The organism is Acinetobacter sp. 778_lipA, assembly GCF_058242985.1.
Genome location: NZ_JBZAYT010000001.1, coordinates 1095585 through 1153255 on the forward strand (window position 1 = coordinate 1095585; position 57671 = coordinate 1153255).

The following is a 57671-nucleotide window of genomic DNA, read 5'->3' on the forward strand; positions in this document are numbered from 1 at the left end:
CGATGAAAATGGTTTTTATATTTTTCGTACCATTAAACCGGGTCCATATCCGTGGCGTAACCGAATCAATGAATGGCGTCCCGCACATATCCATTTTTCATTAATAGCAGATGGTTGGGCACAACGTTTAATTTCACAGTTCTATTTTGAGGGCGATACCCTGATAGATACTTGTCCGATTTTAAAAACCATTCCATCTGAAGATCAGCGTCGTGCCTTGATCGCATTAGAAGATAAAAACAATTTCATTGAATCAGATAGTCGTTGTTACCGCTTTGATATTCATCTGCGTGGTCGTCGTGCGACTTATTTTGAAAATGATTTGACTTGAGGAACTCACACAATGAATGCATGGAATTTTCAGGAAATTAAGGAAACCCCATCACAAACAGGTGGTCCTTATGTGCATATTGGTTTATTGCCACAACAAGCCAATATTGAAGTGTTTGAACATAGCTTCGATAACCAGTTGGTGAAGGAACATACCCAAGGCCAACGTATCCGTATTGAAGGTCAAGTGTTTGATGGGCTGGGTTTACCATTACGAGATGTCTTATTGGAAATCTGGCAAGCCGATGCCAATGGGGTTTATCCAAGTCGGGCAGATACCCAAGGCAAAACAGCGGATGCGCATTTTCAGGGCTGGGGACGTACAGGCGCAAATTTTGAAACAGGTTTTTGGAGTTTTGACACCATTAAACCGGGTGCTGTGGCAGGGCGTAAAGGTACGACTCAAGCACCGCATATTGCAGTCGTGTTATTTGCCCGTGGGATAAACATTGGTTTGAATACCCGTATTTATTTTGACGATGAAGTTGAAGCCAATGCCAATGATGCGGTACTGAACAGCATTGAGTGGGCAGTCCGCCGCCAAACGCTGATTGCAAAACGCAGTGAAGAAGATGGTGAAATCGTGTATCGCTTTGATATTCGCATTCAAGGTGAAGACGAAACCGTATTTTTTGATATTTAACGCGCCTAAAAAATTTAGGATCAAATTAGATACTTGGAAACATTATCCGTAACCTTCGTTGGATCAACAAGATATTGTTATCTGCGATAAACAGGATAGTTAAAAGGATTGAACAGGTTTTGTGGTGAGGGGTAAGGCTCCGCAAGATGGTTTTCTTGCGAAGCTTCACTTCTCCTTTTTCCGAAAGAAAAGGAGGTCGAACCGAAGGTTTATCCTGTCATTAAATGGAAACTTGGTAAGACTCCAAAAAACCAAAACAAATCTATTAAGGAAGATGAAAAAATGAAACTACAAAAACTTGCAGCATTGACGCTTGCACTTAGCTCCATATTTACCTTTCAAATGACACAGGCGCAACCTGTTTCACAAAGCCCAGTTGAACTTGCAGAACTGGCAAAACTCCCAGTAAAAACCATTGTCCCGATTACAGCAAAAACCAAAGAGCAGGCCTTAGCACAAGCAAAAATCATTGCCAATAATCCAGATGCCGATTTGGCTGAGTTCCGCATAGATCTCCTCAACTTTGCCAATGACACCAAACAAGTGATTGCATTGGGTCATGACCTTAAACAGATTCTGGGTTCTAAGCCCATGATTGCGACCATTCGTACTCATAATGAAGGGGGGCAGTTGACCATAAGTGATGCGGATTATGGCAAAACCTATCAAGCCTACTTACGCCAGCCCTTTATGGACATGCTGGATGTTGAAATGTTTCGAGATCAGCAAGTGGTAAAAAGCACTGTTCAATTGGCCCATCAACAAAAAGTATTGATTGTGATGTCCAATCATGATTTTAAACAAACACCTCCAGAAGCTGAGATTGTGCAACGTTTGCTTAAACAAGATCAGCTTGGTGCAGATATTCTTAAAATCGCAGTAATGCCACAAAGCAAACAAGATGTATTTACCTTAATGAATGCAACCTTAAAAGTCAGTCAACAATCTAAAAAACCATTGCTGACGATGTCGATGGGTAAACTCGGAACGGTTTCTCGCATTGCTACCGCCAATATGGGGGGCAGCTTTAGTTTTGGCATGATCGGTGAAGCTTCTGCGCCTGGCCAAATTGATGTGACCCAACTTAAACAGTTATTAAAAGTAGTTCAACCTACACCATAATTTAAAAGGATTTTTTAGACATGAAAATGATTTCGTTACGTTTAACCACATTGGCACTTGGCTTAGCGGTTTCTAGTTTAACAATGGCAGAAAGCTATGTAGTAGATCGCTATCAAGATGATACAGAAAAAGGCTCATTACGTTGGGCGATTGAACAAGCCAACAGCAAACCGAGTGAAGCTAGTGAGATTTTGATTCAAGCAGTTGGGCAAGCACCGTATGTGATTAAGGTCAACAGTCCACTGCCAGAAATTAAAGCACCTGTAAAAATCATGGGTACACAATGGGCAAAAACAGGTGAGTTTATTGCGATTGATGGCTCAAATTATATTAAAGGTACAGGCGTAGAAGCTTGTCCGGGTGCTGTCGAAGGGCAGTTCGGAACCAATGTTCGTACCACAACTTTACCGGGTATTGTGTTACGTGACATCAACGGGGTGAGCATTCAAGGACTAGAGATTCGTCGTTTTTGTATTGGGATATTGATGAACCGTGCCAGCAATAACCTGATCCAAAATAACCGTATTATGCACAACTATGGCGGTGCAGGGGTGATGTTGACAGGGGATGATGGTAAAGGTAATCCGACTGCGACCACCACCAATAACAACAAAGTGTTAAATAACTATTTCCAAGACAATGGTGATGGACTTGAATTAACTCGTGGTGCGGCATTTAACTTGGTTGCCAATAACCACTTTATTTCAACCACTGCAAACCCAGAGCCATCACAAGGCATTGAAATTCTATGGGGCAATGACAATGCAGTGATTGGCAACAAGTTTGAAAACTATTCAGATGGCTTACAGATCAACTGGGGCAAACGCAATTATATTGCCTATAACGAACTGACCAATAATTCCAACGGCTTTAACCTCACGGGTGATGGCAATATTTTTGACAGCAATAAAGTCCATGGCAATCGTGTTGGGGTTGCCATTCGTTCAGAAAAAGATGCCAATGCGCGTATCACATTAACCAAAAACCAAATTTGGAATAATGGCAAAGACATCAAACGCTGTGAAGCGGGTGGGAGCTGTGTGCCCAATCAACGTTTAGGTGCAATCATTTTTGATATTCCGGGATTAGAACATGCGCACTTTGTCGGTTCACGGGGGCATGGCGTGAAAATTGACCCAGCAAACTTACAAAAGACCTGCCAGCAACCCAATGAACAAGGCTGTAATGCCCAACCGAATCAAAATATTCAAGCACCTAAATTGACCTTAGCAAAAGGTCAAATTGCGGTAGAGGTAAAAGGACAACCGAACCAACGTTACCAAGTTGAATTTTTTGGAAACTCACAAGCAAGCGCACATGAAGCCGAGTTTTATTTAGGCTCAAGCACTGTTGCAACCAATGCTCAAGGCACAGCAACCGTTACTTGGAAACCGACAGTGAAAGTTGCATCGATCACCGCCAGTATCACAGATCGTTTAGGTGCAACATCTGAACTTAGCTCAGCGCTAAAACTTAAATAAAAGTAAGGATGCTTAATATGAGTACAAATTCTTTATCTCTTAAACTTAGTTGCTTGGTAGTTGCAGTTTGTACGGCTCAGAGCAGTTTTGCTGAGCAAGGCTGGTCACAAGATCGCCAATGGTTATTGGGCGATTGGAATGGACAACGCCAACAACTGGAAAAAGATGGTTATAAATTTACCGCTTCGATCATGAGTCAAGCTGCGACCAATTTAGATGGTGGCTATAACGATGACAACAGCTTTGAAAACGCAGCACAACTGGCTTTAGGCGTAAACTTTGATTTAAATAAAATTGCAGGCTGGAAAGACACCACCGCCAATATTTTAATTACCAAACGTGACGGTAACGCTTTAACTTTGGAGCGTATCAAAGACCCTCGTTCTAGCGCTTTAGGCAATTCACAAGAAATTTATGGACGCGGCAAAATTTGGCGTTTAACCCAAGCATGGGTAAAAAAAGGTTTTGCTGACAATACCGTTCAATTCAAGGTTGGACGTATGGGCATGTCAGATGACTTTAATGGTTCACAATGTGAGTTCCAAAACTTATTACTTTGTGGTGGGCAACTTGGCAAATCCATTGGCTCAATTTGGTACAACTCACCCGTAGGCTTATGGGGAACCAATGTCAAATACCAATTCGCACCTGAGTGGACATTGGGTGTTGGTGTTTATGAGGTGAATCCTGACAATATTAAAACTGGCAAAAATGATGGTTTTAACTTGGATATGAATAATGTCAAAGGTGCCATTATTCCAGTAGAACTGGCATGGAGACCAAAACTAGCAGCATTTGATGGTTTAGCAGGCGAGTATAAAGTTGGTGCACTTTACTCGACCGCTGAAGCCAATGATATCGCGATCGCTGGAAAGGTACATGATAGCAAACATAGTTTTTGGATTAATGCACAACAACAACTCAGCCAAAAAGGGCAGGATCCAAAACGTGGTTTGTTCCTAAGCTTTAACGCCGTTGTTAATGATAAAGCCACCACAGCAGTACAAAGTACGCAACAACTTGCACTTTGGTATAAAGGGCCTTTTGACAGTCGTCCAAATGATTCAATTGGATTTGGTGTAGCAAACTATATAGTCAATGATCGTTATAAAAATCGCCAAATTGAAACCAATAGTAGCCGTGGCTATGACCAATACGACATGTTTGCGGCAGATTATGTGCCCGTTCAACGTGATGAACTCAATGTTGAATTGAACTACACCTACCAATGGTCACCTGCGGTCATGTTACGACCGAACCTACAATATATCCATCAGCCTGCGGGTGTAAAAGAAGTGGATGATGCATGGGTTGCAGGTTTGAGCATGCGTGTGAATTTCTAATCTAGGAGTATGACCTATGACTAAGTCTACAAGCTCTCATACCGTATTAAAAATATGGTGTTTTATATTAGGTTTGGCTTTGCTACTGACAGGGCTATTCTTTACCGTTGGCGGTGCAAAATTAGTGACACTCGGAGGATCATGGTATTTCGTGATTTCTGGTGTGTTGACGCTTGCATCAGCCATTTTTATTTTTAAGAAAAAAACACTGGGAGTCTGGCTATTTAGCTTAGTTTTTGTGGGAACCATCATTTGGTCATTGCTAGATGCGGGTTGGGAGTTTTGGCCTTTATTTTCGAGACTAATGTTTCCAGCAGGTCTCTTTGCTGCATTGATGTTTAGCCTACCCGCAATTCGTCGCTACCAGTTTCAACCGAGTGCAAGCTTACCTGCGTATGGCTTAGGGGTAGTTACGGTTCTTGGTATGTTGATTGGACTTTATCAAATGTTCCAACCGCATCCAACGGTGGCGGCATCAGGTCAAGAATTGCCATTAGTTCCTGTTAAAACCGATATGAAACAAAGCAATTGGCAACACTATGGTCAGGATGCTGGGGGCAGTCGTTTTGCCGCACTCGACCAAATCACCCGCGACAATGTTCATCAATTAAAAGAAGCGTGGCGTTTTCGTACTGGTGATTTTACCACAGGCTCAGGTAATGGGGCAGAAGATCAAATGACCCCGTTACAGGTGGGTAATAAGATTTTCTTATGTACGCCACATAACAATATTTTTGCTTTAGATGCAGATTCGGGTAAACAACTGTGGAAAGCAGAGGTCAACTCGAAATCAGATGCATGGGAACGATGTCGTGGGGTTGCCTACTTCGATTCAACTCAACCTTTAAGTCAACCGACTTTGGCGGGTGCAACACCTGTCCAAGCTGTGGCAAACAATACCGCTTGCTTACGCCGTGTTTATACCAACACACCTGATGGACGCTTAATTGCGGTCAATGCAGACACAGGTGAACGTTGTAAAGATTTTGGTGTTGATGGGACGGTTGATTTACTTAAAGGTTTGGGTGAAGGAACCACCGCGCCACGTTTTGAAGTGACCTCCGCTCCGACTATTGCGGGCACAGTGATTGTGGTTGGTAGTCGTATTGCAGATAACCTTGCCGCAGATATGCCAGGTGGGGTGATTCGTGCTTATGATGTGATCACAGGTCAATTGCGCTGGGCATTTGATCCACGTAATCCTGATCCAAACTATGTGTTAAAAGAAGGTGAAACCTATAAACGCAGTTCAGCAAACTCTTGGGCTGCAATGTCATATGACCCTAAGATGAATACGGTATTTTTACCAATGGGGAGCTCTTCAGTGGATGTTTGGGGGGGCAATCGTCAACCTTTGGATCATAAATACAATTCATCTGTATTGGCTTTAGATGCAACCACAGGTAAAGAAAAGTGGGTTTATCAAACCGTTCATAATGACTTATGGGATTTTGATTTACCAATGCAACCAAGTTTGGTTGATTTCCCTGCGAAAAATGGGACTAATCAACCAGCCGTGGTGATTGGAACCAAATCTGGACAATTCTTTGTATTGGATCGCTTAACAGGTAAACCTTTAACCAAAGTGATCGAACAGTCAGTGAAGGCTGCCGATATTCCCGGTGAACAATATAGCCCGACGCAACCACGTTCAGTTGAAATGCCACAAATTGGTAATCAAACTTTGACTGAATCGGATATGTGGGGGGCTACACCATTTGACCAACTAATGTGCCGTATTGGATTTAAAACCATGCGTTATGAAGGCTTATATACAGCACCAGGTAAAGACAAATCTTTAAGCTTCCCAGGCTCTTTAGGTGGCATGAACTGGGGCAGTATCGCCTTTGATCCAAGTCATCAATACATGTTCGTCAACGACATGCGTTTAGGTTTATGGATTCAGTTGTTTGAGCAGACACCTGAAGATTTAGCAATTCAGGCAAGTGGTGGCGAGAAAGTCAATACAGGCATGGGCGCTGTACCCATGAAAGGTACGCCGTATAAAGTCAATAAAGATCGTTTTTGGTCTAAGTTAAATATTCCATGTCAAAAACCACCATACGGTACTATGACCGCCATCGATATGAAAACGCGCCAGATTGCTTGGCAAGTTCCAATGGGAACGGTTGAAGATACTGGACCAATGGGCATAAAAATGGGCTTAAAGGTACCAATTGGTATGCCAACGATTGGGGGCCCAATGGCAACACAAGGTGGCTTAGTGTTCTTTGCCGCAACGCAAGATTACTACTTACGCGCGCTGGATTCATCGTCAGGTCAAGAGTTGTGGAAATCACGCTTACCAGTCGGTAGCCAAGGAACACCTATTAGCTATGTTTCACCAAAAACAGGCACACAATATGTGATGATCACTGCCGGCGGTGCTCGGCAATCTCCTGATCATGGTGACTATGTGATTGCTTATAGTTTGAAATAAGCTGCAGTAAAACGTTAAAAAACAAAACTGCAATCGTTCAACGGTTGCAGTTTTTTATGGGTTTAAAATTTAAAGAGCTTAGACATACATTTGTATACTCATCGAAATAATAATAATTTTTGACTTAAGCATCGTTGGAAGCAACAGACACCGAGTTTAGCAATTTCCTCTGTCGATAAAGTAAATAGAGTTATCTACACAACATCATCAAAAAGCTCGATATCTGAGTGAATTAAACCGAGAATACAACTTCAATATTTGATTTTCACGAATTTCGAATAACGCTTATTTTTTAAATAAATTCTGATTTTCTTGTAAAAAAAATTTAATATACACTATAAAGAAAACTTTGATCACTCAATAGGCTTTGTTGCGCAATCCTATCTCTAAAGGCTGATTCCACACTATAATTTTCAAATGAATAAGCCTCGCCCTAATATTTACAGTACTCTTAATTGGTCTTCATACAACCAAGCTCTCATTAATCGTGGCAATATTGCCATTTGGTTTGATCCCAATACTCAGTGGTATGAACAACCGCAAGGCAAACAAGGTCGAAATCAAACCTATTCAGATATAGCGATCTAATGTTGTTTAATGATGAAATCCTTATTCCGTCTGTCTTTAGGTATGGTCACGGCTTTGTTCAAAGTCTCATTCTTCTTTGCTGATGAGATTGCTCAACAACATTGAAAAAATTTCTGTATTACAAAGCCAAAGAACTGCAACTTCTATACTTTATTCTTGAAAAAAATAGTTTCTAGTATTTCAAACAGCGTTTATTTCTGTATTTAAGTCTTATTTTTAATATGAATGAGATTTTTTTCATTAAAAAAGAGCATTTGATCATTAAATGCTCATAAAAAATAAGTGAATACCAAGCTTATTTTTAAAATAAGTAATCATTAGAAGCATAAATTTATAAGGAATTCGAGAAAATTATAATAATGTATAGCGATTTAATTAGTCTTTTTTATCTGTGATAATTAATTTTAATGAAGGATTTTTATTAAAATTCAGCAATATTTAACTTAAAATAAATGGAAAGTATGAGTGAATTTTATTAATAAATTTTGATTTTTAATTTAAATGTATCTTGGGTGATTTGGCTTAATCATATGTTTTGAGTGTTATTGAGGTGGGTGATATTGTTATATTTGGTTTAAGGATAAATTTTAGAATATCTGTGTTTGTCTTTTTATATAATAAAAATAGCATTTTTAATTGTGAAAAATTATTTGATTTATATTGTTTTGTTTTTATGAATTATTTAAAGTAAATAAATAAAATAATCATGATTCTTAACTTTTATTTGCGTGATAAGTAATTGAAATAAGAGATATTGTGATATTTATTTATTTTTGCTAGGATATTTTTTATTTTAAACTGTTCTTTATTTATAAGTGTAAGGTGAAGATTAAAATAAATTGAAAGTGGTTTTGTAGGGGGTATTATTTTTTGTGGATATCGATTTTAAGCGTGATATGCACGACATAATAAAACCGTCTTATCATTTTTTTAAAAAGTTGAAGAGGTTTATTGAATGAAGAAGTTAACATTGCCAGCATTAGGCACTCTAGCTTTAAGTTTAGCATGTTCAAGTGTTTTTGCAGCAGACGGAACAATTACAATTAACGGTATGATAACTGATGAAACTTGTACATTAGCGGGCTCTGGATTTGGAGTAAACGGCAGTCAAAATTTAGTTTTGACCTTAGACACTGTACTTAAGTCAACCTTTACTGCGACCAATATGACTGCAGCGAGAAAAAACTTTAGCCTACAGTTAAAAAATGCTGCAGGCACAGGTAATTGCGACGCATCAACAAATAAAGCACTAAAAGGTTTATACCTGAGTCCAATTTCTACAGCTGACTTAGACACCACTGATAAAACTTTATTAGTGAATAAAGCAACAGAAGGTGGTGCTTCTATAGCAAATCCAGTTTATATCCAAATTTTAACAGATGCAGATATTGCTGTTAATCTTTCTGAGCCTTGGGGTGTCCAAGCTAAAAGTGCAATTACAGGGCTTGCAGCGGATGGTAGTGGTACCGCCACCATGCTTTACAAAGCACAGTATGCGAGCAAGACAGGAACTGTAAGTGGACAAAACGTGACTGCAGTTGTCAACTATACGTTGCAATACAATTAATTTTTGAATCTGTTTGCTAGAGGGGGAAATAATGCGTTACCTAAAAATTGCTGGATTCATTTACTTGATGATGTCATTTGCTTATGCCGGTGTCTCAATAGATGGTACTCGCATCATTTTCCCAGCTGAATCCAAAAGTGTAAATGTCCAGCTCCGAAATGCCTTTGACACTCCATCACTTGTACAAGTGTGGATAGATACTGGGGATTCAGAAAAGATTCCCAAGGCAAGTGAAGTTCCTTTTATTCTAAATCCACCATTGACTCGAGTTGAAGCACGAAAAGGTCAGATTATTCGAGTTATTCCTTTGGATATTAAAAAATTACCGCAGGATCGTGAATCTATTTTTTGGTTCAATATGATGGATATTCCACCAGATGATCCAGCACTGAAAGATAAAAACTATTTATCTTTTACAGTAAGAACGCGGATAAAACTATTTTACCGACCTAGTGAGTTAGCCATGACAGCATTTTTGGCACAGCAAAGCGTGCAGTTTAAATATGATCAAGGTGCTCAAAACGTAAGTATGAATAATCCAACACCTTATTATCTGACTGTGGTTCAAATTGAAAGTGGTAAAAACCAGGCATTTAGCTCAGCAGACCAAGCTATTATGTTGGCACCTTTTACTCATGTAATTCTGAAAGATTTTAAACTGGATACCTCAACTAAAAAAATCGTTTACGAGGTGCTTAATGATTTAGGTACATTACAAACATACGAAACAACAATCCAATAAATTTATTATTAAGACATTTTTTAATAATTTCACTAAGAATTTGAAAAATAGCTTTGAAGTTCTGTTGCCTTTTTTATAGGGCGCTAGCAATAAAACAGTAATGATGAGCAGGTTATTACTATGCTGAATTTTAAAAAGTCTGAACTTTTTTTAATGTTGATGTCAACTGTTACTGTTCAGACTTCAGCTGAAGACGTGCAATTTTCTCATGCTGATACAAATACAGATGGTCATTTAATTACCCAAGATAATAGTCAGCTTATTGCTCAGAACTATAATGAATTAACGGCTAGTAATAATGACTTTACTACGTTTAATGCAGCCTCATTGTTTGGTGAGCAAACCAATGTAGATTTAAGTGGTTTCACCTCTCGAAACTTTGTAGCGCCTGGTCAGTATTTGGTTCATTTGTCAGTAAATGGTGAATCTTTGGACACTGTAAATGTGCATTTTGATCACTTGGATGGACAGAAATCGGCAGTATTATGTTTATCACCAGACTTGCTTGATCGTTTGGATTTAAAAGATAACTTCCGTGCAACGTTGCCGAATAAACCCTGTTTGACCATGAAAACATTGGATGCCGATGCCTACAAAGATTTTAATCTTGCAGAATTAAAACTGGCTTTATCTATTCCTCAGGCTTTACGTGAGGAACGTCCAGAGGGTTATATCAATCCTAAATTATTTAATAATGGTGTTAACTCTGGTTTTATTGGCTATGCGTTTAACTACAATCGCGATGAAGATCAAGAAAGTAAATATTTAGGCTTAAATGGCGGTTTAAATTTAGCGGGTTGGTTTTATCGTCACTCAGGTGCTTTTGAGTCAAAAAACTCAGGTTTGGGCCAATACCATTCAGATCAAAATATTCTCTACCGCGATATTACTCCAATAAACTCACGTTTGAGTGTGGGGCAATTTAATACCATGACGTATCGTCTGGATAACTTGCCGATCGTCGGTGCTCAAATCAGCTCTGAACAAGACATGTTGCCATGGGCTTATCGTCAGTATGCACCTGTGATTGAAAACTTCGCCTACACCAATGCGGTGGTGAGGATATTTCAAAATGCACAGAAAATTTATGAGCGTACAGTCCCACGTGGCGCATTTAAAATTAATGATCTCAATGCTGCAAACGGTGATTTAACTGTTGAAATCACCGAAACAGGAGGAGAAAAGAGGACATTTATTGTGTCTCTGCAAAGTAATCAAGACTTAGTTCGCCAAGGACGTTATAACTACAGCGTTGCGGGTGGTCGTTATCGTACTCGAACAGAAATCACCGATGATAAATTATTCCAAGGTAGTTTTAATTATGGTTTGACTAATAGTTTGACCCTCGGTGCTGGTTTAAATATCAGCAATGGCTATGCCAGCGGCTTGGGGATGTTGGCATTAAATATCCCTATTGGTGGTGTGACTACGATCATTGAGCATACAAACTCAGAGCTATTTGGTAAAAGTTACCAAGGGACGAAATATGCCTTAAATTATCGTTATGCATGGATTCCTCAAAGTTTCTATTTATATGCAGATTATGCCAAATATAATCGTGATTACATGAGTATTTCTTCACACCTCTATCAGCGTAATCGAACTATACTAACTGAAAGTGAATATGATAACTTTTTATATAACTATAATTTAAAAGAAAATATCGGCATCAGTATTTCTAAATCCTTAGCGGATACTCGGTGGGGAAATATAAACCTGAGTGCGCGTAGAAACACCTATTGGGATGATAACCAGGATTATTACCAATATAACCTAAGTTATGGTAATAATTGGAAAAAAGCCAGCTACAATATTGGCTTAAGCCGTACCGATTACACTAATCGTGAGCATGAACGCAGCACCACCGCTTTTTTTTCTATCTCGATTCCACTGGAATGGCGTAAACAGAAGATGTATGCAAGTTCTAGTGTACAGCGTAACGAAAATGATCAAGTCACTTCAAATGCAAGTTTGTCTGGTATAGCAGGTGCCAATAATGAGATTACATTTGGTTTAGGTGTTTCCGATGCACAGAACAATACCCGTTATAATGGCAATATTAGTTACCTCTTGCCTATGATGAATGTTGGGTCAACGATCTCGTCTGATTCACATAGCATACAGTACTCATTGTCAACACTGGGTGCAGTGGTTGGACATCGTTATGGCTTAACCCCTGTTAACAGCTTGCCAGAAACATACACCATCATCCATGCTAAAAATGGCAAGGGTGCCAATGTGGAAAATGCATGGGGCGTAAAAGTCGATCGCTTTGGTAACGCTATCTATCCATTTAACTCCGCCTATAGCAAAAATACCATTACTTTGGATCCGAAGAATTTACCAACAAACGTGACATTGGAATCCAATCAGAGCGATGTAATTCCGCGTAAATACAGTTCGCAGTTGGTTGAATTTAAAGCCAATAAATCCAGTAATTTACTATTGCGTATCCATTCAACGCAGCGGCAAGATTTGCCAATGGGCAGTCAGTTTAAAGATAGCGAGAATAATACAATTGGAATTCTTGGGGCAGGCAATCAAGTGATTGTTAACAAAGAACAGCCATTAATGAATACCAGTCGTGTGATCTGGGGTAGCAGTGAAAATGAAAGCTGTCAGATTGCACCGATTTCTAAACAGCAACTCGAACAAAAAACCACAGTGAACTTCAATATTGTTGATGTGGAGTGTAAATAAATTATGAATAAGCTTTTTTGGTTCTCTGTTCCATTATTATTTGCATTATCACAGTCTGTACTTGCGACTATTGCGAACTGTAACACATCTAGTTCAGTGACTTTTAATCGAGTGGTTGGGACAATTAGTAATTTTCCTTATGATCAGGCCATTAATAGTTTAGATTCGGAATCTATGTTACTGAGTTGCACTCCATCTGTGGCGGTACGTTCTACATTTGCTGCTATAACAGGCAGGACAGATTTGGTGGGCAACAGTCCTTTTTCAGTTGGACCCGATATTAAAATTATAGGTTCAATTACAGATCCTACAGCTTTAGCAGCAGCCAAGATTTGGTTAATGAATAATTTAAAAATTTCTTTTAATTTGCATGATGGTAATCATAGCCCTCCAATGATGCAAAATATATTATCTATGAATACTGATTATAATATTTTACCCAATACTGGTTTAGGTACACCTGTGACAATTGCAGGTGAATCTTATTTTAGAGGATCAACAAATGCTGGAACAGCGATTGCTGCTGTAAGATCCTCAATATTCAATTTTAAATTACTTTCGACTTATAAACCTTCTGCTGCAGTGATTGATGCTTTGAGTAATGCTATAGTTCAAATTCATTTGGGTACAATCAGCTATAAGTTTGATGATTATAATGGATCAACAATCAAGCCAAGTGGGGTCCCTAAAACAGGAACAACAGAAGTATATGTAAACCTAAGGATGAGCTTTACACTCCCGACTTGTACAATGTCGAATCAAATCGTAAATTTAGCGACTGTACCCACCAGCATATTAAGCAGTAATCAAACTGCCAATGAAAAGAATTTTAATGTCAGCATAAACTGTACGACTACAATGCCTAATAAAATATTATTGGCAATGATTACAGATAGCTATACACCAAATAATATAAATAATAAGGGTATTTTAAAAAACCATCCTGCTTTAGCAAACCGCAGTAATGTGGATGTGCAATTACGAGATGCGACTGACACACCAATGGCGATTGGTAGCCAAAGTTCTTTTTACATAGTACCCACAGGCTCTACTTCGACCACTTTTACCAAAGCGCTAAAAGCGAGATATTTCCGTTCAGCAAGCATAGCGACACCAGGTCTAGTACAAGCCCAAGCGACAGTATTTATAGATTACAAATAATTTAAACTTATGTAATAAAAAAGTATTGGGCTTAATATTGAAAATCATATTTCAATATTAGGTTTTGATATTCCAGAGGAAAATTAATTTAAAACTGATTTATTTAAAATATTATATATATTTAGATTGCTTGCCATTTTAAAAGCTAAATCTATTAAACAAGTTTTGTTGGGTGCATTGCATTTCTTTAATTAACCAATCTCTAAAAACGATTTTTCGATGATCTTCTTCAATCGGTGTGGAGGAGAGTAGGTAGTATGCTGAATCATCTAAATCTAGATATTTTTCGACTTGAATAAAATCATGTTCCAGTTCATGTTCAACCATAAAACCCGATACGATAGTTTGCCCCAAGCCAGATAAACAGGCTTCGATACATAAGTAGAAATGGTCCAGCTCAATCGTATTAAGCTTTGAAATTTCAGGATGTGCTTTGAATAAATAGTTTTTAAATTTTGGTCTTGAGGTACTTAAGATTAAATTAGAGGCGTTCTGTTGGTTGGAATTTACTAAAAACATAAATTCATCTGCAATTTTCTCGCTAAAAAGATGATTTGCCCATACAAAATCATTTCTTCGTATGGCAAGGTCTATATTTTGATTTTGAAAATCTAAGTGACCACCACCAGTTAAAAGTGTGATGCCAAAACCAAGGTCTAACTCATTAAATTTCATCATTCTTGGAATTAACCATTTCATTGAAATCGTTGCCTCACAAGACACTGTTAAGTGGCTTTGTTGCACAACCCTATCTGTAACGTTTTTTTCAGCGATATAATTTTCAAATGAAGAAGCCTACACACAAAATCTACCGCACAACCAATTGGCCCACATATAACCGAGCACTCATGAGTCGCGGAAATATTGCCATTTGGTTTGATCCTGCTACGCAATGGTATGCGCCATCAAAAGGCAAACAAGGGCGAAATCAAACCTACTCCGACGCAGCCATCCAATGCTGCTTAATGATTAAATCCTTATTCCGTCTGTCTTTACGTATGGTCACTGGCTTTGTGCAAAGTCTGATTAAACTTTGCGGATTAAATTGGATAGCTCCAGATTACACCACGCTTTGTAGAAGACAAAAGCATATTGATATTGTAATCAGCTACCAAAAAAGTAGAGATGGGCTGCATCTACTCATGGACTCTACAGGCATGAAGTTTCTAGGTGAGGGCGAATGGAAACGCAAGAAACATGGACCTGAATATCGTCGCCAATGGCGTAAACTTCATATTGGTATAGATGCTAAAACCCTGCAAATACGAGCAGTTCAGCTTACAACCAATAATGTCAGTGATTCACAGGTGCTTGGTGATTTACTTAATCAGATTCCACAAGATGAGCGGATTGACTCTGTTTATGCCGATGGAGCTTATGACACCAAGCAATGCCGTCAGGTCATTGCAGATCGGCAAGCGCATGCGGTGATTCCACCTAGAAAAAATGCGAAACCATGGAAAGATACAAAGAGTAGCTCGCTAGAGCGAAATGAATTACTTCGAACAATTAAACGTTTAGGCAGGACACTATGGAAAAAATGGTCAGGCTATCATCGGCGAAGTTTGGTTGAAACTAAGATGCATTGCATCAAATTATTAGGAGATAAACTCAGTGCAAGGAGTTTTGATAGCCAAGTGAATGAGATCCATGCACGTGTAGCAGTCCTTAACAGATTTACGGAATTAGGTCGACCACTTACCCAAGTTACGCCTTAAATTTGGCTCAATTAGGGGCGCTTTGCATTTCAAATCTTTGTGCAACAAAGCCCTGTTAAGTTGTTGTTTTTATATTTTTGTTGGCGAATACCGATAATACAATTGTCGAGTTGATTAAATACATTTTGACAGCAATCTAACAAAACCTTGCCTTCAGCGGTAAGAATCAAAGACTTATTTTTTCTTTCAAATAAAGTAATATTTAACAACTCTTCTAAATTTTTAATTTGTCGACTTACAGCACTTTGTGTCACATACAATCGTTCAGCAGCGATCGTGACACTTCCTTCGATAGCAACATAATAAAAAAACTTTAGTGAATTAAGTGATAACCTCTCTATCATACTAAAAACCCTGGTAAACCATATTGAATTGAAGGTTGTAAATAGATATTAATTCTTTATTACATAAACTAATTCATATTATTACTTTGTGTGATAATTATCAATATATTTGCGTGTTAAGAAAGTAAAATAAAATTAACTCAATTTTTGCTATAACATACACATTTTCCATACATGTTATATAAAAATAGTGCAGGTAAATATTTTAATTGAACTTCAGCTTGATCAATAAAATAGATATCTTGATTTTTTTTGTCTATAATAGTGAGAAAATTATTCTGTCGGTCTAAAGTAGTTCCACTTATTGTTTTTAATGTATTATCAAAATTCTTGTTGAAAAACCTAATATTGAAAAAGACTTCTGTTCCGGCTTTGATTTGCAACTTTGATATGTTTTTTAATAAACCGCAGTGTTTGCAGGTCCATTTTCTTGTTTTAAATGATATTTCTGGTTTAAACATTTGGTTCCTTTTTTAGTATATTGTGCTTGATTTGAAATGAGAAAAATAAATTTTCATTATTTTTTTTTGGAATGTTCTATAACATTATTAAAGTCATAAGAATGAATATATTTTTCCAAGTATTGTTGAGTTTTATGTAATTCCTCAATGAGCCAATTTTTAAATACAATTTTTCGATAATCTTCTTCAAATGGAGAGGAAGATAGAAGATAATAAGATGAATTATCATAAAATGGTGCAATAATAGGTTGAAGTTTATTATGCTTTAATTCATTTTCGATCATAAAGCCGGAAGCAAAAGTTACTCCTAAACCAGATAAGCATGCTTCGATACATAAATAAAAATGGTCAAGTTCTTTATATTTGAGATGATTTATTCTATCTTTAATTTGATTCATTTTTAGCAAACTTCCCCAAAACTTTGGTCTTGATGAAGAAATTAATAAATTATCTCCAATATGATTAGGATTTTGAATAAAGAACATTATTTCATTGACCAATTTAATGCTATAAATATGTTCTTTCCAATGAAAATCATCTCGACAAATTGTGATATCAGTAGTATTTAAATCGTATAATTTGTTATTGGTTATAATTTTGATTTTAAATGATTTATCTAGATTATTGAAGCTTTTTAAACGAGGGATTAGCCACTTCATACACAGCGTGGATTCACATGAAATAACCAGATCATTTAATTCTGTATCTCTATTGTTTAGTTTGATGAGGCATTTATCTATTTCATGAAAAATATTTTGGCAACAGTTAAGTAATAATAAACCTTCATTGGTGATTTCAATCTTTTTCCCTTTGCGTATAAAAAGCACCGTATTTAAATTATCTTCTAAATTCTTAATTTGACGACTGACTGCACCATGAGTAACATTCAACTTTTTTGAAGCAATTGTTAAACTTTCGTAAATTGCTGCATAATAAAAAAACTTAAAAGAATTTAAGGAAATTCTTTTTTTTAGCATAAAAGTTTCTCATATTTAAATTAAATAAGCTTGATTGTGATCACTAAGACCGATCTTAAATAATATATAGTGAAGATATACTTAGCAATAAAAATAATTTGATAATTAATCATGTGTAGTTGTGATAAAAAGTAATGGATAATTTTTTGATAAATCTAATCCAAAACATTTACTAAAATTATAATTTTTTTAAGAAATTTTAAATTATGCGAATAAATTTTTCATATTTTTTGAATTGTAAGTGAGGTTTTTAGTAAATCTTTAATTTTAACATGAATTATTTAAATGGTTGTGGAAGTGTGAAATGTAATCTAAATATTGTAGAAATTTTTTTATTTTTTAAATTGTTTTTTTGGGTTTCTTAAATTTTATAATTTATTTTTATTGATTAATGTGGTTCAAAAGTAGTTTGAAATATTGATGGTTTTTGTGATGGGGTGAAGTAATTTATTTATTTCAATGATCTTACTATTTTTTATTTTAATGTGGTTGAATTTTATTCTTGATGCTTTATGAAATTAAAATTGATTCATCGTAACTATTTATTTTTATAAATGATTAAATTAGAAAGATGTATTGAAGTTAACATAAACCATAACTTTTTATGACGGTCTTGCGATGAAAATTAGATTTTTTATTGTGATTATTAATGGCGGAATACGTTACTTTCAACATGACATTACTCAATGTAGCTTATAGGCTAAGTGTTGATAATGAGGATCAAGTTATTGATTTAAATCCGCACTGTACAACGAGTTTAGCGACTGATATTGAAAAATTAACAGCTATATCATTCAATATTTAATTGCTTGATTGTGATGCTTTACATATATCTAGCGGTATTTCTTTTGCATTCATTGGTTGAATAGTAAGTACAAACAGTAAATGCTTGGCAGTAAATGGTGATGTTGGTAATGCATCTGCTACAACAAATGCGGGTATAGAAATCTCAGATCCTGATTCTAAAATTTTAACTGTTGAGGGGAGTAATTATTCTACTGAAAAGCACTTAATGAGGGTACAAATACATGACAGCGCCTTATAACAATAGGTGTTTCTACAGTCTGTAAAGCTAATGATGATGTAACTTTGAGATCAGTGATAACTCAAGATAAATTAAAATTTTAATTTGGATTTATCATAAAAATGTGTTGATTTCATATGAGTAAATAATTATCTGTGTAGTGGGTATGTTTTGGTCTATGAATAGCTATGCAGACAATTATGTATTTGTCTGCATAGCCCATTTTAATAGCAGCTTTGTGATTCCAAGTTGTGTATTTGCTTAGCCAGTAAATTTCAAACATATAGCCTGTTTAGATGCAAATGCACGTTTGCAATTGAATATTTCAAACAGCATTTCAATAAATATTATGATTGTAAGCTTAGTTTAACATTGACCTATCGTTGCAACAGATAACCACCCTACAGCTCGAACTTTTCGAGCAAGGAGCTTTCTACGGATTAATTTTGATTAGGAGTCTAGAATGAAATTGATAACTAAGGCGTTGGTTAAAGTTGCATCTGTTGGGGATTAATGTGTTTAGTTATAGCTAGACAAAGCAGTACTACTTTAGGGATATAAAATATTAGCTTAAACCGCTGTAAATTAAGCGTAATACAAACGATGTTTTTGCTGAACATGTATATGATGCAACAGGGGAATGAGTATTATTGTTGTAGCTAAAAGAAATGTCCCAAATAGACTATAAAATAAGATACGGAATTGCTTGACCTTACAATTATGGAAACTTTTATCATGGCATTACCATTTAATGTAGGAGTCTAGCATGGAATTTTATATCGCAAATATGACCTGTGGTGCTTGCGCGCGTCGTATCACTAAAGCAATTCAGTCTTTAGATACTAAGGCGGAAGTTATCGCAGATCCACCTAGTCGTAGTCTCAAAGTGAAAACCAGTGTTACTGAAGATGATTTAAGAGACAACTTAACCGCAGTGGGTTATCCCCCACGCTAAAGGCTATATGATAAAAAAGCGACCAAATGGGTCGCTTTTTTATTTGAGTAGTCATTGTTAAAGCTAAGCATTCAATCTTTTTTTACTTTTTGTTGAGCAAGGGGTGAAAAAGATAAAGAATCATTTTGATGATAGGTTTCTTCTAATGCAATTTTTTGCTGTTGCAATCCATCGAGAATAGGACAATTCGGTCGTTCATCACCAGCACAACAATTAATCAAATCTTGTAAAGTGTTGGTCATTTTCTGTAGTTCTTGAATCCGAATTTCTAACTTCTCGATATGTGAGAGTGCCATTTGTTTGACATCTGCGCTTTGTCGATTCTTATTGTTCCATAAATCCAGCAGATCTGCGATTTCTGCAACTGAAAATCCAAGCGATCTTGAACTTCGAATGAATTTTAAGCGTTCAGCATCCTGAGTTGTATATGAGCGGTAACCTGCATTACTTCGACCCACTATAGGAATAAGACCAATTTGTTCATAATATCGAATCATTTTGGCTGATATCCCCACACTTTGAGACAGTTTTCCAATATTCATTAAGATTTCTCTCTACAAGCTTCTACTCGAAAGTAGAAGCGGGTTGAAAGCGACGTAAACGTAAGGCATTCGCCAAAACAAATACACTGGATAAGGCCATTGCGCCTGCTGCAAATATCGGAGAAAGCAGAATGCCATAAGCAGGGTACAATAATCCAGCAGCCACTGGAATCAGCAGGGTATTGTAAGCAAACGCCCAGAACAAATTTTGCTGAATATTGCCGATGGTTGCTTTTGATAAGGCAATTGCGTTAGCGACACCTTGCAAATTGCCTGACATCAGCACAACATCCGCCGACTCAATTGCAACATCCGTACCTGTACCAATGGCCAGCCCCACATCTGCTTCAGCCAAAGCAGGCGCATCATTGATACCATCACCGACAAATGCAATATTGCCATATTTTGCTTTCAATGTTTGAACTGCTTTTACTTTGCCTTGAGGGAGTACTTCGGCAATGACTTCATCAATACCTAATTGCTGAGCAATAGCTTGTGCTGTACGCGCATTATCTCCCGTAACCATTGCCACTTTTAGACCGAGTTGATGCAACGCTTTAATCGCAGATGGTGTTGTAGATTTAATAGGGTCTGCAACAGCAATAATTGCTGCGAGTTTGCCTTGAATTGCAACATATAATGGTGATTTACCTTCGTCACCCAAACGTTGAGCTGCATTGGTAAAGGGTAAGATATCAATATTGAGTTGCAACATATAGCGGTCTGCACCAATATGAATATCTTCATTTTCATTGATCTGAGCATAAACCCCCATACCAGTTACGGAATCAAATTGTTCTACTTTTGGCAAAGTGAGGTTTTCTTTGATTGCTGCATCTACGATGGCTTTCGCAATTGGGTGCTCTGAAAGAGATTCAACAGCTGCAACTCGACTCAATACGTAATCACGTTCAAATGATTCAGTAACTTCAAAATCAGTGAGTACAGGATGACCTTCTGTCAATGTTCCTGTTTTGTCTACCGCAACGATTTTGGCATTTTTGAGTAACTGTAATGCTTCACCTTTACGGAACAATACCCCTAACTCTGCACCACGACCTGTTCCGACCATAATCGAGGTTGGCGTTGCTAGACCCATGGCACAAGGACAAGCAATAATAAGGACAGCTACCGCGTTCACTAAAGCGAAGGTTAAAGCAGGAGAAGGACCGAAAATCAACCAGATCAAGAATGTCAGTACAGCAGCCACCATTACTGCTGGGACAAACCATAAGGTGATTTTATCAACCACAGCTTGAATTGGCATTTTGGAGCCTTGCGCTTGCTCAACTAAACGAATAATTTGTGCGAGCATGGTTTCGCCACCGACCGCAACTGCGGTAAAGCTTAAAGTCCCATTTTGATTTATAGTACCACCGACTACATCACTGTCGATGTTCTTCTCAACAGGTATAGGCTCACCAGTAATCATAGATTCATCAACAAAGCTTCTGCCTTCAATGACTCGTCCATCAACGGGAACACGCTCACCTGGTTTTACAATGATAAAGTCACCAGCAACAACTTCATCAATTGGTATGTCGATGATTTGGTTGTGACGAGAAACGTGAGCAACTTTGGCTTGTAGGCTGACTAAACGCTGAATGGCTTCTGACGTTCGACCTTTGGCTTTGGCTTCAAGAAAACGACCTAATAGGATCAAAGCCACAATCACAGCAGCAGCTTCATAATAAACGTTCACTGTACCAGCAGGTAAGACGTTTGGTATAAATGTTGCGACAATTGAAAATAAATAAGCAGCCAATGTTCCAACTGCAACCAAAGAGTTCATATCTGGTGCTAAACGTAATAAAGCAGGTAAACCATGTATATAAAATCTTCGTCCAGGAATTACTAGAACCAATGTGGTGAGAATAAATTGTAAATACCAACTATTTTGTACACCAATCGTCTGAGCAATTAGATGATGCATGCCCGGAATAAGATGCGAACCCATTTCTAATATAAAAACAGGTAAGGCAAAGATAGTAGCAAGTGTCAGATCACGCTTTAATTCAGCGCGTTCTTGATCTTTTTTTTCTAAGTGTTCTGCTTGATTTGGAATAGCCGTTTGAATTTCTTTCGCATCATAACCTGCCTTATCCACGGCTGAGATTAATGCTGCTACATTGGTTGTTCCGAAAATGGTGGCACGTTCAGTGGCAAGATTGACATTGGCCTCTTTTACGCCGGGTACATTTTTAAGAGCTTTCTCAACCCGGCTGACACATGAGGCGCAGGTCATGCCATCAATTGACAACTCTGTGGTTACATCAGCCACTTCATATCCAGCATGTTCAACGGCTTTGATCAAGGCATCACGGTCGATAGGAGTATTGGAGGTGATATCGGCACGTTCAGTGGCTAGATTAACCGATGCATTGGTTACACCATTGACTTTTTTAAGTGCTGTTTCTATTCGACTTACACAACTAGCACAGCTCATTCCCTTGATTTGTAAACTACTTTTTAAACCGGAAACACGATCAGTTGATCTATTTTCCATAAGTCACACCTATAAGTCTTATATCATGATCTAAATCCTAAACTCTTACATAATGTTAAGGTCAAGTAAAACAGTTCAATTTTTTATAAGATATTGTTGCAATTATAAATTTGGTTTGCAAACCTATCCTAAGACGATATTCTTCTGAACATAATTCACCTTTAACCCTTTATTCTTAATCATAGTTCATTATTGTTTTATCTATTACGCCTCTTGCGTGAGTCAAAAATCATCATTTTAGATTAATCCTGATAATGACAAGCATATAAATTAACCTGTTTTTTGCTTTGTATAATCACGCATAGTCGTTTTATCATGAAGTGATATTGGCTATCACCGTTCGGCGAAAGTACACGATGTAATTCTCACTCAACAGAGGGTTTTTGCTCCCTTTATTGTTGTTAAGGTTTATTTATTTCTAATTTCATTTTATTTATGAGTCTTTTTTCTTACATATCATGTTGAAAGATCTTGTTTTTTAAAAATAACCGTAAAAATTACTAAGCCATCTCGTGATTCAGCTTGGATAGTTGCACCATGAAGTGTCAGGATCGACTTGGTGATAGCAAGCCCTAGACCTGTCCCATCTTCCATGCGTTGTCGAGATGCATCAGTTCGATAGAAACGGTCAAATAATCGAGACAACTGTTCAGCTGACAAGGTTGGGCCTTCATTTTCAATTGAAAAACTATTGTAATCTGCTGTTTGCTGGCATTTAATTTGAATGACCGAGTTTGGCTTGCCATATTTAATCGCATTAGATATTAAATTACTGAGCGCACGGCGTAGCATAGTAATATTTGCATTTACTTTTCCATTACCGAAAAGGTGAAATGTGATATTCTTTTGTGCTGCGAAAGCATCATAAAATTCAAATAATTTATCAAATTCTTCATACAAGTTAATTGTTTGTAAGTTTTTAAGACTAAGACCATTTTCTGCTTTAGCCAAAAACAGCATGTCTGAAACGACTCTTGCCAGATGTTCACATTCCTCTAAGTTAGAAAATAAGACTTCTTTATAGGCCTCTATATCACGACTGCGAGATAGACATACTTGGGTTTGAGTCATTAAGTTGTTGATTGGAGTGCGAATTTCGTGTGCAAGATCGGATGAAAAGTCTGAAAGTTTTTCTAAAGCCGACTCTAAACGGTCAAGCATTTCATTAAAGGCGATGGTTAGTGGTTTTAATTCTGTTGGAGTATTCTCAACTTCTAAACGCTCAGATAAATGCTGGGCTGAAATCCCTTCGGCAACTTGTGCTATTTTTTTGATCGGGCGTAATCCTCGCCAAACATCAAACCATCCTAAAAACATTAAACATAGTGCGCCAATTAAACAAATATAGAATAGCTGGCGTTTGAATGCTTTTAAAAAAGATATATGTTCTGATGTATCAATCGCAACAATAATTTGTGTAGATTGTGCATCTTTATCATCTTCAAAAATATTTTGATAGGCCAGCCCACGATAGTTTTTATTTTGTACTTCCCATTTTAACCATTGATTTTGGTCGGTAGTACTGTGTGGCGTGAGGACAATTTGTGCGGAATTGAATACAATTTGATTTACAGGTCGTTCAATTTGAACAATCAGATTATCATGCCCGATAAGAGAATCTTTTAATAAGGCATTAAGTTTAGATGTGTTGGTTGGGTTTTGTTTTAAGAGATTTTGTATAGACTGAATTTTTCCCTCAAGTAGCACTCGATCCTCACTTTCGAAGTGCTGCGAGACACCAAGAAGTATCACGAAGCCCATGATGATCAAGATGGTGACCGTTGAGAGAGAAAAAAGAATCGCGATTCGAAAACTGATCGCATTGAAGACTTTAAGCCTCATCTTCGATCTCTAGAACATACCCCATTCCCCGAATATTTTGAATCAGTTTAGGTGTAAAGTTACTATCAATTTTATTTCTTAAACGTTTAATTGCGACTTCGACTACATTGGTGTCACTGTCAAAGTTCATATCCCAGACTTGCGATGCAATCAGCGCTCTTGGCAGAATTTCTCCACGTCTACGCATAAATAATTCCATCAGCGCAAATTCTTTTGCCGTTAGATCAATTCGTTGTCCTGCGCGAGTAACACGGCGTTTTCTGATATCAAGTTCGAGATTGGCAATACTGATTAAGTTATGGTCTTCTCTTTGCTGTCCTCGGCGGAGTAAGCTTTTTATTCTTGCAAGGAGTTCGGCAAAAGCAAATGGCTTAACCAGATAGTCATCTGCGCCCAAATCTAAACCTTTTACTCGATCTTCGATTTGATCCCGAGCTGTCAAAAATAAAATGGGCATGTTTTTCCCGCTTTTACGTACAGCTTCAATAATATGCCATCCATCCATTCCCGGTAACATTACATCCATTATAATGACATCGTATTCCTCAGAAAGTGCATATTGTTTACCCGTGAGCCCATCAGTGACCCAATCAGTTATATAGCCCGCTTCAGATAAGCCTTGTTTAAGGTAATCACCTGTTTTTTGCTCATCTTCTATTAATAAGATTCTCATTTTAGTGTCCTAAAATACCTTTTAGAAACATAATAGCGTGATAAAACATAAGTTGGATATGGATTACAAAAATGTCATTTTCAGGTCATCTAGATGATCAACTCTTCGATTTACTCTCTTAATAAGTGTCTCTCAATCTCGGAGAAATAAATGCGCACAATTTTGTACATCAGTTCCACGTTGTTTATCTTTGTTGGTACTTCAATTGTTGCTCAGCAATCTTGGGCGGATGTTTCTAAAATGGCGCTCAATGAAAATACGAATATTCATGCAACACAAACAATCCAAAAGCAGTGTTTAATAAAGCGGTGTAATGTACTACCCAGTCGAAGCCTCAACCAATGAACATACACAACACCAGCACGTTCACTTATCCACGATGGCAAAAATTCATCCAACGACAATGCTTAAATGGACTCTTCGACGATGAGGATGAATCATGCAAATATGAGAGGTTAGCTACACCTATTCGATAATTTTAATAAAACTTTGTTTTGAAAATTGAAGCATAAATAAGAGAGGTGAGACCTTATTATCGTCAAACAAAGCATAATTTGCAGGATGCGTTTAATGAAAAATTTATCTAAAAATAACAGTCTTTTAAGTGTTTAAAATTTTTTGGAGTTTTATATGTCTCATATTCAAACTTTACAAGATCCGTTCTTAAATATTTTACGAAAAAAACGTATTGCAGTTTTTATTTTTCTTGTGAATGGAATTAAATTGCAAGGATATATTGAGTCTTTTGATTCCTATGTATTGATGTTAAGAAACAGCGTAGGTCAAGAACAAATCATATATAAACATTCAATTTCTAGCATAATGCCTACACGGAATATTCGTGTAAATGTTAATGTTTTTCTTGCAAGATTCGATGATCAAAATAATTTCAACAATTCATATGACGCTGGTGCTCAAGATAGCTAGAGCCAAATTGATTATGGTTATCAAGATGGCTTTAATGACGAAATACCAGTTAAAGAATTTTTCAAAAGATGAAAAAAAGCAAATTATAAATTTAGACTGGATATAAGTTGTATGAAAATTAAGATTTAAGATATAGCATTGAGCTATGCAATTATTGATCTGTACATTGTGGATTTTCTTTTCATACACTTAATGAGAAAAGCAAAAAAGAAACCACATAAAAAATGAGAAAAACAACTTAAAAAAAGCCCCACGCTAAATGTAGGGCAACAGGATAAAATAACAAGATCTCTCAACGAGCGCTTATTCAGCATCGATGAGATTTTATAAAAATACCAACAGCAAAATGATACCCAACACCACACGATACCACGCGAACACTCTCAAGGTGTGTTTTTCAACAAACTTCACTAAAGCCTTGACCACTAATAATGCTGCAATAAATGCTGCAATAAAACCCACCGAAATATTGATGAGATTGTCTGAAGTTAAAACGTCTGCATTTCGAATCAAATCATAGGTTGCAGCACCTAACATGGTTGGCATCGCAAGGAAAAAAGAAAATTCAGTTGCCGCTTTACGTGATAAACCAGACAACATTCCGCCAATAATGGTTGCGCCTGAACGTGAGGTTCCTGGAATCATAGCAAGACATTGAGCAAATCCAACCAGAATCGCTTGTTTTAAGGTAATGTCAGTGGCTTCTATAGTTTTGGGTTCAAACTTTCTCGCTTCCACAGCAAAAATAATTAAACCACCAATGATTAAAGCAAAGGCTACAACCAAAGGACTAAATAGAACCTGTTTAATAAAATCGACCGCTAACACACCAATCACCACAGCAGGAATGAAAGCAACCAAAACATTAATTGCGAAACGTCTAGCCTGAACATCCCCTGAGAAAAAACCTCGAATTAACTCAATGATTTTTTGTCGGTAAAGCCAACATACCGCTAAGATTGCACCCAATTGGATCACAACCTCAAACACGCGTCCAGAATCTGAATGAAAATCAATTAAATGACCAAATAAGATCAGATGACCTGTACTGGAAATCGGTAAAAATTCAGTTAAACCTTCGATTAACCCCAAAAATAAAGCTTTAAGCAGTTCAAAATTTTCCATAAATGAAATAAACAAGCGTTTTAAAATTTGAACCTTTGTAATGTATTTAGGGCTGTTTATAAATGAAAAAAGACAAAATTTTACGAAATTTTTATGCGGCTGATCTGACTGTAAATAGAGAGTTTACGGGGAATTTTTAGATACTGAGTCGTGGAATATCCCAGTGTTTAGGATGAAAAAAGATGAGTGCTAAATTTATAGCGCATCAACAAGTACAGCATCCAAAATTATGCTTACTTCAAAAACATATAAATCATTGCAATATCGACATTTTTAATTTGAGTCATTCAAGTTGGGGGGGAATGTCATGTTAGAGTTGATTTTAGTCTTGGTGATTGTGGTGCTTTTGGCTTTTCCTTTAGGGAAATATCTTGCCTGCATCATGCAAAATAAAGACATGAAAATTGATCCAGTGTTTAGCTGGATTGAAAAGCCAATTTATCGTGTTTTTGGCACAAATCCTAAACAGGGCATGAATGCAAAGACCTATTCACTCAGCTTTGTGATGAGTTGTATTGTGATTGGATTGGTGACTTGGGTACTGTTTATGTGCCAAGCAAGTTTGCCACTCAATCCAAATAATGCACCCAATATGTCATGGGATTTAGCACTACATACCATGATTTCATTTCTGACCAATACCAACCAACAACATTATTCAGGTCAGGCACAACTGTCATATTTATCACAGATGGTTGGAATTGTTGGGTTGCAAATCATTACTCCAATGATGGGTTTGGCAATGGTGGTGGCAACGGTACGTGCTTTGTTTTATCCTCAATCAAATACTTTATCAGAATCAGATCAAAATCTAAGCTTTGAAAATAAACTTAAAAAAATCAATGTGGGTAATTATTGGGCCGACGTGATTCGCCCAACCTTTCGGTTTTTAATTCCATTATGCATGATTTGGTCATTATTACTGAATAGCCAAGGTGTGCCATCAACCTTTCAAGGTGGCCCAGAAGTTCAAGTCATTGACCAAGCCGCTGAATTAAAAACTCAAAAAATTCCACTTGGTCCAGTTGCACCAATGGTTGCGATTAAGCAATTGGGCAGTAATGGTGGTGGTTGGTATGGGCCTAACAGTAGTGTGCCATTAGAGAATCCAACCCCATTTTCAAATTTCTTAGAAATGATTGCGATTTTACTTATTCCTGTCGCCGTGATTTTTATGTTGGGATTTTTAACCAAACGGGCAAAATTTGCTGGCTTTGTTTTTGGCTCGATGTTGCTGATGTCAGTGATTTCCGCCACAACAGCAATCTGGTCTGAAAGCCTTTCATCTTCAGCAATGCAAATTTATGCCATGGAAGGCAAGGAGGTTCGTTTTGGTGAAGCATCTTCTGCGCTGTGGGCAGCATTAACTACACAGGTCAACAACGGTTCAGTCAATATGATGCATGATTCTGCATCTCCCTTAACTGGTTTAGTTGCGCTTGCAAATATGCTAATCAATGCGATCTGGGGTGGGATTGGCTGTGGTTTACAACAATTTATGATCTATTTGTTTTTGGCTGTATTTATTGCTGGGTTGATGACAGGACGTACGCCGGAATTATTTGGACGCAAAATTGAAGCAGGTGAAATCAAATTACTTGCTGTGGTGATCTTAATTCAGCCGATTACGATTCTGGGTTTAAGCTCAATTGCTTTGTTTTTCCCTGAGCTTACAGGTAATAGCAATCCGCAATATCATGCCATTTCCCAAGTCTTGTATGAGTATGTTTCGGCTTTTGCCAATAATGGTTCCGGTTTCGAAGGTTTAGCTGACAATACAGTGTGGTGGAATGTTAGCTGTGTCATTGCTTTACTGCTTGGACGTTTCCCAACATTGATCATCCCGCTAATGATTGCTGCTCGTTTAGCTGCAAAGCGTCAAGCTCCTGAAAGCAGTGGTAGTTTAAAAGTGGAAACCCCAACTTTTGCCTTCACTCTGATCGCAATTGTGGTGATGTTGACTTTATTACAATTTATGCCAGTCCTTGTTTTAGGGCCTATTGCTGATCAGCTGTTATTGGTACAAGGCTAAGGTGAAGACAATGAATCATTCAAAACAATCTATTCAAAAACACTCTACTAAAAATATATCATCAACTTTATTCCAAGGCGAAGCCTGGAAAAATGCCTTGATTAAATTGTTACCACAACATGCCATTAAAAATCCGGTGATGGCGATTGTTTGGCTGGGCACCATCATCACACTAGTCAGTACTTTAGCGGGCAAAGCCAATATAATATTTGGCTTATCTGTGACTTTGATTTTATTTATCACCGTATTGTTTGCTAACTATGCTGAAGCCATTGCAGAAGCCAAAGGTCGTGGTCAAGCTTCTTCCTTAAGACAAGCCCGTCAAAATTTGACCGCACGTCGACTCAGCTCTAAAGAGGATGTAGATGGGGTGCAAATTGCTGCAAGCTTATTAAAAATGAATGACTTGATTGAAGTCCGTGCAGGAGAACTTATTCCAGCGGATGGTGAAATTATTCATGGTTTTGCGACAATTAATGAAGCAGCGGTGACAGGGGAGTCAGCACCTGTATTACGTGAAGCAGGTACAGATAAGTCGGGTGTGATTGGGGGAACTAAAGTTTTAACCGATCGTATTGTGGTACAAGTCACCGCAGAAGCGGGTAACAGCTTTCTTGATCGTATGATTGCTTTGGTTGAGGGGTCTAATCGTCAGAAAACACCCAATGAAATCGCACTGGGCATTTTACTGACTGTTATGACTGTCACTTTTATTGTAGTGGTGGTGAGTTTACCTTTTATTGGACATTTCTTAAAAATTGAAATCAATCCTATTCTTTTGGTGGCACTGTTGGTGTGTTTAATTCCAACCACGATTGGAGGGTTGTTGCCTGCAATCGGGATTGCGGGGATGAATCGGGCTTTAAAAGCCAATGTGATTGCCAAATCGGGTAAAGCCGTTGAGGTGGCTGGTGATGTGGATGTATTACTGCTCGATAAAACAGGCACCATCACTTACGGTGATCGTCAGGCAACAGCATTTTTCCCACTGACAGGCGTGACTGAGTCGGAACTTCGTCAAGCCGCAATATTGACCTCACTTGCAGACCCAACCCCAGAAGGCAAATCCATTGTAGTTTTGGCAAAAGAGCAAGGCGAACATATTGTTGAGCCTGAACAAGTCGAGTTTATTGCATTCAATGCAGCAACTCGAATCTCTGGGGTAAATTTACTGAATGGACCTCAAATTCGCAAAGGGGCATTAGATGCAATTCTTAAATTTGTTTCACAGAATCTTGAGAATCATAGTGAGTTGAGAACCCGTGTAGAGCAGGTGGCTTCAAAAGGTGCTACGCCGTTAGTTGTGGCAAAAGATCAGAATATTCTTGGAGTAATTGAACTTTCAGATGTGATTAAACAAGGCATCAAGGAAAAATTTGCCCGCTTACGTGAAATGGGTATCAAAACAGTCATGGTCACAGGTGATAACCCTTTAACCGCTGCTGCTATTGCGGCTGAAGCCGGTGTCGATGATTACATTGCTGAAGCAAAACCCGAAGACAAGTTAAATTGTATTCGTGATGAACAGAATAAAGGTCATCTGGTCGCTATGGTTGGAGACGGAACCAATGATGCACCTGCTTTGGCGCAAGCTGATATTGGTTTGGCTATGAACTCTGGGACCCAAGCAGCAAAAGAAGCTGGCAATATGGTGGATTTGGATTCGGACCCAACTAAATTGTTATCGGTGGTTGAGATAGGTAAACAGCAGTTGATTACGCGTGGCGCATTGACCACCTTTTCATTGGCAAATGACATTTCAAAATACTTTGCAATTTTACCTGCTTTATTTGTAGCAGCCATTCCCCAAATGGGCGCCTTAAATATTATGCGCTTGGGAAGTTCAGAAAGTGCAATTCTTTCTGCACTTATTTTCAATGCCATCATTATTCCATTACTGATTCCAATTGCATTGCGTGGGGTGAAGTTTAAGCCTTCAACATCGACGCAATTATTACGTCGAAATATGTTGATCTACGGTGTGGGTGGTGTGTTGTTGCCATTTATCGCTATCAAAGTGATTGATCTAATGATCAGCCCTTTATTGGCGCTTTAGAAATTTTGAGGATGATAGAAATGAAGACTGAAAATAATCTATTGGTTGAATCAGCGTTTGTTGAATTAACCCGAGCATCATTCGGACTAACCATCGTTGCTTTGGGCCTATGTGGGTTTGTCTACAGTGCCACCGCAACAGGACTGGGGCAAATTCTTTTTGATCAACAAGCCAACGGGAGTTTGATTGTTGAAAATGATCGAGTACTAGGCTCTCAACTGGTTGCACAACCTTTTGTGCAAGCGCAATATTTTCAACCAAGACCATCTGCTGCCAATTATGATCCTATGGCAATGGCGGGAAGTAATATGGCACGAACCAATCCTGATTTGCATAAGGCTGTAGATGCACGTTTAGATAAAATCGCGATGCAGGAGCACATTGAAAAAAGTGCTATTCCTGCTGATTTGGTCACAGCTTCAGGGAGTGGAATTGATCCTCAAATCAGTCTTCAATCTGCAATGATTCAGGTGAAACGTGTCGCTAAAGCAAGACATTTGCAGGAACAGGATGTGATAAGGTTAGTACAAGAAAGTAGCTTACAACCGACATTTGGAATTTTAGGGCAAGCCAGAGTCAATGTACTTGAATTAAATTTGGCTTTGGATCAAATTGTAAAAAAATGATTTGATTAAGAGCATCAAACTGAAATGAACCTAGGATGAGGGCACAGTATTTCCCTAATTTTAAAGAGGGGGTTATTAGGATTCTATTTTTAGTGTGAATTCAAACAGCCTCTCTTTTTGCTTTTGCTCATAGATGGATCAAGTGCAATCCAACGATATTTCCCAATGGGAATTTGTGCTATTGAGTGGCAGTACAGCGACACAACTGGACCTCGATTCATAAATATTAAACAAGCAGACGGTGATGACCGATTATAGAAATAATAAAGCAGATGTTCTGCTGCAACACACTCAGCGATATCAATCTGGGCGCCTCACCATATTTTTAGGTGCTGCACCTGGCGTGGGGAAGACTTTTGCAATGTTAGTGCGTGCACATGAACTTGCCTTGCAAGGTGTCAACATTGTAATTGGCTATGTTGAAACCCATGGTCGCATTGAAACTGAAAACCTCATCTCAGGTTTGGTGATCATTCCAAGAAAGGCGATTGAATATCAAGGGCATTATCTTGAAGAAATGGATCTTGATGCTGTACTTGCAAGCAAACCCAGTATTGTTTTAGTGGATGAATTTGCGCATAGCAATATGCCAAATAGTCGTCATGAAAAACGTTGGCAAGATATCAATGAGCTATTGGATGCGGGTATTGATGTATTTACCACCATGAATATTCAGCACCTAGAAAGTTTAAATGACGTGGTCTATCAAATTACGGGTATTCGGGTGACTGAAACCGTACCTGATCGAGTGTTTGAGCGGATTCGTGATATTCGATTAATTGATTTACCTGTCAATGAATTACTTGAGCGTTTAAATCAGGGTAAAGTCTATGTCCCTGAGCAAGCTGAACAGGCATTGCAACGCTTTTTCAACAGTTCAAATCTTACAGCATTACGTGAATTGGCAATGCAAACCGTTGCTAGTCATGTCGATACCGATGTTCGAGAAAATTTTGCCATACAAGGGCTTGTTCCCATTCCTCTGAAAAATCATATTTTAATTATGCTTGAAGGCAATGGACAGGCGGAGGCTTTGGTTCGTGCTGGTTGTCGAATTGCAGAAAATCGTCAGGCAAATTGGACTGTGGTAATTTTTTCTAAAGATTCAAAAATAACGGAAAAACAAGATAATTTATCGAGTCGAGAAATTGAACGAGCTCTAAACTTAACCCGTCAATTGGGTGGAATGACTGAAATACTCTATGGTCAGCAACATGCAAAAACGCTTTTTGACTATGTGATTGATCGAGGCATTTCAACTTTGGTATTGGCGCAATCTCATCGGCAATTCTTTCCTTTGGGTTTAAATTTTGTTGATCAATTACTTAAATACCAGCCAAATTTTGAATTAAGTATTGTCCCGATTCTCGCTGAACAAAGTCGGCAGCCCTTTTTCCACGATACGCATTCGTTTCTAAACCTTAGAGAAATACTTTTTGTTTTAGCCACCACTGTTATCAGTATTGTGATTGCAAGTCTAGGCGAAAAGTATTTAGGGATTGAAGAGCTTTCCGTAATTTTTATCACTGCCGTGGTATTTGTGGCATCTAGGACACGAATGCTGGCTGCGGTATTTTCAGCGCTGTTGTTCTTTTTGGCTTATAACTTTTTCTTTATTTCACCTAAATTTACCTTACAGATTTCGGCACATCAGGGCGTGATTACCGTGGTTGCATTTTTAGGAGCAGCATTGATTTCCAGTCGTTTAGCTTCACGACTTAAAGAGCAAGTCATGGCTTTAAAAGCTGCCAATAGCTATAACAGTATTATGCAAGATTTAGGTCAAAAGTTGTCCACAGCGATTGATTTAGAGCAAGTCCAGAAAATAGCAGAAAGTAGTTTAAGTAAAAATTTATCGGCCGAGGTCTGGTTTTATTTCCCAGAATCATCAACGTCTTCGCTTGAAGTTATCAACAGTAAAGAAAAAATTTCAGCAGATTGGACGTTCAAAAACCATCAACCTTCAGGACGATTTACCCAAACATTGACTGAAAATGATTGGTGGTTTTTACCCTTATTGGCCTCAAAGCAATGTTTCGGGGTGGTGGGCGTAAAGTTTCTCAAAAACGCATCTGTATTAAATACTGAACAGAAGCAATTGACTGAAACCATGGTTGAATATATTGCTCAAGCGATTTCTCGAACCCAACTCACCAAAGCATTGGAAATTGCTAATGTGAGTTCAGAAACCGAGAGATTACGTTCGGCACTGTTATCATCCGTTTCTCATGATTTACGCTCACCTTTAGCCTCTATGATTGGTGCGGCTGATACTTTGAGCAATTATCGTCACTCGATGGATCAACAAGATCAAGATAGTTTGTTAGAAGCCATCCATTTAGAAGGTGAGCGACTCGATCGCTATATTCAAAATTTGTTAGATATGACACGCTTAGGGCATGAAGGTTTAACGCTTAAACGAGACTGGATTGGTGTCGATGAATTGATTGGTTCAGCGGTGCGCCGTTTAAAACGTTATATGCCAAATAGTCTTGTTGACGTTGATTTACCTGACCAAACACTCAGCCTATTTGTTCATGCTGCTTTAATTGAACAAGCGATTTTTAATGTATTGGAAAATGCAGCCAAGTTTTCACCAGAACATAAAGCGGTCAGTATTAAAGTTCTACAACTGAATGAAAATGAACTTGAAATTTCGATTAGTGATCAAGGCTTAGGAATTCCAGAAGATGAACGTGAGCGTATTTTTGATATGTTCTATACTATGGAACGAGGGGACCGTGGGCAGTATGGCACAGGATTAGGTTTAACGATCGTCAAAGCAATTATTGGTGCGCATATGGGTAAAATTAGCGCATCCTCAGCCAAAAATAATCAAGGGACTTGCATCCGTATGCAATTGCCTATCCAGCAGATTGGATAAGTGCATTTAGTAATTTTAGGAAAAAGCATGCCAGAACAAAATGTATCGACAAGCTCCATGACCAATGTGTTGATTATTGATGATGAAACTCAAATTCGTAAGTTTCTTGATATTGCACTTAGAGCGCAGGGTTATAAGACACTGTTGGCTGAAAATGGACAAAAGGGTTTAGAGCTTTTGGCTTTACAGGGAGCTGATTTAATTATTCTAGATTTAGGACTGCCGGATTTAGATGGTTTAGAGGTCTTATCTGAGTTAAGGGCTTGGTCGCATGTCCCTGTGATTGTTTTGTCAGTACGTTCCAATGAAGAGGAAAAAGTCAAATTGCTAGATGCTGGAGCCAATGATTATGTGACCAAGCCTTTTAGTGTTCAGGAGCTTATGGCTCGGATTCGGGTGTTGCTCAGACAATTTCAAAACGTTGCTGTGGAGTCAGCATTTTTTGATGATGGGTTTTTAAAGATTGATTTTGCCCAAAGACAAGTGTTTTTAAACCAGCAACTTATTTCTCTAACCCGAAAAGAATATCAACTTCTCACTTTATTGGCTCAGCACAAAGGTCAGTTGATTACTCAACCTCAGATTTTGAGTGATTTATGGGGTCCAACCCATCAGGAAGATACCCACTATCTACGAATTTTGGTGGCCAAATTACGTGGAAAACTGAATGATAATGCTGTACAACCCAAATATATTGTAACTGAACCAGGTGTAGGGCTACGCTTTGTGGGATAAATTTTACGTCTAACTGTATCTTTATAGTTGTGAAACACACAGTCTAAATTTGGTGCAGTTATAGTTTAATAAATAAAGCGTAATGAAATATATTTTATCCAGTTTAAGCTACTGATTTGTGTTACCTTAGCTTTGATCGAATCCGTAAGCGAAACGGAAGTGTTTAGGTTGTTACAGGAATTGCGTATTCCCTCTAAATAGATTTAAAACCTAAGCAGTTAACGCTGAGCATGAGTTCGCAGCATGCCGATCTAAAAGCCCGCATTTTTGTGGGCTTTTTTACATCTTGTGATAATCTTGATTTTTTATATGAATTATAGTTTTATAAAAAACACAAAAAAACTTACCGAACATCGGTAAGTTTTTTAGATTAAGCTTTAGATATTATTTAGGTTGAGTTGTATCAGGTTTTTTCACTTCTTTATTGTCCTGATTTGGATTAGGAGGTGTCGCCCCTGGTGTTGCTTGAGGTGCATCTTTAGGTGGAGTTTGCTCAACGTTTTTAGTATCTGAATTTGCTTGAGTTGAATTTTGTGAAAAACTTTTAAATGACATTCTAGTCTTCTTAAATTGTGAAGTGAGTCTGTATAGTAGTCTTTAAATTTACTTACACTAAGGTAGTTGTGAGAGCCATATGTGGAGATATGTTCGGTAGACTGAGTTTATATCGACAAAATATATTTATAAAAATATCAAATGTTTGTAGTGTATTGTTTTAAATGGCGATATAAATAATTTGTAAATACAGCCACGTACATAAACATCACAAAGCCATTATATAAAAGGCTATTTTTAATTTAAAATAATTAAATGTTATTTAAGTTGCATATTATATTGCTTTAGCGTAGTATGGAAAATACTAAAGTAGATGTGCTTAATATATAAGCAAGACTTGAAGGTTGGCTTCAACTCTGACTTCTGCAATATCAAGCTGATGTAAATATCAAAAGTTTAAATTAAGGTTAGATGCCTTCTTATCGTTAGTTCCAAAAATATATCTGTTGGTCTTAATAGTTAAATACTTCTCTGTTTGCAAAAGCTCAAAACAATTGAGTGAAAAATGAATATTTTAAATGGCTGGACAATAGCCTCTGCAGTAAATGGCGATGAAATTCGCGTAAAGATCGTTCCTTTAAAAAGACAACAAAGCAACCGCACTGGTATGAGTTGGGTCGAAGTAGGGAAAAAGATTGAGTTAGAATCTGGTGACGATCGTCAATTTAATATTGATGGTTCATCTTTCTATCTTAACCAAAATCAACTCTATCGAATTGCGATATAACTCGTAATAGATATTTTAAAAAAGCTCATCGCTAGATGGGCTTTTTTTATGGGCGAAAAGCATATCCTGAATGCTTGAACACTAAAAATTAAGCCATCGTTTTTAATCTGTTTTTATTGATGAACATTATACATTTTTAAAATAATTGAACTGAAAAGGAATGTCTAAATGATAAAAACTTATCATGTGACTGTTTGGTTACATGGGGGATTTTTTTCAATCACGCATGATACTGAAAATTCTATGAATTACTTATATTTCTGAAATTAAATGTAATAAAGTTTCACACAAACTTGCATAACTCACATATCGAAATACTTTATGTAGAATTTGATGTTATCACTAATACACGTTATTCAATTCAGTATGAGGTGTGTCATGTTTAAGACAGTAGCATTATTAGGGACAGGCGTTGCAATTGCTTATTACTATCGGTCTCATAAAAATAATGCTGAAAAAACCAAGGGCAAAAATTTAGCGAAAACCAAAGAGGATGCTCACAAAGAGTCCTTAGCATAAGTATTAAACTAACTTTTAATGAAAAACCACCAAGTAGGTGGTTTTTTCATTTGTTTAACGCAATGGAAAACATAATCTAGAAAAGTGTACTGTAAAGTAACAACAAGCTTCGGCAATAAAAGCCCTTTAAAGGGCTTTGTTTTGATAGCTCAGAGCTAAAGCGATTCGGACTTAATTTTGATGTTGATTAAACCAATCCGTTGCATGTGCAACTGTTCTGTCAACAATGTCAGGTTGTTCGTAATACTGGAAATGATTGGTTCCATTTTCCCAGATAAGCTTTTTATCTGATGTTGGAATTGACTCGAAATGACGACGGGCCGCTGCTGGATTCATACAGGTATCTGAATGAATGATAAGCGCAGGTTTCTTTAATTTTGCAACACCCGCTATAGTTGAATAAGAAAAATGATCAAGATCACTCATAATCGCGTAGCGATTCTCCCAGTTTTTTAGCGTCCATGCTCCATACCAACTCCATATAATTGGACCAGGTAAACCTGCATTCGAGCCTTTGACGCGATCACCAAGGTCTGGCGATACTAAGGGTTGGTAGATCACCTCACCTGTTGTTTCATAAAGTATTTTGGCATTATGTGCTTTCTCTAAACGGATCGCTAATAGTGCTTCTAACTCTTCGATCGTAGGTGCAGATTCAACATCAAATGGATTTGCTGTAACACCTGCCGCAAGCATAAATAAATCAGTTTCTTTATCTCGATAGTATCCAGTAACAGAAACAACGGCTTTGACACGATCTTCATAAGAAGCGATATCTAGCATTTCAGGTCCACCTTGGCAAACTCCTAATAGAAATATTTTATCGGTATCGATATCGTTACGGGTACAGATGTAATCAATTGCAGCAATGACATCTTCATTTTTCATTTTTGGATTTTCAAGACGTCGTGGCATGCCTTGACTCTCGCCAACAGTTCTTGGATCAAATGCGAGGGTGATAAAACCTTCATCTGCTAAACGCGTCGCATACTGAGTGGGTGCCTGTTCTTTTTGAAAAGAATATGGCCCAAGAATGATAATAACAGGGAGTTTCCCATCAGTATTTGGTTTATATAAATCGCCAACTACGGCATCGCCATGTGAATCAAATGTTATTTTTTCTACAGCATAGTTACCATGTTTGGGCATTGTAATTTTCCTTATCATCAATTTTGAGTACTCATTCAGCCTATATAAATATATTATTGAGAACAATCTCATAAAACTTTATAGAATAGTGAAAATGGCTCATCAATTGAAAAGCGGTGAACTCTTTGCTTTAACCATTTTTTTATCTGTGGCCTCTCATCGCAACTTTCGTGCAGCTTCGGTTGAGTTAAACGTCACACCTTCAGCAATTAGTCATGCCATAAAAGGTTTGGAAAGCCGCTTAAATGTTCGGCTTTTTAATCGAACCACACGTAGCGTTTCTTTGACTGATGCTGGAATCAAATTGGTTGATTCACTTCGACCATCCATGGAAAATATTTCAAATGCGCTGAATCATTTAGATGATTTTAGAGATCAGCCGAGTGGTGTACTTAGAATTAATGCCAGTGAAGGGGCAGTTAGGTTGGTTTTAAAGCCCGTTCTTAAAAAGTTCTTACAACATTATCCATTGGTTCATTTAGATATTGTGTGTGATGGTAAATTAACCAATATCGTTGGAGAAAATTTTGATGCAGGCATACGGCTTGCAGATGATATTCCTAAAGAGATGGTTGCAATCCGTTTGACTGAAACCGCACGCTTTGTTGCTGTCGCATCACCTGACTATTTATTAAAAAATTCCACGCCACTTGTTCCGCATGATCTTTATGAACATGATTGTATTCGTTTCCGTTTTGATAGTGGCTTAATCTTTCGATGGGAATTTGATATGAATGGCATTATTGAAAAGATAGACGTCAAAGGCCCACTGACACTTACAGATCAAACATTAATGGTTGACGCTGCAATAGATGGTATTAGTATCGCATTTGTGCCTGATCATTTGGTGAAAAATGCTGTGGAAATGCAACAATTAAGTATTGTTTTGGAAAAGTTTAGCCCAATTTATCGTGGTCTTAGCCTTTACTATCCAGGTTATCGTCATGTATCCACTACACTTAAGGCGCTTATCAATATGCTTCGTGATTCATTGGGTTATTGATATTTATTATGCATTTTCCCAATTGTTGAAGAAAGCTTGACAAAAAAGATGTGATTGTAGAACCGAAGTTATTCACCTCTAAGGAAAAAATAAAAAGTATTTTATAGAAATCCATATTTTTTTTAGGGTTTTTGTCAAAGTACTTTGCTTAATTTCGAAAAATAGGACATAACTATTAGAGTGAAAATTTTTAATTACTAGGGGGAATAAATAATGCTTTCAAAATTTGCCACTCGATTCGCAAGTATTTTGTTTGGAATATTGGCTTTAATCGCGATCGTGATTCATTTTGTTTTTTCGAATCAGCTATCCATTGATCTATGGATTGTTCTCTTCCCTGTTATTTTAGCAGTTCCAATTTTAACAGCAGTTCTGATGACAGGTGATGATGAGTTGGGTGTTCACTCTAATGAGTGGAATAACTCATAATTTTTAGACTTAAGCTCATCGAAAGGTGGGCTTTTTAGTGTATGAAAGAATAGATTTTTGAATCTATTCAGCATCTAACTTTTTCTTTCAATGAACAAAGGATGAATATACACGTTAGCATCAACAATTTTTGGTTGTATACATAACAAATTGAGTATTTCTGCTATCGTGAATTTAGTAATACAGTAGTTTAAACTTGTATTTGCAGTGTTTTACTTCAATGGATGGATTGTTGATGAGGAGAAACAAGTTGCGAAATTTATTATTTATACTCAGTTTTTTACTATGTGCTGAATTGAAAGCTCAGAGCTCATTAGACCAACCTTTTTTGCAAATTGGAGCAGTTGATGATCAATTCAATATCATTAATCTCGAACTGTATAATGATTTAGTCAAAGTGATTAATTATAATTTTTCGCAAATTAAGCCTGATCGAACAGATGACTTAGCCAGCATTTCTAGAATTAGATTAACCAGCAATGGATTGTTGCTGATATCGGATTTAAAGGGGATTGAGTCTACAGAAGATTTAACAGAGAAATTTGATGAAATCAAGTATAAAAATCTGACCAAAAATAACATCTGTAGTAAAAGTGATTTATTTGAGTCTGATGTCTTTAAAAAAACCACACAAGGCAATATTGTTTATCAATTAAATAATGCTAAAGGTGAGTTTTTGAAAAGCTTTACAATGAACTATAAAGAATGTCTATAGATATTAGGTGTTTAAATGAATATATTAGGATAATTGCCATATATTTAAATACTTATTTTACAGTCGAATTTTTTTGTAGCTCAGACTAATTTATAATTTTTAAATTAAATTCCAAAAAGTAGAATTCCTTAGCCATTTCTAAGGGATAGCAAAATGTGGAATTTCATTAAAAGTTTTAATTGTATAAATGTATGGCTAATCATATCTTTGATCATTCTAGGATTGGTGTTGTTCCTATATTTCTCTTAAGCTTAGACATCATAAGAATTCAGAGATAGTAACATAAGTTTAAGTACCAAGCTCATGTAGGGTATAGCTATATTTCAGCTCTAGTGGACGTAGTGATGGTAATCCACTTTTGATTTTTTCATAAACGCAGTGAATATTTAATTGGGTTTTTTTGGTGAATTAAATGAAATCATTTTTTGTTATACAGAAAATGAATATTCTCAATGCTGTAATGAGTTTAGGAATTGACCTAGCTTTGAGTCTAGATCATCTAAATCATTTCATTATTAACTTAACTAATAATAAAATGCTTTTAGTGCCAGTAAAGTGATGAATTCTAATCAAAGATGATTTTGTTTCAATTCTTAAGGATGAAGAATACAAAGCATTAAATGGGATAAGTTGAATCGATTTATTAAAACAAATTAAAACCACATAAATTATTGTTATTATTTAAAATAAAACACTCCAGAGATGCCGCTGCATGGTCGTTACCCTGAACCCGATGAGTTCAAGGTGGACGCGACGTACACTTAATGGGTTTCCCACTCAAGGTGGGCATACACTCAAAATATACAGAACACATCCATAAGTTTAAGTATCGGCAGGGGAATAGACGTACTGGCGAACACCCTAGAGTTATATTAAGTATACATAATTTGGGGATTGTGGCAAATCACCAACGCTCAAAATTTATAAATACAATACAAAAAAGCCACTTGATTGCACGAAAAAAAAGCGGTTTATCCCGCTTTTTCAACATCTTCTAGCATTGTTTCTAATAAACGTTCGCATTGTGCATATTCTTGTAACGATTTATTCATGCCTAAAACTTCTTGCATCAGTTCTAAAGCCACCATGATTACCAATTTATTATGTTCAACATTGGGTGCTTTACGGCGAAACTCTTGAAACTTTTCGTTTAAAAGTCGACCCGCACGTTCTAGTTCTGGTTGCTTATCTGTTGTGGTGCCTAAACGAAAACTTTGTTCGATTAAGCGTAATTCTACAGTCACATGTTCAGACATACTCATACTTCCTCATTAGACTCTGATGGATGAGCAAGCTGTTGGATTTCTTGCGCATGATGATCTTGTTCAGTCCCTAAAATCGAAAGACGTTGAATAATGGCCTCTACTTTTGTTTTGGCATGTTCATTTTTTTGAATTAAACGTTCACGCTCATCTTGAAGATTTTTGATATCTTGTAAGTGATGGCGCTGTTCATTTGCCATCTTTTCTTTGACTACGCGTAATTCATTACGTTCAGCTAAAATTTCCTGAAAACGATTTTTTAAATCGGTACAGCTTTTTTCCAAACGCCCATAACGCTCCGCCAAAGATGTGGCATCTGTATTGAGCTGTTGAAACTGATTTTGTAACTGAGAGAGTTGCTCAGTGAGCGTATCAATTTCATCTTGTTTTTGGGTGATAATGCTATTTTTATGACTAATTTGAGCATGAGCTTGCTCTTCGCTGTTATCCTTTTCTTTTAACATCGATGCATTTTCTTTCTCAACAGTTTCAATTCGTGTTTTTAAAACACCAATATGCGTCTGTAGACGCTGTAATTGTTCTAACATAACGGGTCGCACAGATTTGCAATCAAAGGTAATATATACAGAAGTATAGAGATTGGATAAACGAATGCAAGACGATATTTCAGGTTGGTCAGATTGGAATCAAAATTTTGAGGGGATTGAGGAAATTTCAAGCCCGAGTGAGTTACATGGCATACTGACAGGTATAGTTTGTGTTACTGAAGTTCCAACTCGAGATGAATGGTTACAAATTTTATCTACGCTTGATGTTCCAAAATTAGACGATGAAGTGCTTGCGCTATTGTCAGAAGAAGCTGAGGATGTGTCACATGCACTTTCGGATGATGATTTAGACTATCTTCCGATGCTCCCAGATGATGAGCATACTTTGGCAGAGCGTGTGCAATCATTGGCAGATTGGTGTGCTGGGGTTGTACTTGGCTTTGGATTGGCTTCTGGTCATATTCGTGCAGATGAACAAGAGCTCATTGAAAGTTTACAAGATGTAGCGTCTGTTGAGTTTGATGAATCAGATGACGATGACGAGGGGGAAGCAAGCTATCTTGAATTGTATGAATTTGTACGCTTGATCCCTGTGTCATTATCAATGGGACGAAAAAAAGTTCCAGTATCTGAAAGCCCTCTATTACAAAATTTTCATAGCAAAATGAAACAAGCGATTGATGCTTCTGAAAGCAACAATGTTGTAGAGATGTTTACTCCACATCGTCCAAGCTAAAACTAAGATAAAGCAAGCTAAGAAACTTAAACTTTAAGAACATCATCTGTTTGATGAGTACTTGGTTTTACAGCTCCCTTTGCGGCGTCAGGTTATTAACTTTGAAAATATAGAAGTTGAATCAAGTCGTGCAGCAAAGGGTTAATTTTTTTAGCCTGGAATGTTTCCCTTGTTCTGTTGTCGAGGTTTAGCGCAGAACGAGAGTAATAATACAATTACTTTAAAAAATGCAGATATTGAATCATCAGTATTTGCATTCATCTAAGCGTAATTGTAAGTTAAAGCTTCTTCCAAATTAATCATCTGAAATACAAGCTGAATAGAGAATGAAATTAACTCAAGCAGATTTTCAGGAACGTCGTGACCGCCTCGCTGAACAAATGGGTCCCAATAGCATTGCAATTATCTCAACCAGTCCAGAAGTCATGCGTAACCGAGATGCAGATTATAAGTTTCGTGCTGACAGTGGCTTTTTCTATTTAACTGGTTTCGCGGAACAACAAGCAGTCGCAGTGATAGAAACAGACGAAGCAGGTGAGGAATATATCTATAGCTTGTTCTGTCGTGAACGTAATCGTGAAATGGAAATCTGGAATGGTTACCGCGCTGGAATCGATGGTGCGGTTGATGATTATGAAGCGGATGAAGCTTATGCGATTGATTTGCTTGATGAAGAAATTATTGCCAAAATTTTAAATAAAGAAAAATTATTCTATCGTATTGGTCAACGTGCAGATTTTGATGCCAAGGTCAGTACTTGGATCACCAAAGCCAATGAATCTGGACGTGGTTTTGGCGTTCCAGCGCAGTTGATTCAACTTGATCAAATCTTAGATGAAATGCGTTTGCATAAGTCGGTTCAAGAAATTGAATTGATGCAAATCGCCTCAAATATCAGTGCAGATGCACATATGCGTGCCATGCAAAAAGTTCATCCTGAGATGATGGAATATGCTTTAGAAGCTGAGTTGAATTATATCTTTGGTCAGAAGGGTTGTGTACCTGCCTATAACAGTATTGTGGGTGGTGGGAAAAATGGCTGTATTTTACATTATGTTGAGAACAATCAACCCTTAAAAGATGGTGATTTGGTGTTGATTGATGCGGCTGCTGAGTATGAATGCTATGCCTCAGACATCACCCGTACTTTTCCTGTAAATGGTAAGTTTAGTCCTGAACAAAAAGCGCTATATCAAATTATTTTAGATGCACAAATTGCTGCGATTGATGCAATTCAAATCGGTCATTCTTATAAAGAACCGCATAATGTTGCAGTACGGATCATGGTGGAAGGTTTGGTCAACCTTGGTATTATGCAAGGTGATGTCGATCAAATTATTGAATCTGAACGCTATCGTCAGTTTTATATGCATGGTACAGGGCATTGGCTCGGTATGGATGTGCATGATGTTGGCGCATATAAAGATGAAAATGGTCAATGGCGTAGCTATGAGCAGGGTATGGTTGTTACTGTAGAACCCGGTTTATATATTGCACCTGATGATGAAACAGTGGATGCAAAATGGCGTGGTATTGGTATCCGAATTGAAGATGATGTGGTTGCAACTGAACAGGGTCCTTTGGTCTTGACTAAAAATGTGGTGAAGTCGATTGAAGAGATTGAAGCATTGATGGCAAAGTCAGAATAAGTTTTTCAATTTAAAAGGTGAGTATGTATGGATACTTACACCGTTTTAGTTAAGCCAGTAGAAACAAATCGTTTGATTCTACGAAAGTTTGTTGAAGGTGATGAAATCTCAATTTTTAATGAGTATTGCGGAGACAGGGAGTCTTCGAAATACTTACAAAGGTTACCCCATGCCAATATTGAGCAAACGAAGTGTATGTTCGAAAATTGGAGTGGTCAAAATGGGAGAATAATGATAAAGATTTTGCTTGGATTATTGGCGAGCGCAAAACCAATTTAGCCATAGGGCTCGTGATGTTTATTCACAAAGGAGATTATGGCGAAATTCATTTTGGGCTTGGAAGTGAGTTTCAAGGGCAGGGCTTTATGAGAGAGGCGATCACTGCTGTCATTGTCTATTTAAAAAATAACAGTAGGCTTAAAAGAATTGAGACTTTTTATGATGCAGAAAATGTGAAATCACGAAAGGTTCTGATTGAAACAGGATTTACTGAAATAACCTTGTTAAAGCATTGGGCTATATTTCCAGCTTTGGGAGATAATAAGAGAGATTGTCTAGGTTTTATGATTGAAATAAATAAAAATATTTAAATAGAAATAAGGGTAAATCATAGTGATACATATGAGATTCAGTTTTATTGCAACTTTTTTGACAGTAATGTCCTGTTCTTTGTTGGCATTTCAGCCAAGTAACATCACAAATAAGAATATTCAATTAACAAGCCAGCAATTAGACGTTATCCACCTACATTTTGGTGAGCAAGGCCTAAAAGATTTTATTCAATATAGCCATACTCCTATAGATCGCCAACCTGCTGGAATGAATTTTTTATCACTTGATTGGACAATCGTTTTTTATTGACTCAAACTATAGAATCTAAGTTCAGGCATAAAAATTCCTACAAGGAACCAAATTCCTGAAACTATCCAAACCAATAAAGCATAGGCTCTAATTTGTTCAGTATTTAAATCTGCAACAAGCCAATCAAAAAATAGACCAGCTTTCCAGCCTTTAATCAATTCTGCACCACCCCAAGAGATAACCCATTTCCAAAATAATGAATTAATAAAGAATAGTATAATCCAAATTGATAAGCTCAATTTAGCTATATTCCTAATGAGGCAAGTTGCATAGCTGTTCTATAGCTCGCTGCTACTGTGACAATACAAGTTTTATATATTGGTTGTGTTTTAACACCAGTAATATAAGCTAAGATGTTAGTGAAATATTTTCCGATATATTTAAGTCCACGAGCTGATCCATATCCAGGTGGCTTTGGTACTAAATTAAAATTAGCAGAACAAGTTTTAATAGCGTTGATTGCTTGTGATAAAACTACTCAAATTTCTTCATTATAATCCCAAGAATTTGCAATAGATGCATTCCATATATCTGTTGCAACATTTCTTGCAGCTTCTTGATTACCGAAGGCTCTTGATTTAATTTTACTTTGTAGTTGAGTTGATGGCGTAATATAGGAGCTACAGTTGGATTTTTGATTAATATTAAATCTAAGAATTGAATTGTTATTTGAATTAGCGTAAACAATTTTAGGAGTGATAAATTGTTTTGAAAAGGCTTTGATTGTTGGGTGTAAATCTGTTGTACAGCTAGCATCATTTGTAAAATATTTTAGAATATTATTTTCCTGATCAAATGTCGCAGCAAATATTCTTCCATCCTCATAAATAGTCGCTGCTGAATAGGCTGTAGCCTCTTTATTTCTTCCTTCATAATAAAGTGCATTAGCAGTTTTTAGTTTGTATGGAGAAGCATAAGTTTCTATATTTTGATAAAACTTTGAATAATCTTGACCCAGAACTATTCGTAATTGAGACTGTATTGTTGTGTCTGATGATATATGCTCAACTGTTTTAAAGGTGTCATATGATTTAATATTTAGATTATCTGTATATGCTGTTGAACTTAATAAAAATAAAACAACACCTAATATTTTAATTTTTTTCATGAATGCATGCTCAAGTTTTTTGTATTTAAGTTTTTATCAAAATTAGATTTATGATGCAATTCTCAGGGGAGTTTAATTGATACAAAATATTAATAATTACATTTTTTATTTTATATTTAATGGATATTTTATGTTAATTGTATTTAAGTGGAATTGAAGTTTTTAAATTTTTATATAGATTTATTATGTTTTGTTTTTAATTAAACATTTTTAATTGTTAATTAAATTTATTATTAAATTAAATTATATGATTATTATCGCATGGTGAAATGCTTAGTCTATAGCGGGTTTTTATTTGGGGTCTTTATTGGATGTAATTTATTCTTTATTTTTGTAGTTAAAACCTTATTTTAGTAAATCGATTGAGTGATCGAGTTTTTAAGCATTTAAAATATAATTAAGTGATAAATAAAATCAATAAAAACAACAGCGCTGGCAAGCTTGGGCAGTAAAAATAATGGAACTTGGAAATAAAAGAATATTCTACCAATACCGGCACCTAAGGCACCTCCTACATATAAGGCTGACTCATTAAGTGTAAAAGCTAAATTTCAACCACCTGTTTTTTCTGACTAAAATTTGTTGTTCATTTTGTTGAATTTTTAATGCCCAACCGTGAGTTTCTCATATTGCAATGGGTATAAGGGTAAGCCACGGCGTGATGGTTGCAAAAAATGGGATAAGTAGGAGTGCGATACTAAGAATAAACATGATGATGGCTGTTAGGTTTTATTGCTTAATCCTTTGGCTGAAATTTTCACTTTTCATACTTTTATTAAAAATAGCGTATTGATTCAGTACAAATACAGCCAACAATTTCCTATTTCAATATAAAAATAACTTTCCATGATGTAATATGAAATCAATCAAGATTATAAGTATTCAGTACGCTGAATCACATATAGAAAGGATAAAAGCATGCAACAAGAAGTCATCATCGTCGGCGGTGGAATGGTAGGGCTGAGCTTGGCTCTGATGTTGGCTAAAGCCAATATTGCGGTAAAGCTTTTAGAGGCTGTGAAATATCCAAATTATGATGATGCCAATCTTGCACCCTATCATTCCAGTTTTGATGCACGAAATACCGCGCTATCACGTCGTACCGTCCAAATTTATCAAAAACTCGGTCTTTGGGATGCTTTGCAAGAACATGCGACTCCTATTCTCGAAGTACATATCACTGAACAAGGCAGTTTTGGTAAAGCTCGCTTAGTCGCAGATCAAGAAAAAGTCGAAAGTTTTGGACAAGTGATTGAAAATGCATGGCTAGGCCGTGTACTACTGACTCAAGTTCGCCAGCAAGCTTTAATTGAATTGATTGACGGTGTACAAGTCACTTCACTAAAACAAGAGGGTGACTATGTATATGTTGAAGCCAATCGTGGTGAAGAATATACCCATTCACTTAAAGCCAAATTGTTGATTGCTGCAGATGGTCGTGATTCTTTCTGCCGCCAAGCTTTAGGTGTTGGTGTGGATGTACATGATTATGATCAGGTGGCAATTGTCACAACAGTACAAACCTCGAAACCACATCATCAAGTGGGCTTTGAACGCTTTAGCCATTTAGGTCCATTGGCATTGCTTCCATTGCCGGGGGAATGTCGTCGTTCAGTGGTTTGGCCAGTGAAAAAAGGCACTGAAGATGAATGGTTAGGGGATGAAAATGACCAACATTTCCTTGATGCTTTACAGCAAACCTATGGTGATCGCGCAGGAAAATTCCAAAAAACAGGCAAACGTTTTAGCTTCCCATTGGCACAAGTACTTGCTGAAAAACAAGCGGTGGGTCGGGTAATTTTGATGGGCAATGCTGCACATACCATTCATCCTGTTGCTGGGCAAGGTTTTAACTTGTGTATGCGTGATGCAGATGTGCTGATGCGTTATATCACAACGCAAATTGCGCAATCTGATGATATTGGTCAACCTGAGATGTTAAAGGCCTATGAACAATCTCGCTTAACTGATCAGCAGCGCGTGATTAAATTTTGTGATTCTGTAGTGCGTGGATTTAGTAATCAAAATCCGGTCTTAAAATTATTGCGTAATACCGGCTTGGTAGCTTTCGATGTGATTCCGGGGATTAAACCTTTGGTTGCCAATTATGCGATGGGATTAAAAGCATGACACAGCAAGATATATTAGATGTGGTGATTGTTGGTGGTGGTCTGGTGGGTGGCTTAACCGCATTACTTTTAGCAAAAGGTGGTATGCAAGCCACTGTTTTAGATGCAGCCCCTATTTTAGATGCAGAAAAGACTTTAGCTGTTGCTAATCCACGGGTTTTAGCCTTGAGCCAAGCCACGATTCACTTGTTAAAAACGGTGAATGTATGGGAAAAAATCGCTCGCCAAATGCCTTATACAGGCATGCAAGTCTGGAATAAAAATGGCTATGGCGAAATTAACTTTGGGCAAGCCTCAGAAAACTTTCCCACAGCTGAGCAAAGCTTAGGTTCAATGGTTGAACCAAGTTTATTAAACCTTGCCATCCAACAGGAAATGTTGGAGCAACTGCAAGATTATCGTACTCAAGTTAAAGTTGTGCGAGTAGAGCAGGGTGTAGGCTGCTGGATCATTAAACTTGCAGATGGGACTGAGCTAAAGACCAAGTTAGTGATTGGTGCAGATGGTGCAAATTCATTTGTTCGTGATCAAGCATTTATCGATCTTGATGTTTTAGATTATCAACAGGCCGGTTTGACCTGTGCGATTCGTACCACACAACCACACCAATATGTGGCTCGTCAGATTTTCCATCCGACAGGCCCATTGGCATTTTTACCGATGGCGAGTTTAAAGCCAGAACAAGCTGAACACTGGATTTCAATCGTTTGGACCTTACCAGATGATTATGCAGAGGAATATGCGCGCTTAAATGATGCTGATTTTTGTGAGTTATTGACACGTGAAAGTCATCATATGTTGGGCAAGATCGTTGAAGCAACCCCACGGGCTCAATTTCCACTCAAGGCACGCGCAGCACAACGTTATGTAAAAGATGGGTTGGCCTTGATTGGTGATGCAGCGCATGTGATTCATCCTTTAGCAGGACAAGGTGTAAATATTGGCTGTTTAGATGCTGCTATTCTGTGTGATGTATTACTTAAAGATAAACAGCGTGGCGTCTGGGCACATGAACAAACCTTAAAGCGTTACGAACACCAACGCAAAGGGCAAAATGATGCCATGATGCATAGTATGTCGATGATTGGTTTTTTAGAAACTGCGGAAATATTTCCATTGGTTTGGGCGCGTAACTTTGGCTTAAAACAAGTTGAAAGTATGCCATTTTTAAAAGATCAATTTATGGCCCAAGCCAATGGGCTAGCAACTTTAAAAAGCACGCAATATGCCATTTAATTGGATTTCTGATATTTTTTAACCAATCATTTAAACAACATTACGAATTTGATGAAAAAAAACACGATTTTGTGTATCTAGATACTAGTCGAATGGCGAAGAGCTTGATACATTTCTCTGTAAAACATCACCATTTTTCGGATGGTACATTGACGTCATTGATGGGGAGTTAAAGATGACAGATACAAATGATTATGATGATAATTCAGAAGATCATGCAGTAGACGATGATGAAGCTAAAGCGGCTGAAAAAGGTGCTGCGGCAAGTGATTCTATAGTTTCAGATACAGATTTAGCTGAAGCTGAAACACTCACTGTGACAGCGAAAAAAAGACAGCGTGAAGCGTTGGAAGATGAGGTCGCTGCATTTTTAGCGCGTGGTGGGAGAATTACCGAAGTTCCACCTGATGAATCTGCTAAAGATTGATTTTAAAAGCACCGAAAGGTGCTTTTTTAAATTTGGTTGAAATGCTGTCTATTTTTTCGATGTTTAAATCCCAATCTTAAAAAATTTTAGTGTTTGTGGCTTTTTACTTGAAATTTTAATGAACTATTTTATTTTTATGGATCCTTGCTGCTTGCTTTAAGTATATGAGTGATTAAATCATCAGGAATGTTGTACTTTTGATTATTTGTTTTCCTATATCTATTTTTATACGTGCCAGATTGATCAGTGTGGGATTAAAATTTATAGTTTTTTAAAAGATTAAGGTAGGTAAAAAAGCGACCAGAACAATCAGTCGCCTGCAGCAATGCAGATTGAGGAATAAAGTGCGTTGAGAGAGCAAGCAAGTAGAAAAACAAACAGAATAGCGAAATAATGTGGGTTAATATATAAAGTAAGTTGAGAAATGCCTATACACGCCTTTCTCAACTCAAGAAATAAAATTATTGTTGATTAGTCAGCTCTAAAGCACGTTGATAGGCGATTTTCTTTTTGATGCCGGTTAGATCCGCAGCAAGTTGTGATGCCGCCTTGACAGATAAATCTTGTAATAAGCGATTTAAAAGTTGATCTAACTTCTCTTGTTCAACGTCTTGATCTTTGGCATCTGGTGCACCACCAATGACTAACACAATTTCACCTTTTTGCTGATTACGATCTTTTTCAATAAATGTCACCAACTCGCCCAATGTCATTTTTTTAATTGTTTCAAATGTTTTGGTAATTTCACGTGCAAAACCTACAGGGCGATCTGCGCCAAAAACATCAGCCATATCTTTGACACTATCTAAAATACGATGAGGTGCTTCATATATAATCATGGTTTGTGACTCATGTTTTAATTTTTCTAATTGAATTAATCGTTGCGATTGTTTTGATGATAAAAAGCCTTCAAAGCTAAAACGATCACTTGGTAGACCCACCGCACTTAGCGCAGCAATAGCAGCGCATGCACCCGGCACAGGAATGACGCGAATACCATTCTCCTGAGCAGCGCGTACCAATTTAAAACCCGGGTCACTAATCAATGGTGTACCAGCATCACTGACCAGTGCAATATTCTGACCACTTTTTAATTTTTCGATAAGTATATCAATTTTGTTACTTTCATTATGATCATGACACGCAGTGAGCGGAGTTGAGATATTATAGTGCTTTAATAATTGAGCAGATTGACGTGTATCTTCTGCCGCAATAACAGAAACAGACTTTAAAACTTCAATAGAACGAAAAGTCATATCATCTAAGTGCCCAATTGGGGTCGCTACGACGAATAATTGAGCACTCATAAAGGTCTCCATGAAGAATAAGTTAGTGTTGAACAGTATTAAAAGAGTGATTATGTTGGGAATGGTTGGATTCGCAATCCAAGTTCACGCAGAAATTCTGGTTATATTACCTGAAACAGGCCCTATGTCGCGAGCGGGTTTGAGTATTAAACAAGGAATATTAAGTGCCGCGCAGACATCAAAGAATGAAATACCATTAAAATTTGTCGATTCAGATCAAAAGACCATCAAAGCGCTGTTAAAACAGCATGTCAATAAAAAGACTAAAATGATTATTGGGCCTTTGGCTCGCCCTGATGTTGAGGCTTTAATTAATTTAAAGCCTAAAGTACCTGTATTGGCACTCAATGAAGTTTATCCAAGCTATAAAAGTGTTTGGCAATATAGTCTTTCTAAAAATGACGATGCATTGGCGCTGCTTGATTATATCCAGCATGATAAAGTTAGCAAACTCTATGTGGTGCGTGAAAAAGGCACAGAAGCAGAATCTATTAACTTTTTAAATGCATTATTTGCCAATTATATGGGTGAAGTTGATCCTGTAGAGCATATGCCAAAGTCGATTTCGGAGCGAGAGGGTATTTTACTGTTAGGTTCAAACCAATGGTTGACCAGTTTTCCAAAATTGCAGAAGAAAAAAATTTATACCCAAGCCATTGCCGTCGATGAAAAAAAGGCCTTGCCTAAAGGGATGAAATTCTGTGATGTTCCAGCCTTATACATCGCCGAATGGGATGATGTGGTCAAAGCCTATAAAGATAAACCGACCTCGTTACCGTATCAGCGTTTATATGCCTTTGGTGGAGATGCTTGGCATATTGCTGAACAATTTGTTTTGGACCCGAATGTAAAAAGCTTAACCTTTAATGGGCGCACTGGAAAAATTAAAATTGATGGAAATCGTGTTGAACGTATTCCACAATGTTTTGAACGTTCAAAAAATAATTTAGTACCTTTGTGACGACAGGTTTCTCATGGCAAAAAATAATTTAGGACAATGGGCGGAGCAAGAAGCAGTGAAATTACTGCTTCAACATGGCTACGATATCGTAAAATTGAATTATTTCTCGCGCTTTGGTGAAATAGATATTATTGCCCAATCTAAACAAGAGTTAATTTTTGTTGAGGTGAAAGCAAGAACTCCGACACAGATGGGGCATGCTTTTGAAACGGTAAATCAATCAAAACAACAAAAAATGATTAAAACGGTGTTTAAGTTTTTACAAGAACATCCACAATATGAACAATATTATTGCCGTTTTGATGTGATTGGTTTTGATTTACATCATAAAATTGCAAAAAACGTACAGCAAGATCTCAGTAAAATCTCTTATGATCAATCTTGGATTGAAAATGCATTTACTTTGGATGCAGACTTGATTAATCTGTGACTGAAATTTAGGTACAGTTATTTCAAAAATAAATATATTTTCCAGCATGTTAACAGCGTTTAAAATGGTTGTTTAGCAGGCTGAAATTAATAGGAGTCTTGCTGAGTGTTAAAACGTATTGTCATCACCATGATGTGTGTAGCAAGTTTATCTGGTTGCGCGAGTTTTATCTCAGGTGGTACTGGTTCTTCACCAGTGGGAACAGATAGTGGTGTTCGATCTTTAGGACAAGTGTTTATTGATTCCTCTATTGAGCGGACTGCCAAAATCAACTTGTATAAGCTTGATGCTCGATTTAAGCAATCTCGTGTCAATATTAATAGTTTTCACAGCAATGTCTTACTCACAGGTCAAGTGCCTGATGCACATCTAAAGCAATTAGCTGAAGATAATCTACGGGCAATGAGTGATGTTAAAACTGTTCATAATTATCTTACTGTGGGTAATCAGATCGGTTATAGCACGATTATGCAAGATGCATCGGTCACTGTGAATACCCGTGGTTTAGTGATGAAAGCACCAGTGGTTTCAGACAATAAAGTTTTGATTCATACAGAAGACGGCATACTGTATGTTTTAGGTCGTTTAAATAATGCTGAAATAGCAGATTTAAATGATGTTTTACAAAAAGTTGGAAATGTGACTAAAATTGTGACCTTGATTGATAACATCGAACAAACGAATAATTCAGTCCAAACTTCATCTTTCACAGCACCTGTGGTAAATAATGTACAACAACAGCCTGATGTACAGACACCTGTTGCGATTGATCCTAATGCTACAGAGCCAAACAATAATGTTATTCAACAATAGGTTAAAAGCTTTAAAAGTTAGATTTGGAAAGCAGTTTGAATACCTAAAATCTCAATTTAAATCGCACTATCAAGATTTTCGTTTATACGATTTAGGTAGTATAACTATTAATGGCTTGACCCCTAAAAAGGGCTATTCCATTCAGTATAATATTGCCTATGGCTTAAAGGCGAGACAACGTTTAGATCTATATATTTCTAATAAAAAGCAACAAAATGCGCTGATTCTTTTTGTTCACGGTGGGGCATGGAGCCATGGTGATAAAAGTGCTTATAAATTTGTAGGTGAGGCGTTTAGTCGTTTTGGCTATAACGTGGCAGTGCTGAACTATCATTTGGCACCTGAGCATAAATTTCCAAGCTATATTGATGATCTTGCTGTTGCATTGAATTATTTGGAGCAACAACAAGCACGGTTTGGTATTTCAATGGATAAAATTGCCTTGATGGGGCATTCAGCAGGCGCATTTAATATTGCGTCTTTGCTTTATCATCCTAAGCACTACCAACTAGCCATCAAACAAAATATTAAAGCTTTGATTGGAATCGCTGGACCTTATCATTTCGATTATAAAGGTGATGCTTTAGCCGAAAATGCGTTTGATCAAAGCATTCCTTACCAACAAGTAATGCCGTATTATTTTGTTGAAAAAAATGAGGTAAAGCATTATTTGTTCTTGGCTGAAAATGATCAGATTGTTAAAGCTAAAAACTCTTTTGATTTTAAACAGCAATTACTTGAACAAGGTAATCATTGTGAAATTTACACGATTCCTAAAACTGGTCATATTTCAATTATGGGCAGTGTTTCAAGTCTATTTAGTCGATTCTATAAAACCCGACCTGAAATTATTAAGGTTTTAAATGAAGCAATGAAAAATGCCTAGCGATCGCTAGACATTTTTGATTTGAACATATCTCAATCAAGATCAGTCTTTATGCATAGGTCTATTGTGAATCACATGTTCAATCATGGCATGGGCGATACTGCCACTAAAAGGCGTTTCGGGTAGCTGATCAAATTTAAAGAACTGAGCCTCACTAATTTCTTCTTCTTGCAAGACGATTTCACCAGATTCATATTCTGCCTTAAAGGCCAACATAAGATTACTTGGAAAAGGCCAAGGTTGGCTTGATAAATATTGGACATTTTTGACATGTAGGCCAACTTCTTCCAAAGTTTCTCTTTTAACCGCTTCTTCCAGTGTTTCACCGACCTCAACAAAACCCGCAATAAGACCATACATATTGCTTTTATTCTTGGCATTTTTTGCCAATAGAATTTCGTTATCGCCACGAGTAATTATGGTGATAATACACGGTTGTACACGCGGGTATTGATGATAACGACAGCTAGGGCAGACCATAGCATATTCATTGGGATGAACCTCGGTTTCGTGGCCACAGTGGCTACAAAACTTATGGTTTCTTCGCCATTCAAGCAATTGTACAGCACGACTGGCTTGTTCAAACTCAGATTTTGTCCATTGTGAAATCAATTGTCGAATTGGAATCAATTGATATCCCTCTGGAATTTGATCTTCAATAAAAAGATCCCGGGCAATAATCTGATCGCCCGAGTTAAAGCTGATATCACTTGCTAATTTTTCTACTTTAGGCAGTTGTAAATTTTCATCCACTAAAAGTTGTTGATGGTGAAAGATATATGCAAGTGATAATTCTGACATTAGGCTACCGATTTTAAACTTTGACTACTTGTTAATGCTACATCAAACATGGATTGTAAAACAGGTTGTTTGTTTTGTACATTTTCAATCATCATGTCTGCACTGGCTAAAACATCAAGCAGTTTATTGACTTGCGCAAGGTTAAACGCTTGTTCTTTGTTAAGACTCGTCTGAATAAACTCCGCAGAAAGCAGCAATGCCTTTTGACCATCTTTCGCTGCAAGGAACAACAGCGCACCACCAATTTCACTTAATTGTGATGGCAGTTGGTCTAAACTTGTACTTTGAGGATCTTGTAAATATTGCACCAATGTTTGTGAGCTTAAATCAACCAATGCTTTAGTCTCGGTCAATAATGCTGCATGTGCTTCATCTAGACGATCTAATGAAATCTGCAAGTTATTCACTTTTAACTGTAAACGACTCGATGTGTAATTACGCTCTAAGATACCAATCGAATTCATTGCTGATAAAATACTGTTCATCAACTGTTGTGCGTAATTTTCATCTTTGAGCATGTTGTCTTGAGACAGTAGGTCAGCCTGTTGTTTCAGTCCGCTATAGGCTTCATTAAGATTCAAGACTTTAAATACATGTGCAAGATCGGTCAGTTTGCTTTTCAATTCTTGCGTTTTTTCATCACTCATATTTTTGTAGTTAAACTCAATATCATTACGGATTTGCGACATTTCATCCGTAATCAGTTGGCTCACACTATGAATGGTTTCAAAGTCAGGGCCATATAAATGGCGACTAAATATTTGTAGTTGAGTGTCAGTCAGAATATCTTCACCAACATTAATCTGTTCACGGATGTGTTGTGATATTTCATCTTCTTGGCTGATACAAATACTTAGGATATTGGCAGTATCTAATAAAGATGGATTGAATCCGCATAGATCTTTAAAGAATAAAGACATATTGGTTTCAATGCTGATTAGCGTTCTGAGGCGTGTATCATTGAGAATGATATTTTCAATGTGATTTAAAGCAACTGAAACCAAAGCCCAATATTGCTCACTTGCTTGGCCTTTGGCTGCATTTGCCAAATAAGACCCAACCAGCTTGATGCCCTGTAAATCTAAATCTGTTTCTTGTTGTTTGAGCAGTTTATGTAAGCATAATTTATACAGCTTATGTACATACACTGAATGCTCTAACTCAGGTGATTGCTGCAAGTTAAAATTCGGTGTAACACAGTCGAGCAATGGAATAATCGCTTGGCCTTCTGGGGTCAGCTCTAGACCTAAAGAAAGTTCTAAGCGATTTAAGGTGTCGTGCAAAAATTGTGGCGCTCTGACTTCACGAAGGCAAATAAACTCAATATAGCGTTTGAGCATGGTGGTGCCTTCACTCAAAGCGATGACTTCTTGAGTATTGATCTCATGTGGGTTTTGCATCACTTTACGCATCACCGCTGCTGAGAGTTGCGCAATTTTAGCAACATGCGGCATATCGATGAGCATCAGCACATTTACACATTGTTCAAATTGGAGCAAAGCATCATCAATACCGAAGGGTAAAGTTTGGTCTTCAACTAAGCTACTGACAGCAGATTCTACCTGTAAAATTGAATTATCGACTTCTTTTTTAATAATAAGTAATGCTGTCGGATCAAAATGTATAGAGGTTTGGTAAGACATTGATCTGCACCTATCCTGGGTATCTGAATGTTTTATTTCATAGCCTCAAAATGAGGCTAATTTTCTAAGTTTTAATATAGCCGAAGAAGACCATCTTTACAGAAAAAATAGCCATCAATTTCAAATTTTATTTTGCAAAAATGCAGGCTTCCCCATGTTTTTCTTGAAATTGTTTGACCCAGTTCTCATGTGCTTCTAATTCTTCATCTGAAGGTAAAATGACTGGGGCATTGATTTCAATTTTTTTCCGAGTTGTATTCCTTTGAGCCTGA

At 37.1% G+C, this 57671-nt stretch carries 52 protein-coding genes, 1 other RNA gene and 3 pseudogenes (2 of these 56 cut by a window edge); 36 read left to right on the top strand and 20 right to left on the bottom strand.

Annotation, left to right across the window (positions count from 1 at the left end; translation table 11 throughout):
* From pcaH to AC4CUY_RS05135, 11 genes and pseudogenes are all read left to right on the top strand, one after another.
* Window positions 1-331, top strand: the 3' end of a protein-coding gene (pcaH, locus tag AC4CUY_RS05085) for a protocatechuate 3,4-dioxygenase subunit beta (RefSeq protein WP_004722139.1). It extends 395 nt beyond the left edge of the window; only the last 331 of its 726 coding nucleotides appear in the window; the start codon falls outside the window, past its left edge; the stop codon is at window positions 329-331.
* A 12-nt stretch (window positions 332-343) separates the two neighbouring features.
* Window positions 344-973: a protocatechuate 3,4-dioxygenase subunit alpha gene (pcaG, locus tag AC4CUY_RS05090; protein ID WP_336953954.1), complete on the top strand. Its 630-nt coding sequence runs from the start codon at window positions 344-346 to the stop codon at window positions 971-973.
* A gap of 282 nt (window positions 974-1255) precedes the next feature.
* A complete protein-coding gene (aroD, locus tag AC4CUY_RS05095) occupies window positions 1256-2095 on the top strand; it encodes a type I 3-dehydroquinate dehydratase (RefSeq protein WP_419328175.1) in 840 nt (279 codons plus the stop codon).
* A gap of 20 nt (window positions 2096-2115) precedes the next feature.
* Window positions 2116-3576 carry a right-handed parallel beta-helix repeat-containing protein gene (locus tag AC4CUY_RS05100; protein WP_419328174.1) on the top strand — a complete coding sequence of 487 codons (1461 nt, stop codon included), beginning with the start codon at window positions 2116-2118 and terminating at the stop codon, window positions 3574-3576.
* 17 nt (window positions 3577-3593) lie between these two features.
* Entirely contained in the window at window positions 3594-4919 is a 1326-nt protein-coding gene (locus AC4CUY_RS05105) for a carbohydrate porin (RefSeq protein ID WP_336953952.1), read from the top strand.
* Between the two features lie 16 nt (window positions 4920-4935).
* Window positions 4936-7359: a glucose/quinate/shikimate family membrane-bound PQQ-dependent dehydrogenase gene (locus AC4CUY_RS05110; protein WP_490773752.1), complete on the top strand. Its 2424-nt coding sequence runs from the start codon at window positions 4936-4938 to the stop codon at window positions 7357-7359.
* A gap of 417 nt (window positions 7360-7776) precedes the next feature.
* Window positions 7777-8027 (top strand): annotated as a pseudogene (locus AC4CUY_RS05115) (transposase); the annotation flags it as partial.
* Between the two features lie 875 nt (window positions 8028-8902).
* Window positions 8903-9514, top strand: coding sequence for a fimbrial protein (locus tag AC4CUY_RS05120; RefSeq protein ID WP_490773753.1), 612 nt, complete (start codon window positions 8903-8905; stop codon window positions 9512-9514).
* Window positions 9515-9545: 31 nt separating this feature from the next.
* Window positions 9546-10256: a fimbrial biogenesis chaperone gene (locus AC4CUY_RS05125; RefSeq protein WP_336953949.1), complete on the top strand. Its 711-nt coding sequence runs from the start codon at window positions 9546-9548 to the stop codon at window positions 10254-10256.
* A gap of 120 nt (window positions 10257-10376) precedes the next feature.
* Entirely contained in the window at window positions 10377-12956 is a 2580-nt protein-coding gene (locus AC4CUY_RS05130) for a fimbria/pilus outer membrane usher protein (RefSeq protein WP_419328172.1), read from the top strand.
* A gap of 3 nt (window positions 12957-12959) precedes the next feature.
* Complete coding sequence (locus AC4CUY_RS05135; protein WP_490773754.1) at window positions 12960-14117, top strand: fimbrial protein; 1158 nt, start codon at window positions 12960-12962, stop codon at window positions 14115-14117.
* Window positions 14118-14255: 138 nt separating this feature from the next.
* Here AC4CUY_RS05135 and AC4CUY_RS05140 read toward each other — a convergent pair whose 3' ends face one another.
* Window positions 14256-14816, bottom strand: a complete 561-nt coding sequence (locus tag AC4CUY_RS05140; RefSeq protein ID WP_490773755.1) for a LysR substrate-binding domain-containing protein — start codon at window positions 14814-14816, stop codon at window positions 14256-14258.
* 86 nt (window positions 14817-14902) lie between these two features.
* Here AC4CUY_RS05140 and AC4CUY_RS05145 point away from each other — a divergent pair, with 86 nt between their 5' ends.
* Window positions 14903-15835, top strand: coding sequence for an IS5 family transposase (locus AC4CUY_RS05145; RefSeq protein WP_490773756.1), 933 nt, complete (start codon window positions 14903-14905; stop codon window positions 15833-15835).
* 44 nt (window positions 15836-15879) lie between these two features.
* Here AC4CUY_RS05145 and AC4CUY_RS05150 read toward each other — a convergent pair.
* From AC4CUY_RS05150 to AC4CUY_RS05160, 3 genes and pseudogenes are all read right to left on the bottom strand, one after another.
* A pseudogene (locus AC4CUY_RS05150) lies at window positions 15880-16179 on the bottom strand (LysR family transcriptional regulator); the annotation flags it as partial.
* A 140-nt stretch (window positions 16180-16319) separates the two neighbouring features.
* Entirely contained in the window at window positions 16320-16640 is a 321-nt protein-coding gene (locus tag AC4CUY_RS05155; RefSeq protein WP_419360888.1) for a hypothetical protein, read from the bottom strand.
* Between the two features lie 56 nt (window positions 16641-16696).
* Entirely contained in the window at window positions 16697-17617 is a 921-nt protein-coding gene (locus tag AC4CUY_RS05160; protein ID WP_336953944.1) for a LysR family transcriptional regulator, read from the bottom strand.
* An 889-nt stretch (window positions 17618-18506) separates the two neighbouring features.
* Between AC4CUY_RS05160 and AC4CUY_RS05165 the strand changes: the two genes are divergently transcribed.
* Window positions 18507-18662: a hypothetical protein gene (locus AC4CUY_RS05165; protein WP_419379189.1), complete on the top strand. Its 156-nt coding sequence runs from the start codon at window positions 18507-18509 to the stop codon at window positions 18660-18662.
* A 745-nt stretch (window positions 18663-19407) separates the two neighbouring features.
* Window positions 19408-19596, top strand: a complete 189-nt coding sequence (locus AC4CUY_RS05170) for a heavy-metal-associated domain-containing protein (RefSeq protein WP_336953943.1) — start codon at window positions 19408-19410, stop codon at window positions 19594-19596.
* A gap of 71 nt (window positions 19597-19667) precedes the next feature.
* Here the strand turns inward: AC4CUY_RS05170 and cueR are convergent, their stop codons facing one another.
* The 4 genes from cueR to AC4CUY_RS05190 form a co-directional block, all read right to left on the bottom strand.
* Window positions 19668-20138, bottom strand: a complete 471-nt coding sequence (cueR, locus tag AC4CUY_RS05175; RefSeq protein WP_336953942.1) for a Cu(I)-responsive transcriptional regulator — start codon at window positions 20136-20138, stop codon at window positions 19668-19670.
* Between the two features lie 22 nt (window positions 20139-20160).
* Window positions 20161-22644 carry a heavy metal translocating P-type ATPase gene (locus AC4CUY_RS05180; RefSeq protein ID WP_419361038.1) on the bottom strand — a complete coding sequence of 828 codons (2484 nt, stop codon included), beginning with the start codon at window positions 22642-22644 and terminating at the stop codon, window positions 20161-20163.
* Between the two features lie 456 nt (window positions 22645-23100).
* Entirely contained in the window at window positions 23101-24486 is a 1386-nt protein-coding gene (locus AC4CUY_RS05185) for a heavy metal sensor histidine kinase (protein WP_490773757.1), read from the bottom strand.
* The gene (locus AC4CUY_RS05190; RefSeq protein WP_336953939.1) at window positions 24476-25159 is read right to left on the bottom strand and encodes a heavy metal response regulator transcription factor; all 684 of its coding nucleotides are present in this window, start codon (window positions 25157-25159) and stop codon (window positions 24476-24478) included. Before AC4CUY_RS05190 ends, AC4CUY_RS05185 begins: the two co-directional genes overlap by 11 nt.
* A gap of 150 nt (window positions 25160-25309) precedes the next feature.
* On the opposite strand from AC4CUY_RS05190, the gene AC4CUY_RS05195 reads away from it, so the two are divergent.
* Together AC4CUY_RS05195 and hfq are read left to right on the top strand one after the other, a co-directional pair.
* Window positions 25310-25504 (top strand): hypothetical protein, encoded by a 195-nt coding sequence (locus tag AC4CUY_RS05195; RefSeq protein ID WP_336953938.1) that lies wholly within the window; start codon window positions 25310-25312, stop codon window positions 25502-25504.
* A gap of 285 nt (window positions 25505-25789) precedes the next feature.
* Window positions 25790-26002 (top strand): annotated as a pseudogene (gene hfq / locus AC4CUY_RS05200) (RNA chaperone Hfq); the annotation flags it as partial.
* Between the two features lie 408 nt (window positions 26003-26410).
* Here hfq and AC4CUY_RS05205 read toward each other — a convergent pair.
* Window positions 26411-27211: an undecaprenyl-diphosphate phosphatase gene (locus AC4CUY_RS05205; protein WP_419361035.1), complete on the bottom strand. Its 801-nt coding sequence runs from the start codon at window positions 27209-27211 to the stop codon at window positions 26411-26413.
* A 307-nt stretch (window positions 27212-27518) separates the two neighbouring features.
* Here AC4CUY_RS05205 and kdpA point away from each other — a divergent pair, with 307 nt between their 5' ends.
* The 5 genes from kdpA (at window position 27519) to AC4CUY_RS05230 (ending at window position 35544) form a co-directional block, all read left to right on the top strand.
* A complete protein-coding gene (kdpA, locus tag AC4CUY_RS05210; protein ID WP_490773758.1) occupies window positions 27519-29243 on the top strand; it encodes a potassium-transporting ATPase subunit KdpA in 1725 nt (574 codons plus the stop codon).
* Between the two features lie 10 nt (window positions 29244-29253).
* Window positions 29254-31299, top strand: coding sequence for a potassium-transporting ATPase subunit KdpB (gene kdpB / locus AC4CUY_RS05215; protein ID WP_336953935.1), 2046 nt, complete (start codon window positions 29254-29256; stop codon window positions 31297-31299).
* 20 nt (window positions 31300-31319) lie between these two features.
* Window positions 31320-31925 (top strand): potassium-transporting ATPase subunit KdpC, encoded by a 606-nt coding sequence (kdpC, locus tag AC4CUY_RS05220; protein WP_490773759.1) that lies wholly within the window; start codon window positions 31320-31322, stop codon window positions 31923-31925.
* Between the two features lie 244 nt (window positions 31926-32169).
* The gene (locus AC4CUY_RS05225; RefSeq protein ID WP_490773760.1) at window positions 32170-34809 is read left to right on the top strand and encodes an ATP-binding protein; all 2640 of its coding nucleotides are present in this window, start codon (window positions 32170-32172) and stop codon (window positions 34807-34809) included.
* A 27-nt stretch (window positions 34810-34836) separates the two neighbouring features.
* On the top strand, window positions 34837-35544 hold the full coding sequence (locus AC4CUY_RS05230; protein ID WP_336953932.1) for a response regulator: 708 nt from the start codon (window positions 34837-34839) through the stop codon (window positions 35542-35544).
* 384 nt (window positions 35545-35928) lie between these two features.
* Here AC4CUY_RS05230 and AC4CUY_RS05235 read toward each other — a convergent pair whose 3' ends face one another.
* Entirely contained in the window at window positions 35929-36099 is a 171-nt protein-coding gene (locus AC4CUY_RS05235; protein WP_336953931.1) for a hypothetical protein, read from the bottom strand.
* Window positions 36100-36604: 505 nt separating this feature from the next.
* On the opposite strand from AC4CUY_RS05235, the gene AC4CUY_RS05240 reads away from it, so the two are divergent.
* The gene (locus AC4CUY_RS05240; protein WP_004722098.1) at window positions 36605-36826 is read left to right on the top strand and encodes a hypothetical protein; all 222 of its coding nucleotides are present in this window, start codon (window positions 36605-36607) and stop codon (window positions 36824-36826) included.
* 378 nt (window positions 36827-37204) lie between these two features.
* Window positions 37205-37345 carry a hypothetical protein gene (locus AC4CUY_RS05245; protein WP_336953930.1) on the top strand — a complete coding sequence of 47 codons (141 nt, stop codon included), beginning with the start codon at window positions 37205-37207 and terminating at the stop codon, window positions 37343-37345.
* A gap of 171 nt (window positions 37346-37516) precedes the next feature.
* Here the strand turns inward: AC4CUY_RS05245 and AC4CUY_RS05250 are convergent, their stop codons facing one another.
* Window positions 37517-38494 (bottom strand): alpha/beta hydrolase, encoded by a 978-nt coding sequence (locus AC4CUY_RS05250; protein WP_490773761.1) that lies wholly within the window; start codon window positions 38492-38494, stop codon window positions 37517-37519.
* 94 nt (window positions 38495-38588) lie between these two features.
* On the opposite strand from AC4CUY_RS05250, the gene AC4CUY_RS05255 reads away from it, so the two are divergent.
* From AC4CUY_RS05255 to AC4CUY_RS05265, 3 genes are all read left to right on the top strand, one after another.
* Window positions 38589-39497: a LysR family transcriptional regulator gene (locus AC4CUY_RS05255; protein ID WP_490773762.1), complete on the top strand. Its 909-nt coding sequence runs from the start codon at window positions 38589-38591 to the stop codon at window positions 39495-39497.
* A gap of 213 nt (window positions 39498-39710) precedes the next feature.
* Entirely contained in the window at window positions 39711-39926 is a 216-nt protein-coding gene (locus AC4CUY_RS05260) for a hypothetical protein (protein ID WP_336953927.1), read from the top strand.
* A 250-nt stretch (window positions 39927-40176) separates the two neighbouring features.
* Window positions 40177-40641 carry a hypothetical protein gene (locus AC4CUY_RS05265; RefSeq protein WP_490773763.1) on the top strand — a complete coding sequence of 155 codons (465 nt, stop codon included), beginning with the start codon at window positions 40177-40179 and terminating at the stop codon, window positions 40639-40641.
* A gap of 689 nt (window positions 40642-41330) precedes the next feature.
* Here AC4CUY_RS05265 and ssrS read toward each other — a convergent pair.
* The 3 genes from ssrS to AC4CUY_RS05280 all read right to left on the bottom strand — a co-directional run bounded on the left by ssrS (window position 41331) and on the right by AC4CUY_RS05280 (window position 42451).
* A non-coding RNA gene (gene ssrS, locus AC4CUY_RS05270) (6S RNA) lies at window positions 41331-41512 on the bottom strand.
* A gap of 100 nt (window positions 41513-41612) precedes the next feature.
* Window positions 41613-41897 carry a cell division protein ZapA gene (locus AC4CUY_RS05275; RefSeq protein WP_336953925.1) on the bottom strand — a complete coding sequence of 95 codons (285 nt, stop codon included), beginning with the start codon at window positions 41895-41897 and terminating at the stop codon, window positions 41613-41615.
* Between the two features lie 2 nt (window positions 41898-41899).
* Entirely contained in the window at window positions 41900-42451 is a 552-nt protein-coding gene (locus AC4CUY_RS05280; RefSeq protein WP_490773764.1) for a hypothetical protein, read from the bottom strand.
* Window positions 42452-42515: 64 nt separating this feature from the next.
* On the opposite strand from AC4CUY_RS05280, the gene AC4CUY_RS05285 reads away from it, so the two are divergent.
* The 3 genes from AC4CUY_RS05285 (at window position 42516) to AC4CUY_RS05295 (ending at window position 45387) form a co-directional block, all read left to right on the top strand.
* Window positions 42516-43148 carry a UPF0149 family protein gene (locus AC4CUY_RS05285; protein ID WP_336953923.1) on the top strand — a complete coding sequence of 211 codons (633 nt, stop codon included), beginning with the start codon at window positions 42516-42518 and terminating at the stop codon, window positions 43146-43148.
* 326 nt (window positions 43149-43474) lie between these two features.
* Window positions 43475-44797: a Xaa-Pro aminopeptidase gene (pepP, locus tag AC4CUY_RS05290; RefSeq protein ID WP_490773765.1), complete on the top strand. Its 1323-nt coding sequence runs from the start codon at window positions 43475-43477 to the stop codon at window positions 44795-44797.
* A 206-nt stretch (window positions 44798-45003) separates the two neighbouring features.
* Window positions 45004-45387, top strand: a complete 384-nt coding sequence (locus AC4CUY_RS05295; RefSeq protein WP_336953921.1) for a GNAT family N-acetyltransferase — start codon at window positions 45004-45006, stop codon at window positions 45385-45387.
* Window positions 45388-45651: 264 nt separating this feature from the next.
* Here AC4CUY_RS05295 and AC4CUY_RS05300 read toward each other — a convergent pair whose 3' ends face one another.
* Window positions 45652-45897: a hypothetical protein gene (locus AC4CUY_RS05300; RefSeq protein ID WP_336953919.1), complete on the bottom strand. Its 246-nt coding sequence runs from the start codon at window positions 45895-45897 to the stop codon at window positions 45652-45654.
* Window positions 45898-46136: 239 nt separating this feature from the next.
* Entirely contained in the window at window positions 46137-46766 is a 630-nt protein-coding gene (locus AC4CUY_RS05305; protein WP_490773766.1) for a hypothetical protein, read from the bottom strand.
* A gap of 918 nt (window positions 46767-47684) precedes the next feature.
* On the opposite strand from AC4CUY_RS05305, the gene ubiH reads away from it, so the two are divergent.
* The 3 genes from ubiH to AC4CUY_RS05320 all read left to right on the top strand — a co-directional run bounded on the left by ubiH (window position 47685) and on the right by AC4CUY_RS05320 (window position 50558).
* The gene (gene ubiH, locus AC4CUY_RS05310; protein ID WP_034614245.1) at window positions 47685-48896 is read left to right on the top strand and encodes a 2-octaprenyl-6-methoxyphenyl hydroxylase; all 1212 of its coding nucleotides are present in this window, start codon (window positions 47685-47687) and stop codon (window positions 48894-48896) included.
* The gene (locus AC4CUY_RS05315; RefSeq protein WP_336953917.1) at window positions 48893-50131 is read left to right on the top strand and encodes an FAD-dependent monooxygenase; all 1239 of its coding nucleotides are present in this window, start codon (window positions 48893-48895) and stop codon (window positions 50129-50131) included. Before ubiH ends, AC4CUY_RS05315 begins: the two co-directional genes overlap by 4 nt.
* A gap of 175 nt (window positions 50132-50306) precedes the next feature.
* Window positions 50307-50558 (top strand): hypothetical protein, encoded by a 252-nt coding sequence (locus AC4CUY_RS05320; RefSeq protein ID WP_336953916.1) that lies wholly within the window; start codon window positions 50307-50309, stop codon window positions 50556-50558.
* 461 nt (window positions 50559-51019) lie between these two features.
* Here the strand turns inward: AC4CUY_RS05320 and rsmI are convergent, their stop codons facing one another.
* Window positions 51020-51865, bottom strand: a complete 846-nt coding sequence (gene rsmI, locus AC4CUY_RS05325; protein ID WP_336953915.1) for a 16S rRNA (cytidine(1402)-2'-O)-methyltransferase — start codon at window positions 51863-51865, stop codon at window positions 51020-51022.
* A gap of 10 nt (window positions 51866-51875) precedes the next feature.
* On the opposite strand from rsmI, the gene AC4CUY_RS05330 reads away from it, so the two are divergent.
* The 4 genes from AC4CUY_RS05330 to AC4CUY_RS05345 all read left to right on the top strand — a co-directional run bounded on the left by AC4CUY_RS05330 (window position 51876) and on the right by AC4CUY_RS05345 (window position 54955).
* On the top strand, window positions 51876-52826 hold the full coding sequence (locus AC4CUY_RS05330; RefSeq protein ID WP_336953914.1) for a penicillin-binding protein activator: 951 nt from the start codon (window positions 51876-51878) through the stop codon (window positions 52824-52826).
* Between the two features lie 13 nt (window positions 52827-52839).
* On the top strand, window positions 52840-53256 hold the full coding sequence (locus tag AC4CUY_RS05335; protein WP_490773767.1) for a YraN family protein: 417 nt from the start codon (window positions 52840-52842) through the stop codon (window positions 53254-53256).
* A gap of 105 nt (window positions 53257-53361) precedes the next feature.
* Window positions 53362-54069: a BON domain-containing protein gene (locus AC4CUY_RS05340; RefSeq protein WP_336953912.1), complete on the top strand. Its 708-nt coding sequence runs from the start codon at window positions 53362-53364 to the stop codon at window positions 54067-54069.
* The gene (locus tag AC4CUY_RS05345) at window positions 54053-54955 is read left to right on the top strand and encodes an alpha/beta hydrolase (protein WP_336953911.1); all 903 of its coding nucleotides are present in this window, start codon (window positions 54053-54055) and stop codon (window positions 54953-54955) included. The genes AC4CUY_RS05340 and AC4CUY_RS05345 overlap by 17 nt, the downstream gene beginning before the upstream one ends.
* Before the next feature lie 42 nt (window positions 54956-54997).
* On the opposite strand, the gene nudC is transcribed toward AC4CUY_RS05345, so the two are convergent.
* The 3 genes from nudC to dnaQ form a co-directional block, all read right to left on the bottom strand.
* Window positions 54998-55756 carry an NAD(+) diphosphatase gene (gene nudC / locus AC4CUY_RS05350; RefSeq protein WP_336953910.1) on the bottom strand — a complete coding sequence of 253 codons (759 nt, stop codon included), beginning with the start codon at window positions 55754-55756 and terminating at the stop codon, window positions 54998-55000.
* Window positions 55756-57399: a chemotaxis protein gene (locus tag AC4CUY_RS05355; RefSeq protein ID WP_490773768.1), complete on the bottom strand. Its 1644-nt coding sequence runs from the start codon at window positions 57397-57399 to the stop codon at window positions 55756-55758. Before AC4CUY_RS05355 ends, nudC begins: the two co-directional genes overlap by 1 nt.
* Window positions 57400-57526: 127 nt before the next feature.
* Window positions 57527-57671, bottom strand: partial view of a DNA polymerase III subunit epsilon gene (dnaQ, locus tag AC4CUY_RS05360; RefSeq protein WP_483770136.1) — the 3' end only. 1277 nt of this gene lie beyond the right edge of the window; 145 of the gene's 1422 nt are visible here — the last part of the coding sequence; its start codon lies off the right edge, out of view; it ends in the stop codon at window positions 57527-57529.

What these genes read in the sequence shown, in the direction of transcription:
- AC4CUY_RS05275 (WP_336953925.1), bottom strand. Translation starts at nt 41,897, where the DNA reads ATGTCTGAACATGTGACTGTAGAATTACGCTTAATCGAACAAAGTTTT.
- AC4CUY_RS05280 (WP_490773764.1), bottom strand. Translation starts at nt 42,451, where the DNA reads ATGTTAGAACAATTACAGCGTCTACAGACGCATATTGGTGTTTTAAAA.
- kdpB (WP_336953935.1), top strand. Translation starts at nt 29,254, where the DNA reads ATGAATCATTCAAAACAATCTATTCAAAAACACTCTACTAAAAATATA.
- AC4CUY_RS05100 (WP_419328174.1), top strand. Translation starts at nt 2,116, where the DNA reads ATGAAAATGATTTCGTTACGTTTAACCACATTGGCACTTGGCTTAGCG.
- AC4CUY_RS05345 (WP_336953911.1), top strand. Translation starts at nt 54,053, where the DNA reads ATGTTATTCAACAATAGGTTAAAAGCTTTAAAAGTTAGATTTGGAAAG.
- AC4CUY_RS05315 (WP_336953917.1), top strand. Translation starts at nt 48,893, where the DNA reads ATGACACAGCAAGATATATTAGATGTGGTGATTGTTGGTGGTGGTCTG.
- AC4CUY_RS05245 (WP_336953930.1), top strand. Translation starts at nt 37,205, where the DNA reads ATGTTTAAGACAGTAGCATTATTAGGGACAGGCGTTGCAATTGCTTAT.
- pcaG (WP_336953954.1), top strand. Translation starts at nt 344, where the DNA reads ATGAATGCATGGAATTTTCAGGAAATTAAGGAAACCCCATCACAAACA.
- AC4CUY_RS05120 (WP_490773753.1), top strand. Translation starts at nt 8,903, where the DNA reads ATGAAGAAGTTAACATTGCCAGCATTAGGCACTCTAGCTTTAAGTTTA.
- aroD (WP_419328175.1), top strand. Translation starts at nt 1,256, where the DNA reads ATGAAACTACAAAAACTTGCAGCATTGACGCTTGCACTTAGCTCCATA.
- AC4CUY_RS05130 (WP_419328172.1), top strand. Translation starts at nt 10,377, where the DNA reads ATGCTGAATTTTAAAAAGTCTGAACTTTTTTTAATGTTGATGTCAACT.
- AC4CUY_RS05185 (WP_490773757.1), bottom strand. Translation starts at nt 24,486, where the DNA reads ATGAGGCTTAAAGTCTTCAATGCGATCAGTTTTCGAATCGCGATTCTT.
- AC4CUY_RS05225 (WP_490773760.1), top strand. Translation starts at nt 32,170, where the DNA reads ATGACCGATTATAGAAATAATAAAGCAGATGTTCTGCTGCAACACACT.
- AC4CUY_RS05260 (WP_336953927.1), top strand. Translation starts at nt 39,711, where the DNA reads ATGCTTTCAAAATTTGCCACTCGATTCGCAAGTATTTTGTTTGGAATA.
- AC4CUY_RS05320 (WP_336953916.1), top strand. Translation starts at nt 50,307, where the DNA reads ATGACAGATACAAATGATTATGATGATAATTCAGAAGATCATGCAGTA.
- AC4CUY_RS05140 (WP_490773755.1), bottom strand. Translation starts at nt 14,816, where the DNA reads ATGAAATGGTTAATTCCAAGAATGATGAAATTTAATGAGTTAGACCTT.
- kdpC (WP_490773759.1), top strand. Translation starts at nt 31,320, where the DNA reads ATGAAGACTGAAAATAATCTATTGGTTGAATCAGCGTTTGTTGAATTA.
- AC4CUY_RS05195 (WP_336953938.1), top strand. Translation starts at nt 25,310, where the DNA reads ATGCGCACAATTTTGTACATCAGTTCCACGTTGTTTATCTTTGTTGGT.
- AC4CUY_RS05180 (WP_419361038.1), bottom strand. Translation starts at nt 22,644, where the DNA reads ATGGAAAATAGATCAACTGATCGTGTTTCCGGTTTAAAAAGTAGTTTA.
- AC4CUY_RS05135 (WP_490773754.1), top strand. Translation starts at nt 12,960, where the DNA reads ATGAATAAGCTTTTTTGGTTCTCTGTTCCATTATTATTTGCATTATCA.
- AC4CUY_RS05255 (WP_490773762.1), top strand. Translation starts at nt 38,589, where the DNA reads ATGGCTCATCAATTGAAAAGCGGTGAACTCTTTGCTTTAACCATTTTT.
- AC4CUY_RS05305 (WP_490773766.1), bottom strand. Translation starts at nt 46,766, where the DNA reads ATGAAAAAAATTAAAATATTAGGTGTTGTTTTATTTTTATTAAGTTCA.
- nudC (WP_336953910.1), bottom strand. Translation starts at nt 55,756, where the DNA reads ATGTCAGAATTATCACTTGCATATATCTTTCACCATCAACAACTTTTA.
- pepP (WP_490773765.1), top strand. Translation starts at nt 43,475, where the DNA reads ATGAAATTAACTCAAGCAGATTTTCAGGAACGTCGTGACCGCCTCGCT.
- AC4CUY_RS05105 (WP_336953952.1), top strand. Translation starts at nt 3,594, where the DNA reads ATGAGTACAAATTCTTTATCTCTTAAACTTAGTTGCTTGGTAGTTGCA.
- AC4CUY_RS05170 (WP_336953943.1), top strand. Translation starts at nt 19,408, where the DNA reads ATGGAATTTTATATCGCAAATATGACCTGTGGTGCTTGCGCGCGTCGT.
- AC4CUY_RS05160 (WP_336953944.1), bottom strand. Translation starts at nt 17,617, where the DNA reads ATGCTAAAAAAAAGAATTTCCTTAAATTCTTTTAAGTTTTTTTATTAT.
- AC4CUY_RS05330 (WP_336953914.1), top strand. Translation starts at nt 51,876, where the DNA reads ATGAAGAATAAGTTAGTGTTGAACAGTATTAAAAGAGTGATTATGTTG.
- AC4CUY_RS05125 (WP_336953949.1), top strand. Translation starts at nt 9,546, where the DNA reads ATGCGTTACCTAAAAATTGCTGGATTCATTTACTTGATGATGTCATTT.
- AC4CUY_RS05250 (WP_490773761.1), bottom strand. Translation starts at nt 38,494, where the DNA reads ATGCCCAAACATGGTAACTATGCTGTAGAAAAAATAACATTTGATTCA.
- AC4CUY_RS05145 (WP_490773756.1), top strand. Translation starts at nt 14,903, where the DNA reads ATGAAGAAGCCTACACACAAAATCTACCGCACAACCAATTGGCCCACA.
- AC4CUY_RS05110 (WP_490773752.1), top strand. Translation starts at nt 4,936, where the DNA reads ATGACTAAGTCTACAAGCTCTCATACCGTATTAAAAATATGGTGTTTT.
- AC4CUY_RS05335 (WP_490773767.1), top strand. Translation starts at nt 52,840, where the DNA reads ATGGCAAAAAATAATTTAGGACAATGGGCGGAGCAAGAAGCAGTGAAA.
- AC4CUY_RS05240 (WP_004722098.1), top strand. Translation starts at nt 36,605, where the DNA reads ATGAATATTTTAAATGGCTGGACAATAGCCTCTGCAGTAAATGGCGAT.
- AC4CUY_RS05285 (WP_336953923.1), top strand. Translation starts at nt 42,516, where the DNA reads ATGCAAGACGATATTTCAGGTTGGTCAGATTGGAATCAAAATTTTGAG.
- AC4CUY_RS05190 (WP_336953939.1), bottom strand. Translation starts at nt 25,159, where the DNA reads ATGAGAATCTTATTAATAGAAGATGAGCAAAAAACAGGTGATTACCTT.
- AC4CUY_RS05355 (WP_490773768.1), bottom strand. Translation starts at nt 57,399, where the DNA reads ATGTCTTACCAAACCTCTATACATTTTGATCCGACAGCATTACTTATT.
- AC4CUY_RS05205 (WP_419361035.1), bottom strand. Translation starts at nt 27,211, where the DNA reads ATGGAAAATTTTGAACTGCTTAAAGCTTTATTTTTGGGGTTAATCGAA.
- cueR (WP_336953942.1), bottom strand. Translation starts at nt 20,138, where the DNA reads ATGAATATTGGAAAACTGTCTCAAAGTGTGGGGATATCAGCCAAAATG.
- AC4CUY_RS05235 (WP_336953931.1), bottom strand. Translation starts at nt 36,099, where the DNA reads ATGTCATTTAAAAGTTTTTCACAAAATTCAACTCAAGCAAATTCAGAT.
- ubiH (WP_034614245.1), top strand. Translation starts at nt 47,685, where the DNA reads ATGCAACAAGAAGTCATCATCGTCGGCGGTGGAATGGTAGGGCTGAGC.
- kdpA (WP_490773758.1), top strand. Translation starts at nt 27,519, where the DNA reads ATGTTAGAGTTGATTTTAGTCTTGGTGATTGTGGTGCTTTTGGCTTTT.
- AC4CUY_RS05230 (WP_336953932.1), top strand. Translation starts at nt 34,837, where the DNA reads ATGCCAGAACAAAATGTATCGACAAGCTCCATGACCAATGTGTTGATT.
- AC4CUY_RS05155 (WP_419360888.1), bottom strand. Translation starts at nt 16,640, where the DNA reads ATGTTTAAACCAGAAATATCATTTAAAACAAGAAAATGGACCTGCAAA.
- rsmI (WP_336953915.1), bottom strand. Translation starts at nt 51,865, where the DNA reads ATGAGTGCTCAATTATTCGTCGTAGCGACCCCAATTGGGCACTTAGAT.